The sequence below is a fragment of the Pseudogemmobacter sp. TB195 genome (assembly GCF_058313095.1).
Genome location: NZ_JBZEGG010000003.1, coordinates 196137 through 250807, shown reverse-complemented (window position 1 = coordinate 250807; position 54671 = coordinate 196137). Strand labels below are relative to the sequence as shown.

Here is a 54671-nt window from a genome sequence, read left to right as displayed (position 1 = left end):
CCTGAGCTTTCATCATCCTGACAACCTTCGCAGCGTGCTTTTCCATCGCAGCCTTGGCAGCGAATTTTGCAGGCTCTGGCAGCGCCTGCAGGCGTGATTTGAACTTGTCGAGGTTCTTCATTGCTTCCTCCAGGCCTCGTGCTGGGCACACCGATGCCCCCCTGATTGGCCAGCCGACCCGTACCCCCCCTTTCGCCCCAACGAGAGTGCAAACGAACCGGGGGCGCGGGTCTGGTGGTCAGGCCCCCCCTCTTAAAAATGAAGGGGGGGCCGGCTCGCGTCGATCAGGATTCGCTGTCGAAGCTGCCTTTGGTGAAGGCCGCAGCATGGCGCACCGCAAGCGCCACCCGTTCCTCAGCCAGCACGGTGATCATGTTGCGGACAAAGTTGTCCCGGTCCTCGCTCGATACCAGCACGCGCGGCGACCAGCGGTCATACAGCGTTGCCCCGGCACGGAAGGCACCGACAAGGAAGCTGCCGGCATCAACCGCCTTAGTTTCGACCACTGGCAGGCCAAAGAGCATGGGCGTGATGGCGGCCCCGGGTGCTCCAAGGATATAGCGCCCCTCGGCATCCTTGATCAGCCGCATGGTCATCCAGTCAGACGGGTGCAGCAGGATCGCATCTGCCGGGAACTCAGCCAGCGCATTCTGCAGAAGGGCCGCCCCGATGGTGTCGATCTGGTTGTCGAGCGCGATGGAGATCGGTGACACGAAGGCTGTGGCTTGGGGCACGATGCCATGCAGGTTCGCGCCGACGTTGTTGCCATTCACCAGCTGCTGCTCTTCCTTCTCGCGCAGCCCGGCAATCAGCTCATTGTCGATGATGTCGCGCAGCTGGGGAAGATCCTCGAGCACCTGCCGCGAGGCCTGCGTCCAATGGGCGATGACCTTGGTGTTGAGCTGGCGAAGCTCGAAGGCCAGATTGCTTTCCGGCTTCAGCGCCCCCTCGGCCACGGTATCCGCGCCGGTGGCCTGTTCGGTCTGGGCCGCATATTCGACCTGACCCGTCGAAACGGAAATGACCGGCAGGAGGTCGCGGATCGTCAGCTTGCGGCGCGGCATCATTGCCGCACTCGGGTCGTGGAAAGCCTGGCCCAGTGCGCCGCCCGAAGTCGTGCCAGTGGTGATTGCCTTCACCGACAGGTCAATCCCGACCTTGGCCGGACGGCTGGTGCTGTCTGAGATGAAGTCAGGCAGCGCCTTGGCCTCGATCACCTGTTCGCCCCAGCTCTTCTGGAGAATGGCTCCGCCGCCCCCGGTGCGGAAACGGGTCATCATGTCGGACACGGCATCCCCCAGGTCGACGATGCTCTTTTCAGTCTTGTCGATGCGATGGGTCGTGGCCTGGGCCAGATCCCCGATCTTTGACAGGATAGCCTGCATCGGATCAGCGTCCTTCCGGGCGAGGTGGCGGCCAGCGGCCAGAGCGGCGGCGATGGCGATGGTGGTCTTGGTGGTCTGCATCTCAGATGCTCCTGATCTTGAGGGACGCCGCGTCGAGCGCGCGCGCAATCTGGTTGGTCATGTCGTGATCGAGGGGTGGGGGTTGTTCCGGCCCATTGAGGGCGGAGAAGCCGCCGGCCGCGAACTTGATGGCGGCCGCCTTCGACAGCCCGGCATCGCGGAGGAAATCGACCGCGGCGGCCTTGCTGGCGATATGCTTCACAGCGAAGATCTGCGCCGCCGGATTGGCCGGTGCCGTCACGATGCTGATTTCGGCAAGGTCGAGGTCGGTGATTTCCCATGCCCCCTTGCCGAGATATGAGCGCGCACCGTCTGGCGTGATGTAGCCAATGGACAGACCACCAGCATCGCCCGCGACGATATGCTCAAATGCCTCTCGCCCGGCAGCGGTCTTGAGGTTGATCTGCCCGCGAACGTGCAGCCCCTTTTCGTCCTCAGCCATATCGAGCCAGCGACCGATTGGCTGCTCAAGCCGGTGCGACCAGAGCATGGCGGGCAAGGTGCCCTGCGTGCGGTGGTCCTTGAGCGTCCGCGAGAAGGCGCCAGAGCGAACAATGTCACCGTGCCGATCCGGTTGGCCGTCGAAGGTGCTGGCATAGCCCTCGATAATGCCCGCCGCCGTAGCTTTGACCGCCAAGGGCAGAGCGGGCGCAATCGAAAGCGCGTTATTGAACTTTTCACTGGGGGTCATGGTTCTCTCGCCAAGACATGGAAAAACGACAGGGAAGCCCTGCGTTGAACCTCGCGCCCGGTATGGTTGCCGGTGCTGTCGAAGGCGGTGCGTTGGTATGTCGGCAAGCCGAGACGCAATCGAACCGCCTGAAATATAGCACGGAATCCGGACGCGAGGGAAGACTTATTGCGCCTCGACCTCATCCGCGAGCATGCGGAAGACATTGGCCGCGCCGGACGCGCCGTGCCACAGAACAAGCTTTTCCGCGCAATGGGCGAACATCCGGCCAAGGATCATTTCAACATCAGCCCCACTGGCGAGCATCTGCCCAACAGCGTCTTGTATGATCTGATCAGAGGCCTGCGCAGTGATCGAGGTGGTCTTGGTGGTGATGGTCATGTTGACATCCTCTGCTGTGAATAATGTTGGCGACAACGCAGGCGGCACAGCCACCGTCTGGCAGTCGGTCGAAACTCGTAGGGGATGGAGATTCTTAGAGTGTCCCCCTCAGAGGGACAGGCTCAGGGTCAAAAAGGGCCTGTTCGTCCCCCTCAGAGGGACAGGGTGGCCGGTTTTCGGCGGTGCTGGATGATCAAACGTCCCCCTCAGAGGGACAGGGTGTCCCTATCTGAGGGACAGGCTTTTGATTTTTGGGCCGGGCATCTTACCCTTCTTGACCGGGTAATCACTGCCCTCAGACCAGAGCATAAACTCTTGCGTGGCGGTCCTGTTATCGGGCGTACCAATCTCGGTCAGTCGCCAGACGGTTGCCCGACCCTCACCGCTCGATCCTAGCGCCCCGATCTGCCGAGGCACCAAAAAGCCCTTGGCTTGCAGCTCGTGAAAGACCGCCTGCGCCCTGTTCTTGCCCGTGCCCAAGTATTCCGCCGCCTCTCGCACCGACATGCTGAAAAGCCCGTTCTTTTGCCCGTGTGCCCCGGCCCGCCGTTTAAGCTCGGGATAGAGCGCCTTGGCATAGACGGTCAGCGCCAGCCACGCCGGGCACTCCATCGTGCGAAATAACATCGGCACGAAGCGCGAGAGCTTTTCGTTCCGCCTGTCTCTTCCCATTCACTGAAGGCCCCTCATCGCGTCGAATAAGTTTCGAGCGTCGTCCATGCGCTTTTGGACAGCGCGCAACTGCATCTCGATGCGCACATCAGCATCAGGCCCATCTCTAAACGCTACGCTAGCGATGACCTCTGAAACCTCACACCCCAACGCGCAGAGGCACGACACAAACTCCCTCTCACGCATCATTGCCTCCCAGCAGTGTTGCCCTCGCTGCCGGCGAAGTCCGCGCCTAGTAGGTCGCGAATATTCGAGGCGCGGAGGGGATCGAATAGGCCATCCGTCATTCGAAACCGCAGGCCGCCCAGACCCTGCCAGCCGAACAAATGCCAGAGAGTGCACCAGACCGCGAAATCATCGGAGACAGGCTTGTTTGTCTCGTTCGTGCAGGGCCATTCCGGGCGCATGTCAAGAAAGGCCAAGTGATAGCCCCCCTTCACGTTCCAGATGAAGGCCATAGGCTGATCGCGATCACCCCGCCAAATCCCATCGCTCACAATCAGCACGGATCCAGCGGGGGGCAGCTTCGCGGACTTTAGCCAATCCAGCGTTGCGCCAATCCCTCCCAAATCCGCCACCGTGTCGGAATTGATGGCATAGCGGTGCATCCGCATATACCGCTGCGCCGTGCGCTCACCTATGCCGGTGCCTGCCAGCCATTCGGACCAGTTGCCATGCCCGGCCAATTCCTTTGCCTCGCAAAGCACCTTGCCCGCATCCAGAGCCTTCCGGGCCGCGTCCAGTTGATGCCCCTCAATCTCGCGGTGGAGATCCGAGACAAGCCCGGCCAGAACTGGCAGCCTGTTGCTATCAGCCATTGACCTGCCCTCCCTTGGCCTGAGCCTCAAGCCATGCGTCCAGATCGGCGCGGCGGGCACAGATGCGCCTGCCCATCTTGAAGGTCGGCAGCCCCTTGGTTTCGTGCAGGTGGTAAAGCTGCCGCGTGGTGATGCCGAGGTATTCAGCGATGCTTTCGGCACCATAGAGAAGCGGTGGAGCGTGTTGCGCCATGTTGCATTCCTTGTCGCGTCGTTGTTGCACGGAGTTGCCCGCAAGACGCGGCGGCGGGCGGTAAGTGGTTGATTTTGCTGTGACCATGCGGAGACGGACTGCCGGACAGAAAAAGGCCCCACACGGGGGCCTATCTATTTGATTTTATTTTGATTTATGCCGCCATTTTCACTTCGTGGCGTGTCGTCACGAGGTTCTTGACGAAGTTGTCGCGATCCTCGGTAGACCGGCGCACCTCGACACCCTTGCGCTGCCAGATCAGGGTGTTGCCGACGAAGCCGCCCACGATGAACTTGCCCTGTGGCAGGCCCTTGGTGCGCACGACCGGCAGGCCCCAGGCGGTGTTGCCCATGAACGCCGGGTGCAGATAGCGCCCGTCAGCATCCTTCGCGAGATCCAGAGCCGCCGCGTCGAGGTGGTTCATGATCACCGCCGATGCCAGCAGATCTGCTTCCGCCACCTGCGCGATGGCGACCCGGATATCATCCATGGCATTCGCCGGGACGACATTGGGCACGATGGTGCTGTCATAGGTGGTCGAATTGGCGATCAGGCCATCGATCCGCCCCGTGGTGCCGGGGCCGTTCAGCAGCTCGCCTTCTTCCTTCAGCTGGAGACCGTAGAGGCCACGCTGGTTGATGTAGGCCTCCATGCCGTCGACATCGTCCAGCGTTTCTTCGGTCACACGGAAGAAATGCGCCATCTTCACCATCGGCGCGGCCTTCGGCTCGAAGGTCAGCTCCGATTGCGGCTTCTGCGCCCCCTCGGCAACCACTCCGGCATTGTTGGTGAAGCCGGTTTCCTGCAGGTATTCAATCACGGCGGCCGAGGTGGCGGCAGTCGGGATGATGTCGCGCAGGAACAGTGCCTGGTTGACCGGCTGGATCAGGCCGCGCGAGCCGCGCCGCACGCCGCCGGGCAGCGTGATCGTGCCGAAGCTGCCGGTGGTGACATCCTTGACCTCAAAGCGTGCCTTACGGTCATCCTTCAGGGTCTTGAACTCGTCGTGCTCGGCGATGATGCGGCCCAGCGATTTGCCCTCAAGCTGATCGCCCTGATGCGACAGCTTCAGCGTAAGATCGGCAACCTTGTCGCCCAGTTCGGCGAGATCCTTCCGGCTGCCCTCAATGCGACCCTTGATATCGGTCACATCCTCGCCGGAAGCCTTCTTCTCGTCGAGAACGCGCAGTTGCTCCGAAAGAGCGGTCTGCGCGGTCTTGACCTCGGCCAACGTGCCGGTCGCGGCCTCAAGGGCCTGTTTGATTTCGAGATCCATGCTTGTCTCCTGTGATGGACGGTCAGATTTTGAAGGCGTCTCTGATTGCCTTCGCGGTCTCCGAAGCGGACGCGTCACGCTGTCCATCGCCCAGAGCATCAGGCGCGCGCGCAGCAATCGCCTTGCGCAGCCAGACCGGGAAGCCCGCGTCACGCAGGGCCTCTTCCACGGATTTCTTGAGGGGCGCGAAATCGCCAGCCTTCGTCGCCAGCATTGCAGCCTCGACGCCTTTCACGGCATCAACGCCAGAGCCAGCCTCCATCGGGAATGTGACCACGGAGATTTCCCAAAGGTCGATCTCCTTGAGGTGCCGCTCGCTGCCGACCCGCTCCGCGTCCTTCGTGCGGTATCCGATAGAGAGGCCCTCAATGGCGCCCATCTTCATCAGCTCATAGACTTCGCGGCCCTTCACCGTGCCGAGGGCCAGCTTGCCCGAGACGCGCAGGCCCTTTTCGTCCTCGCTGACCGAAGGCCAGACCCCGATGGGCTGGCCCGGATCGTGTTGCCAGAGCATCTTGATCGACTTACCGCCGGCAAGCGATTTCGCATAGGCGCCCGGCCGCACGAGATCACCGCCTGCATCAACAACATTGAAGCGCGAAGCGTAACCGGTGAACGTGCCTTCTTCGGTCACGGCCTCGACATCGAGCCGCGCAAGCTTCCATTCCATATCCATGGCTTTTGCCCCTATTTCGTCGTCAGGCCGGATTGCTTCGCGACCGGCAGCACATCGCCGCCCTCGATGGGGTTCTTGCCCATCCATTCGAGAATGCCATTCGGGGTTTCCCAGGCCGCATTGTTGCCCAGGGCTTTGGCCGCGTAATCGGCCCGAGCAGCCAGATCCATGCGGTAGTACTGGGTCTCGTCAAAATCGACATACTGACCCGGCTCCAAAAGCGAGAAGCGGATCGCCTGCTCCCACCGCTTGACCCAAGGGCCGAGCGTGACAGTGACGTGATAATCCATCGCGTCCGAAATCCGTGTCAAAGACTGACCTGCCGCGTCATGCGCGAGGAAGATCGGATGGATGCCATAGGCGCGGGCGACTTCCTCGATCAGGAAGCGCCGGGTTTCCATGAGCTGCATTTCCGCCTGGGTGGCGATGATGCTGCGATATTGCGTACCGCTGTCGAAGATGGGCGTTCCCGGCAACTTATCGATCAGCGCGTCTTTGACCATCTGCGCCGAGGTCGGGCTCAATTGTTGCTCGGTCGTGATGTAGCCTGGCACCGCCTTGCGCGTGCCATCATCCAGCTGCCGATCTTCCAGCGAAAGGGCCAGTTTCAGTACCTTGCCGATTTCGGTGGTGATGTTCAGGCCCTCGATGTCGTTCCAGCGCGGGCAGGTCACCTCAATGAAGTCGCGGCGAGTCAGGTTCCGCAGGTATCCGAGCCCCGGCACGGTGGCGTCATAGATCACCCGCCCGCTCGGCTCATCCTTTCGCACAAAGACAGCCCCATCCTGCATCGGGATCAGCGCGCGAATGCGGCCTTTGTAGCCGCGATGAATGTAAGCCCGACCAACACCACGAAAAACCGCCCACATGGTCAGGGTCTCGACGAACTCGACCGGCGTCATCCATTCATTCGGTCCGTCGCGCCCGCAGAGCCGCTCCCAAAGCTCGCCCTCTCGGATCGGCGTCTTGATGGCGCGCCCGAGACGGTCATGAGTCAGCATGCCGACCGTGATCGGCAGCGAAGAAACTCCTTCAGCAATCCGCAGACCGGCGGCCAGGGCCGATGTCACCTTCAGTTGCTTCTCGCGCTCACTCACGAAACGCTCGATAAGGCGCTCCTGATAGAAGCGGTTTCCCTCGCCAGCGGGATCAGCGCTTTTGCGCGAAAACGGCCACAGCTTCATGTGAACAATACCCCGCCTTCCATGTAGCTGCGCTTGCCTTTGCGCTCCGCCTTTGTCGCCCCAACCCCCATGGCGAGTGCGACCATGCCGTCGATGCGGCCCCGCTGACGCTGCTTGTCGAAAGCCTGATTGCCTTGGCCATCCGAAATGAGGACAGTGTTTGCCGCACAGACATGCGTCATTTTGTTTTCTTCGATCAGGATCTCGCGCTTGAGGATCTTGTCCGTAAGGCGCGAAATCGAATGCGGCATACAAAGCTGCCGCCCTTCGAACGCGATGCGCGTCCCTTGGGCATGCGTGACGATCTTCAGGCCGGAACCTTCCGGCAGGTCCGGTCCCATAAAGCGCCACACCGCGAGGCCGATCTGCTCGCAGGCCGCGATGAAGTCGGACACATATGCAGGGTCCACCACCAGCGCTTCGACCGTTTGCTTCGCGCAAATCAGCCTCACCTGCTCGGCGACATAGGTGTAATCGATCACCTCGCCCCGGACCGCCGTCAGATGGCCAGCCTCAATATACGCCTTGTAAGGTGTCCGATCCTCAGCCTCGCGCCGGGCCAGACCGCCTTCCGTGGTCCAATACCAGAGCTTTGCCGTCAGCCTGTCATCATCGTCGCGCCATACTGCGGAAAGCGCGGTCAAATCGTTCTTCTTGGACAGATCGAGAGCCAGAACGCAGGGAAGATCGCGCAAAAGCTCGGATATAATCACGTCTTTCGACTGCACAGCCCGCCAGGCGCTTTCATCTGCCAGCCAGAACCCAGACGACCCGACAGGCCGACCAAAATACAGTCGCTCCGTTGCGAGCCGTTCTGACGGCATATGCTTGGCAGTTTCGACACGGCGCCGCACGTTTTCGGCGGGATAGGTCACCCCAAGAGCCGGCAGCGCCTTGATCCAGCAGCTTTCGTCCGAGAACGGGTCATCATCCTCATCGACCCGAGCAATATAGCTAAACGCGCTATCATCCTCGATCATGCCGACCGCGACGCGCTGGTAAAACTCGCTGTAATCGGTCCCGACAGCCTGATCGGCAGCGGGCGTATTGGTGCCAAGGATCATGAGCGGGTCGCCGGGCATTTTATCGACAGCGGCTTTCCAAAGCTGGATGGCCTTGTCCGTCCGCATTTCATGGACCTCGTCCGCGAAAACCGCGATGGGCTTCGGGCCTGAGATACTGTCCTGCGATGCCACGGGCAGGAATTTTGCACCTACCGCCGGCACCTCAATCTTCCACGCGTTGTCACCGGTTCCGCGAATGATGACGCGCCCCAGGCTTTCGAGAGTGGCCCCATCCTTGCCGGGGATCTCAGCCCGGCACAGTGCAACCGCATCCGAGAAAAGAACCTTCGCCTGATCGCGGTCGTTGGCGATCGCATAGGCTTCCGCTCTCGGAACGCCGTTGAAGCCGATCATATACAGCCCGATTGCCCCCATCAGCGGGCTTTTGGCCTGTCCTTTCCCGGTCTCCAGCCATGCGTGCCGGAACCGGCGCGTGCCGTCTGCATTGCGCCAGCCAAACAGGCTGCCGACGACAAAGGTCATCCAGTCCAGCAGGTGGAAAGGCTGGCCGGCCTTCGCTCCTGCGGTCACGGTGAACATGGCCGGGAAGAAACGGAAGGCCCGGTCTGCCTCGCCGGGATCAAATCGCAGCCCGCGCTTCGCCCCATTGGCCAGATCATTCAGATGGCGCTGGCATGAAGCCCGAACAAACTTTCCGGCGGTTATCTCGCCAGATACGACCTTACTGGCGTATGCCGTTGTTGGATCCGAGGAACTCATCTGCTGGCGCGCTCCCCTTCGGCGGCTTCTCAGTGGCTGGCCGTGGTTGCGCCTCCCCGAACATTGCCTTCTCCAGCTTCAGCATCCGGTCATTAAGCTTTTCGACCGCCGCCCACTCAAAACTGAACACGTCCCCGCCGTTCGGGCCCTGCTTCACTGGGCCAGCCTCGGCCGCGCCCGGATAGAGCGCCTCATATTCCACCCGCGCCCTGACATAGCGATCTGCGCGGTTGACATTGGCCAGGTTGACCGCGTTCGCCTCTGCAAGGGCCGCAACCACCTCGCGCCAGAACAGTTTTGCCTGCTCGGCCCGCGCCTCATCGCCCCGGAAGATGGCATCGTATCTGGGCGCAACAGGCCTTTTCGGAGCCATAGAGCCGCCTCCTATGTTGGCTTTTGACCCCTACCCCCCTTTTCGGACCGCTCAGAATGCAAACGAAGGGGAGACGCGGGTCTCCAGCGCCAAGGGGGTGCTTTAAAAATCATGGGGGGGGGCAAAGGCTCACCTCGCCCAAGGATGCCCCGGATCAATCGGCCTGCCGTCCTCATCATGACCAGCGATGAAGCCGCGATGGCTGGCCTCCTGTGCTGCCCTGTCATGGCACGCTTTGCAGACCGCCATGAGGTTCGCGGGATCGGTGAACAGTTGCCAGTCCCCCTTATGATCCCTCTTGTGGTGAACCACTGGCGCATTGGGGGCGAGGTGCTTGCCGATCAGAAGGCAGCCACATCCCGGCCACTGACAGGTGTAGTCGTCACGCAGGAGTATCTGCTTCCGCAAGGTCGTCCATGCTTTGGTGTTGTAGAGCGCACGGTGCTCGGGTCGGTGACGTGATGCGCTGCGCGGCAGGTTGTGGCGGCCGGAGGTGGGTTGCATCACTTCTTCGGTGGAACGGGCGCGTCAGTATTGATCATGGGAGGCGAGCCAGCATCACGCCGTCCAGGGGCGTCCCGCATCCCCACCTCACACGGAACATCCATCACGCGACCGGCCAGGCCGATCAGCCAGCAGGCGATGCGGGTGCGCAAGGTGAAGCTGCGCGGCATGCGGACGGTTAGGGTCATGCCCTTCATAACTTCCCTGGTAGTGAGGGAGAGTTTGCCTGTGTCAGCCATTGATCTACCTCCTGCTGTTCCCCGCTCCCCACATTCCCGCCCATTCGCGCCGCTAGGCGGGCCCCGGCGAGTTGATGCGGTGATCCGCGCATGTGGGTGATTACGGCTGCGGGGTGTGGCCGGGTGAAGTGGGGCCGTGAAAGGCGGGGTAATGCGCGGGGTGGCGGAGTTTTGCTGGGCCGGTCGCCTCGTCACGCGCCAAGGTTGCGCGAATCGTTCCATCACTTTTCGATTACCGCACAGCAAACAGAGGAGGTCGCAATGGGCCAGAAATGGACGACGGCGCACAAGCTCGCCTGCCGTGATGAGAATGGCGCTCTAACTCGTGTTTACCATCAGGTGCTGCTCGATGAGGCAAGGGAACCTGTTCAGGAAAGGTTTGTCCTCGGCAACAGCGAGCCAGTATCAAGGGCTCGGGGACTGTATCACCGAGAGAATGGGAAAATCATTACCCCACCACCGGTTTCACTTCCCTAAAAAAGAAACGCCCTCGGCAATCCCGGGGGCGATCCTCTTGTGGACGCTACAGTGCGCCACTCTCGCTGTGATTGCGCTTGCGGGAATCGGATGGGCTGGCGCAGGCTTAAACTGGCTCGCCGCAACTCGCAGTGGTCTGGCAATGGAGGGACCGACTAACAGATTCCGTCTCAGCCAGACGCTGGGAGAAAGGGGGTGATCTTATGGCGAAGCGAATTCGTATCCGCGTTAAGGGGACCATCCGGATCAAATGATCCACGCGGCGGGCCACCATTGATAGAGGTGACATTTTGAACGAAATTTTGAACGAACGCCTCAATGCACTGGAAAGGCGCTTTGATGAACAGGAGATCTACCATCGCAAAATTGAAGCGAATATCGCTGATCGCCTCGGAAAATTAATCGCCTCTGGCTTCACCAGCGAGTTCATCCGCAACACGATACTCAATGCTGAGCCGAACTACCCTTATGCAAAAGACGATCACGATATGCTCGACTTTGACAAAGCTGTCGATGATGCGATGCGAGCATATCTTCGATCAGATGCGAAGTAAGGCGAGCCAAACGAGCGCGGAGTGCCACTTGGCCGCGCTTAATGTCTTGAGCGGATACCTTGGGTCGAGCCGACGAGCGCGGGATTGAAACCCGCAGCTCTGCCACTGAGCACATCAGCAAGGAAGAAAATCCGGCGCCCTGTGCACCGCAACAACCATTCATCGCCAGTAAGGGTAAGAGGTAACCATAAAGGATATCAAATGACCCTCGAACAAGCCCACGCCATCGCAATGCTGATCACATCGGTTATTGGCGTACTGAAGGCGCTCGGATAAGCAAAACGCCCTCGGCAATCCGGGGGCGTTTCTTGTCTGCTCATAGCTTCGCCAGGGGGCTCGCAGGGTGGACCTATCGGGTAGGCCCTGCGGCAGAGGGCTGCGCGTCCGGCTTATAGCCTCGCACAGGTCGCCGCTCTGCCGCTGAATCTAAGCCTAAGCGCTTGTCCCGTCAACATCTTGCGTCCTGCCGTCGAATATCTCCAGGACCTGCTGCACATCGGGCACTATCCTGAAGCTGCCGATCCGGAAGGATTTCGGCGGGGTGTGGATATCGCCGAAGATGATCTGCACGGTTTCAAAGCCGCTCGGCTCCTTCACCCGCACCGGCCGACAAGGCGCGTCGAGGTGGTTGCGACAGGCCTGCGCCAGTGACTGGATGCCCGCAGGCGAGAACAGGGTCTCCGCTGCCTCCAGAAATGCAAACCCCTCCTTGATGGTGTGCCGGATCTTTGCGGCCTCACGAATGGCGGCCTGCATCTCCTCCTCGGTCCATTCCTCAGTCTGGGCATCGCGCCACTGCAGCAGCTTGGATCTGGCCTGTCTCAGGTGTAGGGATCTGGGCTTCGTCAGGATGCCGATACCCTTGACGCCGGGAGTGCGCAGCACCGAGGTGTGAGCGAGGCGGATATTCAGCTCGGTCGCCAGCGCAGAGACCGCGCGCTCCAGTTCGATCAGATCCTCGGTCAGGACCAGCAGGACGCCCAGTGCCTGAGCTATATCCTGATGGACCGACCTGCGCAGGGCGACAACCCGCATGCGGACCTTGAGCTTTCCCGCCAGGTCTTTCACCAGCGGGGCATCGATCCGGTTGGCGCAGTTTATGCCGCAATAGGCGATCCGGCCATCTGCGAGGCGCGCGGTCCAGCCGTGGTAATGCGGGGTCTTTTTCGCGCAGAAGCAACACCGGACCTCAAAAGCCGCGTGGTACTCGTTAACGAAATCGACGGGCAATTCGCCCGGTGCAACTTCGGTTGCGATCCCCTCCTGTAGGTCCGGGCGGGAGATGTAGAGGCCAGACCCATCGTCCAGCGTGACACTGTTGCGGAAGCCCTTTTGCTGGACCATGGCGCTATCCTTTAGTGTTCAGGTGAAGGGGATTGAGGAGGACGCTGCGAGGGCCGCCGAGCATATCGACCTCACCGACGATCTTGCTGCCCTTGACGCCCATGAACTTGATCTGCTGACCGGCAAAAGCCCCGAACAACACCTCAAGCAAGGTTCCGATCTTGATGTTCGGCCCAAGACCTGTGTTGTCGAACTCGCCCAGCGCGACCCGCTCCATGATCGCATCCAGCTGGCGCACCATGCGGATCGGCAACGGGCCATGATCATCCGCCACCCACGCGATTACCTGCCGCGAGGTGCAGATCTCGGGCCATTGCTCAGGCTGAACCCATGCGAGGATGTATCCCGGCAGCAGCGGGCGGGCGGTTTCGACCGGCTTGCGCTTCTTCCGGGGCTTGCTGAGGGTGCGGTAAGTTGGCGCCCAGGTCTTGATGGCGAGGCCACGCAGCTCTGCATCTGCGTCGAACTCTTTGCCGGTCATGCAGCGCAGGACAAACCAGCCTTCCGGCGGGAGTTTGAAGCGGTTGCGGGCGCTGAAATTCGAATGCCAGACCGAAAAACCGAGAATGTCATCCGGGCCGCCGGTGTGGGGCCAGGTGAGGCTTTCAGCCCTCAAAGGCGCGCGGGGGCGCTTGCCCTCCGGATCGGCAGGATTGCGGTATGTGGGCCGGATCAGGGCCGCTGCCGGGCCGGTGTATTCGCCGCCGTGGTGCTCGTGTTTCGTCCACATTTACAGAACCTCCACCAGCTTGATCGTCATGAGGATGAGGCACCCGCCCATCACGAGGTCGAAAAAGTCAGGCATGGGATCTCTCCATCTTGCGGCGTTGCTTGCCCACGGTGGTCGGGCTGACCCCGGCGCGGCGGGCGATCTCGCGGTCGGTCAGTTCGGGGTGAGTGCGCAGCAGATCGAGGACGGCGGCGCGGCGCTGCGTCTCGGTCTGGGGCTTTGGCTGTCCGGTGCGGACACTGGCCGAGAAGGCGGTGAAGTCGTCCCTCAGCGCAGCCAGCGTCTGCCGGTCCCGGAGGTGATCGCGGGAGCAGTCCTTGTCGGCGAGGATCTGCATCCATTCGACGCGCGCGCTGATCCCCTCAGCCGTCTGGGTGCGCAGATTGTCGAGCAGATACTCCAGCGCACTTTCCCAGGCGCTTTCCCATTCCCATGGGTTATAGGCGGGCTCTAAGACGAAACGCGGCTCCTGCCGGGCGATGAAGGCGCGATAAGCAGCCACCGCTTCCGGCACGGTCGCCGGGACCGCGACAGCCGCACGGATCGCCCGCCACATTTCTGCGGTCGGACCTTCCGAGTAGTTGAACCCCCGGTATTCCCAGAAGCCTTCTCCGGTATTGAAGGGCAGCAGCGCGTCCCGGATCGCGGCCTCTGTCTCGCTGGGCGCGAACACCGCTTCCTTGCCGCCATACTCGGCAAGGATCTCCCGGCAGCGGGCGAGATGCTTTGCCTCCTTCTCCGCCCGCTCCGCTGCGTCCCGCGCTTTCCAGCCCGGCTCCTTGGCCTCCATCCAGTCGGCGAACCCTGCGAAAGGATTGTCCTGCACCGGTTGCGGCGTCGGCCTGTCCAGCTTGGACAGAGCGTGTTTCAGCGTGAGGCCGGCGCGCGAGGCGAGGATCGCAGCCTTGGTCTCTGCTGCGCGCCGCTCCCCCGGCGTCTTGCCGCCATCCATCAGCGCTTTGAGCTTCCGCAGCTTGTCGGTGTCCAGTGTGGATGCGTGGGCGTTCATGCGGCGCCTCCCGCGTCCGGGCGATTGCGCGGGGCGCTGGCATTCTGGCGCGCAGACCAGTCATGAACATCTTCGCTTCGATTGACCGGCTCAAAGCTCAGGCGGTCCAGCGCGCGCCATGCTGCGGCGTTCGTGTCGCATTCGGCTTTGATCCCACCGTGGGGATCGATGACCTGCCACTTGCCGCTGTCGGCGCGGACGACAGTGAAACCGGCAATCGTCATGCTCGGCCCCCGGCAGAAGTAAGACCCAAGGCGGGGGGAATAGATGTACAGTGATTATGGGCAGAAATGGGCATTTCATTTGCGAAGCGATACCTGCCCGCGCTGATACCCCTGCGTGGGGCGACAACCTCCACGAGATAGCCCTTTTCGAGCAACACATCGCGGGCGCGTTCAATTTTCCGGCGCGGCCATGCGGGGCTTCCGGCCTCGCTCATTGCGCGGGGGGCGATAGCGAAGTGCTGACGATTATGGTGCCAGCGATGCAGGTAATCGAAGAAGCCGTAAGCCTCTGGGCATTCGTGCAGCAGGTCGTCCATACGCCTGTCCTTCTCGCTTATTTGGGGTTTTCTGCGGCCCAGATAGTTCCGGTCCTCTTTCTCGTATTTCCACGCTGAGCGGGCTGTTCTCTCGATCTCTTCGCTGCCAAGCCGGTCAGGGAGCGCGCCGGCCCAGGTGTGGGCTACATCCAGCAGCGCCTCGACATCATCGCAGTGCGAGGACTGAGACATGCAGTGATAGAAGAGGCTGCGGTTCCGCTCGCCCTGTTGGACAGTTTCGGGCGTGCGAAACACGGTGCCCGACAATGCATCAGGGTGAATCCCAGGTAGATTTGCTATGTCCGAAAGCCCGCCCTTCATGAAGGTATAGGCCTCCCCCAGATCGTCGCGCCACGAGGGCGGGGCGATGGTGAAACCGCCGCCCAGCACGTCAATAGGCAGCCCATTGAAGGGCCGAATATGCCGCCCCTCTCCATTGTGGCGATACCAGAGCTTCGCCTTGCCGCTGGCGGTTCGGATGATGATCGATGTGTCGCCGAAGCGCTCCCGCGCAACCGTGATCCAGCCACCACCAACGGCGTCCACGTCAATCTCTGTGACCCCGGAGGGGCGGCCCATCAAAAGCCCCACACCCTCAGCAGCGGCGAGGTTAGGAACCCCGCGCCAGATCCTCGCACGCCGGGGGTCGGCATTCTGCCATCCGCGCACAGCCGGGCGCTTTCGGCGCGTGTCCACAGGGAACACCGGCATTCCAGCATCCGCATAAGCGTCGGCATGGGCCGCATAGACCGCCGTCATGCCGCAATCCCCCGCAAATGCAGCGCCACGGCCCGCAGGCCATCGCTCATGTGGAAGTCGTTGAAATCACCGAGGCTCGGCGGCATCAGCCACCGACAGCCGCTCTGGGCCGCGTAGAATTCGCCGGTGCCTTTGCCATGCAGGCTCTCGACCGGCTTGTCGTGATCGGCTGCGATGATCGCGCCGGGGATTGCTGCAGCAACCTTTGCGACATTGTGAGCCGAGAAGGCCGAAAGCACGGTCGCAGAGCGCCCAAGCATCCGAAGTGCAGCCCTGACGCTCAGCGCGGTGGCGATGCCCTCACAGACCCATGTCTCGCGGCCAGAGGCGATCCGGTGGCTTGCGCCGCCCATCACGCCCTTGAGGATGTTCTTCTTGCTGCCATCCGGGGCGATGAACTGCACCGTGGTCACGCGCTGGCCAATGCGGCCCGGCACGATCAGCCAAGGGCCATCACCTTGCGGTATGGCGCGGGTCAAGGCCTCACCGAGGGGGCCATGCGGGAAGTGCCGCCAAGGGGCCTCATGGACCAGCCCCAGCTCCTCGGGGAAGCCTTTGCGTTCAAGGTAGGGGTGTGCGGCCTGTTCTGCGGTGCGGACGATATCGGCGCAGACCCGGGCCACCGCCTCGCGCTCTTCACGCTCGCGGCGCTCTGCCTCAGGATCGCGGCGCGGCGCTGCCACCTTGCGAGAGCCCTCGCCGCCGACCCGGAAGGTGTGTTGCTCGCCAGTCGCCCAATTCCAGGCTATACCACCAGTCTCATCGTCAAAGATCATCACCCGGCCAGAGGTGTTTGACCGCGCTTTGCCGGTGACCGGGCATTTTACCCACTGGCCGGTGATCGTCTTGCGCGGCGGCTCGATACCGACGGCGCGGCAGCCGTCCAGCATGGCGTCAGAAAGGGACATGTGGATCATGCCGCCCTCCGCGATTTATTGCGGAAGCGCCTGGTCTCGCGCTCGACCAGCTCATAGGCCGACTTATCTGCGGCGCTCGGGATTGGCATGTCGTACCAGCCGGAGCCCAGTTTCTCGCCCGGGAAAATACCTTTGTCGCCCCGGAAGACCCCATAAGCCCAACGGCGGATATCAGCCTCCGGCTTTCGCGAGTGGTCAGCGCAGTAGCGAAGCGCAGCCTCCCAAACCTTGCGCGGATGTCTGAGGGCGGGCGAACGCAATCCAGCCCGTGCCGTCAGCCCGAGAGCAGCAGGGTCGAACTCTTGCATCACGCCATCGACCGCGACAATGCCAGATCGCGCCGGGCGCTCCCATCCGCAGCAAAGGCATGTATTGCCCCGCAGTGCGCCGGAGCATTCCGGGCAAACCGCTTTCTCGCGCGTGGTCTCGTCGCGCTTGCGAGGTGTGCTGTCGCGCTTCTCGGACTTGGAAAGCTCGCCTGGGCCGTTTTCCCAAACATCGAACATATCTACGGCAAACCGCTCGATATTGCCGGAGTGATCCAGCCAGAGGGCTTTGGTCTTGCCCTCATGCGAGCGCATGATGCGACCGATTTCCTGCATATGGCTGGAGAGGCTCTTGCGGTACGGTCGGCAGCTGATCCCGCACAAGATATCGGGAACATCAAAGCCCTTGGTCAGCGCGGCGCAGGAAACCAACCCGTGAATGATGCTGTCAGGCCGCTTGAACTCGGCGATCTTCTCGGCGCGCTCAGCGTCGGATTTATCCTCGTAACTGACCAGTTGAAAGTTGAAGCCCGCCCTTGCAAAGGCCGCGCAGATCTCGCGCCCGTGGTCCACCGTGGGGGAGAATACGATGGTTTTCACCGGGCCGCCGAAATGCTCCCCGGTCTTCTCAACCCACTCAGCGACCACATCGCCGACGATCCGAACGCCTGCAGTTTCCGCGCTCTTCTCCGAGAACTCCCCTTTGCTGATGGTCAGTTCCGCATCATCAGGGCTTTTGGCAACAAACATGGTCGGGCGGACCAGATAGCCGCTCTCGATGAGGCGGTTGGTCGAGATGACATTCACCATCCCTTGCCAGGTGTTCCCCATGCCGGAGGCGAAGGGCGTGGCGGTCAAGCCGATGCCGATGGCGTCAGGGTGCTGCGCCATGTACTCGAGCGTCTTTGCATATTGGCAATGACACTCGTCATAAATGAACAGGTTCGGGGAGCGCGGGAGAGTACGCCGCGCCAAAGTCTGCACCGAGGCAACCTGGACGTTTTCGCGCGGCGACCAGCCATCGCTGATGCCCTGGACGATCCCGTGCTTGATCCCGTATTCGCGAAGCGTGTCGCTGGTCTGCCTGACAAGGGCGACCCGATCCACGAGGAAGACGGCATATGACCCTTTGCGGTCAGCCTCGTTCAGGAGGTGAGACGCGATCACAGTTTTACCCGCCCCGGTACCGGCGCAGAGAATGATCCGTTTCAGGCCAGACCGGATGCTCTGGCGCAGAGCCTCGACCGCGTCAGCCTGATAGCCGTAAAGGTTGATATCCTTGGGTGGAATAAAGCTGAGTGTCATGTGGACCTCATCACAACATCATATGCGGCGGCGTCAGCTTCTGCCCGGGACATGCCCCCACAGAATTCCATGATCGCTGCGCGCTCTTCCCAATCGTCAAACTCGGTCCAGACCTCGCGGCACAGGTCGCGCCAATGGTCACGGACCCATGCGATAGCTGCGGGCGCCATGCGGCCAGGCCGGAGCGTGATCCGCCACTGATCGCGGATCACCTCGCCACCATGGGCGCGGATGCGGGTCAGGACGCTCATGGGTTCAGCGGGATCCCGGCTTGCTCCAGCTCGAGTACACGCTTGTTGAGGGCGTGATTTTTACGCTTCTCGGCTGCGAAGTTCTCGTTCACCCGGTACATCTCACTATTTTTGTGATCGACCGTCTTCTGGAGGCGGCGGATCACCTCGGCGCTGTCACCGTCAAAGTCGCGCAGCTTCTGTTTCAGAGAGGTGTTCTCGGCCTTAAGCTTGCGCGCCTCTGCCTTACTATCAGCCAGATCAGCGCGCAGGCCGATCACGTCATCAATCAGGGCCGCAGGCGTCAGCTTCCCCAGATCGCGCCGGGCCTTTGCAGTCGCCGGATCTTCGTCAGTTTCCGGAGCCGTTTCATCCTTCGGAGTCGGCGGCGCAGCCAGATCAGCCTGAACCTTCGCGGCCTGCTCATCAGCGGGGACCGATTTCAGCGTGTCGAGATATCGGCCGGTGTCCAACTTGGTGCCCCGCACCGCGTCGAGCGCCTCACCGGAAACCTTTTCGCCGCGCTCGGCGTCTCGCTGTATCACGCGCTCGGACTGGCCTGTCCTGGCAGCGGTGTCGGCGGTGAAGCGCTCAGCCGCCTCAGAATTGTCGCCAACTTGGCGAGATTTCCCAGCACGCCCGGGACGCGCATCATAAGCCGTCTCCGGGTGCAGCGCCTCATAGGCCTCTTTCCGGCGCGCGGTGAAGCGGGCCTTCTCCGATGGGGTCAGGGATGGCGCACAAAGGTTCTCGTCGCACTCGGCGATGATCTGGCGCTGGTGGTCGAGGTCAAGGATCGTCGCCGGGATCTCATCCCATCCGAGCGACCGACAAGCCTCCATGCGATGCATCCCGGCGATCAGGACAAAGGCGCCATCCCTCGGCGCAACCGTCACCGGGTTCAGCAGGCCGACTTCCCGGATGCTCTCGGCCAGAGCATCGACATGCTTGCGATCCGCCTGGCGAATTCGGTCGAAAGTGCTGATCGTGTCAATTCTGATCAAAGCCAATCACTCCCCGATAGTCGTGGCGGGGTGGCGCGGCGGGTTCAGTGCGAGCTGTTCCCAGCCGTGAACCTTGAGCATCGTTTCCAGATCGCGCTGATAAACGAAAATCGGTTCTTTCTGCGCCGTGCCATTAAGCCCGTGAGCCACGCTCAGGGCCTCCTCAATGGTCGGCTTGGTGTCGTGCAGGCTCAGGCCGTCACGATGGCGCACATGGATATCAAAGCCGCCGGCCGGGTTCGGATAAACCCGGATATGGCTGATTGCGGGAAACGTCCCGATTGCTGACATGATTGGTCCTCGATTTGACTTCACCGCCCGCCATGGCGAACCAATGTTCGTGGCGGGGCAGAGCGAGCCATGGCTCGCCGTAAAGACCTCCGACCTAGGCCGGGGGCATAGAGGTTCAGGAAGCCCTTACAGGCCGTGTCTCAGATTGCGGCTGACCCTATGGGCCAACTGGCGGAAGCTTGCGCCGCCATCCCTCATTTCGGCCAATTGCTGCCGCGCGGGCGCCCTGCCCCGGCTCTTGCCGCGACCTTTGCGAACCAATTCCACTTTGGAATTAGTTGCCACGCAGTCGAGTTGCGTCACGATCACTCCCGGCGGTATGATCTGGACCTGGCAGCGGACAGGAACGCCATAGCGTGCGGCGACCTCGGCCCGGACCTTGTCTGAATAGGTCATGGGTCAGGCCTCCGCCTTTTTGACGCCGTGAAGCATGTCGATCCCGGCATTGAGCCTGATCAGCGCGGCCTCACACCCCGAGGCCAGGGCCTTCCGATCGTCGTCGGGATTGTAGCGGGTGGTCATTTCCAGAAGCTGGACCAGATCGCGGGCGCGGGTCAGTTCATCGAGGGCGTCGAGGATCTGGGTCATGCGCTCACCTCCGGCAGATTTATGCTGTCCAGATTGTTGCAGATCTCGTGAATCAGCTCGCGCGCGATGACCAGAAGGCTGACCTGAGCATCGTCCTCCCCGAGGCCTTCGTTCTTGAGCAGATCTAGGGCGAGAAGAATACCGGAGAGATCGGTCGCACGGTCCTGCTGGCGCTGGATATGCTTGTGGAGGGCGCTCATGCTGCAGCATCCTTCTTCCAGAAGCCCATGCCGCGCTTGCGTTCATGTTCCTCGGTACCGTCGATCACTACAGCCTGCATTTCCTCTGCGACCTCCAGCGTCAGGGCAATGCTGCCGAGTTTCACGGCCTCGCTGGTGCCGCCGGTATCGCTGCTTTCCAGCGCAATCCGGGCGGTGCGGATCAGAGCTGCAACCGCGTATGCGAAGTCATTGGCCCGCTCATCGGGAACGAGGGCGGCGAAGATTTGTCGATCCGCGATCATGCCGCCACCTCTCTGCTTGCCATCCAGGCGATGATTTCGGCCTCCACCCAGAACCGGCGCTGGCCGATCATGCGGGCTTTCGGGAAGTCGAGTTCCGGGCGGCGGGTCCAGCGCTCCAGCGCCGAGAGCGAGATATCGCCACACATGACGCGGACGCGCGCCGAGGGGATCAGTTGAATATTATTCGGCTGCATGCGAGGGTGCCTCCGAACTGATTGCCTCTTGGTAGTCGTTCCCGGCGGCGGGGGTGTTGACGCCAATCTCGGCCCCCGCTGCCATCAGACCCTTATCCAACAGCGCTCTGATCGTCTCAGATCTGTTGGGCATCCCCATGGTCACCCCCCAATCATCAACCGCTTTGAGCGCCCCCTTGGTCATCAGCGTGACGACCCTCTCCGGTCGTTCGCGCTTCGCTCTCACTGTAGCGTAAGCTGACATTCGTGTTAACCTCCACTGTCACATGCTTGTATACACAGAATTGCCACTGTCTTGCCACTAGTCAAGCACAATTTGTCTGATATGAGTGTCACTCAGCATTACACTACGAGGTTCACCATGGATGACACTCCCTCCGGGTCTAAAAGAAGGGTCTATGACCTCCCCCAAGAACTGGTTGATCGCATCCTTGAATTTCAGAAGGATAGAGGTCTGCCGTCTGAGGTTGAGGCTGCAAGAAGGCTTCTTGATCAAGCGCTTAAAGCGCGCGACACCCAAGAGACCCTGATAGGGCGCTACTATGCGGCGCTAGCGGTCACCAACGACCCTACAGAGGCCGCCAAGTCGGTTTTGGTCGGCCATCCACTAGTAAAATCTCTGCGATTTTACGATGAATCGATAGCGTTTGAATTTGAGAAGGACGGGAAAGAAAACGCTTGGCTCCACCCTCAGGTGAACAACGCAGTCACGATCACATATGCCGGGACAGGGTACGGAGATAGTAGGACTGATAGAATGCTTTATGATCCATCAAGAAAGCCGGGTGACAGGCTCTATGATCCAGAATCCGAAATACCATTCTAGTGCGACTGCCCTCCGAAGGCAGAGAGCTATCGGAGAACGGTCATCAATAGAGCTCGATTTCTTTCTTTTCAAACTGTTAAGATCTTCAGAAGGATGAAAAAATGAGCATTTCTGACGAGCCAAGCATGGTATGGCCCTACCGCATAGCCGCAGGGTTCGGAGTGGTGGGGGCAGCGGCAGGCATTTATGTGTCAATGGATCAGGGCGCCGGACTTTGGACGCTTCTTGGTCAGACGGCTATGTGCGCGTTTGGCGCTTGGTTTGTGGCCGTCTGTATCGGCGGGCTGGTATCCCTAACACTGAAGAGCGCTGCTGACGCTGCTAAAGAACAAACGCGGCCCGCAATGCAAGGCGCGGTGTACGCTGGAATGATCTTGTTTGGGATAGTAATGGGCGATGTCATAATTTTTCACGGGGAACGAATTTTAATCCCTGTTACATATTACATCGTCAACACCCTTGTGCAAATCACCCCCTGAGCCGCACCACATTGCCGGATTTCCCGGCATTGCCCTCGACCAGCTCGGCCACAAACCGCGCCCATGCCTCCAGCGCCTGGCGCTTTTCGTCGGCATAGTCGTGCCGCTGGTAAACGGCGACGATACCGCCGCCCGTGCCTGAGACGTGGTTCAGCACCGCCTCTGTGACGCGCACGGGGATGCCGAGGCGGGCCATGCCGGTCGCGCAGGTGCGGCGCAGATCGTGGAACGTCCAGTGCGGGATTTCGACCGGCTCGCCACGCTCTTTCTCGGCCGCCGCTGCCATGGCATCGCGCAGATGCTGGGTGCCCTTGCCGAAACCTGAGATCGGCGTGGTGCCGGTGGTGGTGAAGATGTACCGCACCCTGCCCTTTTCATCGGTCACGCGCTCAATGCCATCGAGGACGCCGCGCACGGCTTCTGACAATGGCACGTCATGCGCCCTCCCGTTCTTTGTGCGGGCTGATGCCATGTGCCAGCCCTGCCCCGAGATTTCGGCATCGGTCATCTGCGCCGCCTCATTGAGCCGCTGGCCGGTCAGGAGCAGCACCTTGCCAAGAGGCCCCCATGGGAAGGCCGTGGCCTCACATGCCTGCCAGAGCCACCGGATTTCGTCATCCGTCAGGACGCGCTCCCGGCTTTTCTCTTTGGCCGGCGCTTTGACATTCAGGGTCGGGGGGACCTCAATCACATCCCGGCCCGCGCACCAGCCGAAGAACTTGCTGAGATAGGCCCGGATCCGGTTGGCCGTGGTCGCCTTCCCCGCGTCAATCAGATCGTCGAGCAGATCCACTACATCGCGCTTGGTGATGGTCTTGATATCCCGGTCGCCCCATCGGGGCAGGATATGCAGATCGAACTGCTGCTGGACGGTCCTGCCGCTCTTGAGGGTCGAGAGGTGGCGCTTTGCGAACTGGCCGAACAGCACCCGAAAATTGTCGCGGCTGACCTCCACTTTCGCGGCCTTGGCTGCCTTGCGCTCATCGGAGGGATTTGCGCCACGCTCGATCTTGTCGATGGCCGATGTCGCCGCTGTGCGGGCGTCTGCAAGGCCCATGAGAGGAAAGCGGCCGAGCGTGTATTTCACCGGCTTCCCGCCGAACCTGTATCGCAGCGCCCATGATTTCGCCCCGGTCGGCTGCACCACCAGATAGAGACCCGAGAACGCCGGATCGGCCATCTCATAGCGCCTCGCGGGGTCTGGCTTCGCGGCTTCAACCGCCTTGGTCGTGAGGGGCTTGGTCATATCAAATTGTCCTTGGGGTAACACTTGGGGTAACAGATTTTGGTGACTGCATCTGATATCCTCCGATATAGATCGGCACGAATAAATGTCAATAAAACAGGGACTTTTCTGCAGAACATTGTCCGTTCCGATATGATGCGATATCTTCCGAAATGCGCCTCAATTCGACTGTTAATCAATTGGTCGTAGGTTCGATCCCTACCGCCGGAGCCAAACTTAACTAAGTCGTTGGTTTGGAAACACAAATTACCTCCGATGAGGTAATGCTGATGTGAGTGTCATACATATGACACCACAAGAGATCCCCATCACAGCTTTTCGAGCCTCATTTATGAGGTTCATTATGGGTCTTCAGACCAATATCTTCCGCCGTGGCGCGACCTATCAATGGCGGCGCCGAATGCCCGCTCTCATCCAACTCAGCCTGCGCACGAACGACCCCTTGATCGCTCGCCGTATCGGGATCATCGTCAACGCCCGAAGCGAAGAGGTGTTTGATCGAATGACGGCAACAGGGCTTTCCCGGGAAGATGTCCAAAAAATTCTTCGCCGAGTCATCACTTCTGAACTTGAGCGCATCGAGTTGCGCCGTGCCGTCGCATCGGATGGGTCTGCCGGGAACTGGCAAGATGAGGAACGGCACGACTGGGCCGCTGGCTATGCCTTCAAACTGATCTCCCAACGTGGCGCCACCGGATCCGCACTGACCGAAGAGGATACGCAAGCCCTGATCGCTGGCGGTCATGGCCCGGATGAGATTCGCCTCATCAACCTGCATCTGGCGACGGAATCGCAGGCCTTCCGCCAGAATCCCGGAATATATGCCAATTCGCGCTCGCTGAAAGTGATGCGGGCGGCACTGGAACGCGAAAGCTTTTCAGTTCCCGAACTCATGCAAGGGCGTATGGCCTGGTATTGCGGCAAGTCTGCAGCCCTGCTGACAGGCTACAAAGGCCAGCAACCCTTCGACAATGCAATGGATCTGGCAGCAGAGATCGCCGGGCAGAAGACCAGGCACATTGACGCCCCGGCAATCCCCATGGTCCCGACCGCAACGCCTGAACCTGCCCCGCTTTACGATCCCGATATCACAGCACTGATCGAACGTCTGATGGCGCAAAAGCGCAAGATCGGTATCTCTGAGCAGATGATCGATCAGATGACAAAGGTGTTTCGTCTGTTCGCAGAAGCCACTGAGATCACTGACATTCGCCAGATCCGCCAGGCTCATGTCGCCAAATTCATCGCATCCTGGATCTGCTGCCAACAAGCTGCCGCAAATCCCCTAAGGATCGTTTCAAACCATTAGGCCAGATCCTCGCTGAGGCCGAGGGAAAGCCGCGCGGCCTCTCTGCCACCACCATTGGGCGCAACCTCGACTATCTTGGTCAGCTGTTGACCAAAGCGCGAAGCGAGGGGTTTGCCGAGATCAACAGCATCGACCTCGGCTCATTGCGACCCCGCAAATCGCAGCGTGACCGCGATGACCGCCCCTCCTTCACCGCAGCCGACATTCAGGCCATTTTTACACATCCAGTCTGGCATGGGCGGCTCCCCAAGCAAAAATGGCAGCTTCCGGGGCCAGAGATCATTCGGGACGGTCTTTACTGGGTCCCGGCTATTGCGGCTCTGACTGGGGCCCGCCGCGAGGAAATCGCGGGCATGAAAGCCTCGGACGTTGTCTTAGCTGACGGCATCATGGCCTTTAGAATTCAGGGGAATGTCAACCGGGGCCTCAAGACCCTTGCGTCTGACCGACTTATTCCCCTTCACCCGCAACTGATCGAAATGGGCTTGCCCGAATACGCTGAAGACATGCGAAAAGCGGAGGCTGACGCGGATCTGTTTCCCGACCTTAAGCCCCAGTCAGGCCTGAAGTTCGGCGAGCAGATCGACTATCGCTTACGCCTCCTTGTGAAAAAGCAGCTTGAGGGCAATCCGCAGGGAAAAGTCTTCCACTCCTTCCGTCACTATGTTGCGACCGAGCTGGGCAAAATGGCCGGAATCGCTGAGAAGGTGCGCAAGGACATTCTCGGCTATACGGGCAGCGATATCACGAGCGAACGCTACACAGAACACTCCTCGCTGCCAGAGCTGCTTCACGCCATCAGCGGCCTGCCCCGCTTACCGCTCCCCAGTCCGCGATAGATTTCTTCACTTCGTGAAGGGGCGAGGTCACGGTGGCGACCATCGATTTTCACTTGTCACCGCGCCCGCCCTGCGCCTAACATAAAGCCATGATGACCAGACCTTCCATTCGATTTGAACGCATAACCGGCTGACCTCACCCCGAGGGATCTCCGTTTCGCGTCCAAATTTGAATGTAGCGCGCCCCACATTTTGCGGCGCAGCAGAAGGAAAGTTCATGGCCCTGCCGACCATTCCCGCCCGTTTCATCCCGCTCGATCTGCCGCGTGCGCCCGAAGACGGGCCGCGCGCCGTGCAAGAGCGCCTGCTCGCCAGTGCCCGCAAGCGCAGCCTTGATGCCCACAAGACCCAGATGCCGGGCCCTGTCCGGTCCGACGCTGAGGAAGTGCTGGAGGGCTTTATCGACAAGGCGCTGAGCGAAGAGGGTGCGCTTTCGGATGGTCACGCCACTGCTTGATCTGGTTCGGATACAAGTCAAAAGCCTGCGCAAGCTCGATTAAAATCCTCTCACCCTTATTCGCAGCTGCCGCCACTTTCGCCTTGAAGGCCGGGCTGTGGTTCCGGCGCGGTCGTTTTCCATCGTCTTCTTCTCGCATGCAGCATCATGCCGCTGTTGCTCGGAAAATCCACTTCCCCTGGTTGTTCAGATTTCCGCAACGAGCTCTGGTCAGGACGAGCTCGCCTGTCTGGATTGATTTGCGCGAAACTTTAGATCATTGTTTTCAGTAATGAATCCCTTTGTCAGGGTTGACGGCGGTACTCTGGGGCATAAGAATCCGCTTATGTGCGGGGCCAGATTCTATTTCACTCTCGCAGCCGCCGCGAGGATGTCATGACGAAACCATCTGATCCCGCTCCTCCAGGCCGCACGGACCGGCGCGGCTCTGGCATGGGCAGCTCAAAGCCCTACCGCGGACCAGAACGCCGTAAGGGCGAGCGGCGCGGTGCGGACCGGCGCGGCACGTCGCTGACGGTGTTTCTGGTCGACAATGATGAGGCGTTCCGTGTCTCGCTGGCGAGTGCGCTGCAAATGCTGGATTACAAAGTTGAATCCTATGCTTCAGCGATGGATTTTCTGTTTGCCTATGATGGCCTGGAGCCGGGTTGCCTGATCCTCGATTACAGGCTTCCCGGAATGAACGGGCTGGAATTGCAGGCCCATCTTAACTCGGCGGGGAACACGCTGCCGATCATTTTCGTCACCGGCCATGGGGGCGTGCCGGAATCTGTGCAGGCCATCAAGGCCGGGGCTCTCGATTTTCTGGAAAAGCCCTTCAGCCAGTCGGTTCTGATCGAACGGGTCGAAACTGCTCTGGCGATGGCTTCCGAACGGATTGCCTCAAAGGCAGGCACCGCGCGCCTCGACGCAAAATTCAAGCGCCTGACCATGCGCGAGATGGAAGTCGTCAGCCACATGGCCGCGAACCCGTCACAAACCTCCAGCAAAGAGGTCGGGGCGCGACTGGGGATCAGTCCCCGCACCGCCGATCACCACCGTGCCCGCATTCTGGAGAAGTTGCAGGTGCGCACGGTCGCCGAACTGGTGACGCTGGCACAACGTTATCTGTCGAAAACCTCAAGATCCAAATGAGACGGGCAATTGGATTGAACGCCGCTCTGGGCGATGATGCCCTGGCACCGGAGATCCTCACCACGGCCCGCATGGCCTGCGGCGGGCAATCGGACGATCCCGAAGCGCTGCGCGCTACACTTTGGGCAGCGGGGCAGTGAGTGGTGGTCGCCGCCTTGTCCTGTGTATGATGTGGTCGCCGCAAACCCGACACTGACCTGAGCTCAGTCTTTGCTCTCTGCTGATATGCCTCACGAGGGAGATCGACGATGTCGAAACGAAAGCAGCACTCCCCCTGATTTCAGGGCGAAGGAGACCCTGGATCTGCATGCCAGGATCGGAGAGCTGGCGATGGCCAACTCTTTTTTGGGAAGACAGCCGAGGCCTTGGGGCGTCAGGTGAGGCGCGGCATGGTCGGACGCGACCATCCGCGCCTGTTGATTGGCCGGCACTGCGCTCTGCTGTCGAACCCTCCGTCGTCGTTTTGCCGCACACTGCCGGGTGATACGGACCAGAATCTCGCGCTGATGCCGCTGATCGTCGAGGAGGCCCCCGACACGCCTTTCTTTGGCCTCCGTCAGATGACCTCGCACCTGCGTAACGAGGGCCACAAGGTGAACGAAAAGCACATGCGCCGGCGTAAGCGCCTGATCGGCCTGATGCCGATCTGTCAAAAGCCCGACACCAGTCGTCCAGCAAAAGGGCAAAAGATCTGTCCCCGCCTTCTGCGCGGGTCGCGGGAGGAAGGGCAAGCCAGGACTGCGGCATGGACATCCCCTGCCTGTCCCATAAGGCCCGGGTGGCGGCCTGCCATCAGCACGCGCCGCCCCAGGAAGCACGCGGCAGCAGCCTTTGCGCTGGCCTCGATGGCCAGCGCAAAGGCGGGCCCCTCTGAACGGCCCCTCGCCCGAGCGCCTCACGCCGCCCCGCCCTTTGCCATTGCGTGCCCCGCCGCACGGGATTATCTCAGACCGGAGCCGAACAAAGAGGTCCGACATGCTTTACCCATCCGGCGCGGCTTATCTCAAAGCCCCGAACAAGCAGGTTCTCCTGTTCGGCATGTCGGGTCTGGGCAAGACGCATCTGTCGAACATGCTGCGCGCGGCCCCGGCGGATCAGGGCGGCTGGTTCCATTACTCGGTCGATTACCGCATCGGCACCCGCTATATGGGCGAATATATTGCCGATAATTTCAAACGCGAAGCAATGAAGGTGCCGCTCCTGCGGGAACTTCTGATGTCGGATTCCGTCTTCATCGCCTCGAACATCACCTTCAACAACCTGGCGCCACTTTCGACCTATCTCGGCAAGCCCGGGGATGCGGCAAAAGGCGGCCTGCCCTTTGCCGAATATATGCTGCGCCAGGATCAGCATCGCGGCGCCGAAATCGCCGCAACGCTGGACACCAGACCCTTCATAGCCCGCGCCAATGACCTTTATGGCTACCGGAATTTCATCTGCGACACCTCAGGCTCGATCTGCGAAGTGGTGAACCCCTGGGATGAAAAAGACCCGGTGATGACGCAGCTCAGCCAGACGCTCCTGATGGTCTGGATCAGAGGCTCTGATGCCCATACCGAGGAACTCGTCCGCCGCTTTGACCGCGCCCCAAAGCCGATGTATTATCAGCCCGATTTCCTCACCCGCATGTGGGAAGACTACCGCGCTGAGTACAAAGTCAGCGAAGACAGCTGCGATCCTGACCATTTCGTGCGCTGGACCTATGCGAAGGCCCTCGCCCATCGCCAGCCGCGCTATGCCGCCATGGCCGAATGGGGTGTCACCGTCACCGCTGAAGAGGTCGCTGAAGTCTCCGACCCGGATGGATTTGACGCGATGATCGCCCGCGCGATCGATCGCAAGGCAAGCGAAGCCTGACCAATCCCTCTCCCGACTGGCATCACAACAAGGACAGACCATGCCGATCACCCTGCCCGAGACCCTGCCCGCTTATGCCGTCTTGCAAGACGAAGGCGTCATGGTCATGTCGCCCGAACGGGCGGCGCGGCAGGATATCCGGCCGCTGAAAATCGGCCTCCTTAATCTGATGCCGAAAAAGATCCAGACCGAGAACCAGTTCGCCCGGCTGATCGGCGCCACGCCCCTGCAGATCGACCTTTCGCTGATCCGGATGACCGAGCATCAGACGAAAAACACCGCCGCCGAACATATGGAAACCTTCTACCGCCCCTTCGAGGCGGTCAGAGAGGAGAAATTCGACGGGCTGATCATCACCGGCGCCCCGATCGAACATCTCGATTTCGATCAGGTCACCTATTGGGACGAGCTGCGCGAGGTCTTCGACTGGTCACGGACCCATGTCCATTCCACCTTCGGCGTCTGCTGGGGCGGCATGGCGATGATCAACCATTTCCACGGCGTGCCGAAACATATGCTGGAAAGAAAGGCCTTCGGCTGTTTCCTGCATGAAAACGTCGCCCCCGCCTCGCCCTATCTGCGCGGGTTTTCGGATGATTGTTTCGTGCCGGTCTCGCGCTGGACGGAAATGAAGCGCGATGAGATCGAGGGCGTCGACGGGATGAAGATCCTGCTCGACAGCGATCAGACCGGCCCCTGCCTCGTGGAAGATTCCGGGCTTAACGCTCTCTATATCTTCAACCATTTCGAATATGAGAATGACACGCTGAAGCAGGAATATGATCGCGACATCGCCAATGGCACCGCAATCAATATCCCGTCGCATTACTATCCCGGCAATGATCCGACAAAGCAGCCACGCAACCGCTGGCGCAGCCATGCGCATCTGCTCTACGGTAACTGGATCAACGAGATCTATCAGCACACGCCCTTCGACATGCGCGATATCGGCAGCTGAGCGAGGAGATGCGCCATGGCAAAAGAAAACCACGATCTGCCCTTTGACGGCGCGATCAGCCGCTACTTCCGCAAAGAGGCCCCGAAGGCGATCCGCGAGGCCATAGAGAAAGCCGGCAAGGATGATATCCTGACCCCCGGCTTTCCCTATTCCGAAGAGATGGGTCGCAAAGACTATGACACAGCGATGGAGGGGCTGCAGCGCCAGCTCGTCCGGCTCCAGGCCGATGTGAAAGCCACCGGCAAGCGCATTGTGGTGATCTTCGAGGGCCGCGATGCCGCGGGCAAGGGTGGCACCATCGCGCGGTTTCGCGAGAACCTGAACCCGCGCGTCGCCAATGTCGTGGCGCTGCCGGCGCCGTCTGACCGCGAAAAGGGCCAGTGGTATTTCCAGCGCTATATTGACTGGCTTCCGGCCAAAGGCGAAATGGTTCTGTTCGACCGCAGCTGGTATAATCGCGGCGTGGTCGAGAAGGTCTTCGGCTTTTGCTCGGATGCGGAACGCGCCACCTTCTTCCGCCAGGTCCCTGAATTTGAACATATGCTGGTCGATGAGGGCGTCATTCTGATCAAGCTCTGGCTTGAGGTCGGCCGCGCCGAACAGCTTCGCCGCTTCATCGAGCGCGAACAGGATCCGCTGAAACAGTGGAAGCTCTCCCCGGTCGATATCGAGGGCCTCGCGAAATGGGAGGACTATTCCGCCGCCATCGCCGAGACGCTGACGCTGAGCCATTCGGCGCATGCCCCTTGGACCGTGATCCTGTCGGATGACAAGCGGCGCGCCAGGCTCGCGGCGATCCGTCAGGTGCTGAGCCGTGTCGATTACAAGGGCAAGGACGAAGCGGTGATCGGTTCCATTGATCCGCAGATCAGCGGTGGCCCCGAGCGGATGCCCCGGGCCTGATGCGGCCGGAACGGATCGGACCATGAGCACGAAACGCGGCTATCACCATGGCAATCTGCGCCAGGCGCTGATCGATGCCGCTCTGGACCTGATCGCGGCCAATGGCCCGCAGGGCTTTTCCCTCTCCGAGGCCGCCAAAGCCGCCGATGTGACCCCGGCAGCCGTCTATCGCCATTTCGCCGGCCGTGACGACCTGATCGCCGAAGTGGCGCATCAGGGCTTCGCGATCTTCGCGGCATTGCTGGAATATGCCTGGAATGAGGGCCGCCCCTCAGCGCTGGCGGGGTTTGAGGCGATCGGGCGCGCCTATCTGGCCTTCGCGCGCAAATATCCCGGCCATTACCAGGCGATGTTTGAAAGCGGGTTGCAACCGGCCAGCCATCCGGACCTTGCGCTGATCGCCACCCGCGCGCGCGGGATCATGGAAAACGCCGCCGAAGCGCTGCTCGCCGCGCTCCCCGCTGCCCGGCGCCCGCCCGCCACCATGGTCGCCGCCCATATCCGTGCGACCAGTCATGGCATCGTGGAGCTTTTCCTGCGCGGCAATGGCGGCAGCCTGCCCTATTCGCCGGAGGACCTGCTCGAGGCCTCAGTCGGGATCTATCTGCGTGGCCTCGGTATCCTGCCGCCGGACAGCTAGGGCCAGCTGGGAAGAGGGGCCCTGCCCCTCGAGGCTTCGCCTCTCACCCCGGGATATTTAGAGACAGAAAATAATTGCTCCCATTTTCTGTCTCTTAAATATCCCCGCCGGAGGCCTTCCCCCGCGCAAGCGGGGGAACCGATCAGCGGAAGAGCACAAGCGCCGAGGGCGACCAGGCGAGCTCGACTTCGGTGCCCACATCCAGAACCGGACGGCCAGGCGTGTTGCGCATCGACAGACGCACCTCGACATCGGTCTCACCAATGAACACATCGTAATAGGTCATATCGCCGAAATAGATCACCTCGTCGATCTTGCCTTTGACCGAGCGATCATCCGCGGTCTGGCCCGGGTAGAGCATGGTCAGCGTCTCGGGGCGCAGCCCCACAACCGGGCTGCCCTCGCCGGTCGGCGCAGGTGCCTGATCGGCTTCGAGGGTCACGCGGCCGAGGCCTTTGGCCTCGACCTCGAACCGGCCGCCCTGTTCCGAGATAATCTCGCAGGGGATGAAATTCATCGTACCGATGAAATCCGCGACCTTGCGGCTGTTCGGGCGGCGGTAAAGCGTTTCCGGATCGGCGAGCTGCGCGATCTGGCCCTCGAACATCACCGCGATGCGGTCGGACATCACCAGCGCCTCTTCCTGGTCATGTGTCACCAGGATGAACGTGATCCCGACCTGGCGCTGCAGCTTGATCAGTTCGACCTGCATATGCTCGCGCATCTTCTTATCAAGCGCGGAAAGCGGCTCGTCCAGCAGCAGAACCTTCGGCTTCAGGATCAGCGCCCGCGCCAGCGCAACCCGCTGCCGCTGGCCGCCTGACAGCGCATGGGCCGCGCGCCCGCCATAGCCCTTGAGGCCGACCATTTCGAGCGTCTCTTCCACGGCAGCCGCCTTTTCGGCCTTGCTGCGCGGATCGCGGCGCAACCCGAAAGCCACGTTTTCCGCCACCGACATATGCGGGAAGATCGCGTAGCTCTGGAACACCATATTGGTCGGCCGCAAGTTCGCGGGAACCGAGCTCATATCCTTGCCATCGATCAGCACGGCGCCGGAATCGACGCCTTCGAAGCCGGCAATCGTGCGCAACAGCGTGGTCTTGCCGCAGCCCGAGGGCCCGAGCAGCGAGAAGAACTCGCCCGCCCGGATCGTCCCGTTGATGCCCCGCAATGCGTGGTAATCGCCGTAGTATTTCTGGATATCCCGAAACTCGATCATGGTCGGGCGTTTATCAGCGCTCATTACAGGAAGCCTCCGGAATCCTTGCCACCGGTCCTGGCGATGCCGCGGCGACGGAAATATTCAGCGATTGCGAGAAGACAGATAGAAAGACCGACAAGGATCGTCCCCAGAGCCAGCATTGAAGGCACTTTCGCGGGGAAACGGAACTGGCCGAAAATATAGACCGACAGGATAGGCTGGCCCGAGCCGAGGAAGTTCGCGACAATGAATTCGTCGATCGAGATGGTGAAGGTGATCAGGAACGAGGACAGGATCCCCGGCATGACCAAAGGCAGGATGATCAGGCGGAAGGTCGAGGCCGGGGTCTCGCCCAGATCCAGCGCCGCCTCTTCCAATGAGCGATCCAGTGACTGGAAGGCCGAGGTCAGCAGCGCCACGGAAAACGGCGTGCAGATCAGCAGATGGCCGAGGATCACGGTGAAGATCGACAGGGGGATGCCAATTGCCATCAACACAATCAGCAAGGACATCGCGACGATCATCTCGGGCAAGACCAGCGGCAGCATGATAAAGCCCATCACCGGCGCCTTGAGCGGCCATTGATAGCGCACCGAAGACCGCGCTGCGAAGAGGCCCAGAATGGTCGACAGCGTGGCGACGGAAAGCGCAATGATCAGGCTGTTCTTCAGCGCCTTCCACAGGTTCGGATCGGCCCACATCTCGGAAAACCATTTGGTGGTGAAGCCCGAAAGCGGGAAAGATACTACTGCGGCATTGTTGAAGGCAAAGAGCGGCAGCACGAGGATCGGGCCGTAAAGGAACGCCAGATAGAGGATCGCATAGATCTTAAGGCCGGGGGCTTTGGTCATTTCCGGCCTCCGATAAAGCGCTTGTTCAACAGCAGGAAGCCCACACTGATAATCGCCACCGCAATCATCGCACTCGCCGCCAGCGCCGACCCCATCGCAAAGTTGCGCGATTTAAGCAGCTGTGTTTCCACGAAATTCGAAACCATCGGCACTTTGCCCGCGCCGATCAGCTCGGGCGTCACATAGTCGCCGGCGGTCGGGATAAAGACGATCAGCACCGCCGCGATCACGCCCGGCATCGACAAAGGCAGGGTGACGCGCAGGAAGGTGCGCCATTTGCTTTCGCCCAGATCCTGGCCGGCCTCCAGCAGCGAGCGGTCGACCTTTTCAAGGCTGACGAAAATCGGCAGCACCGCGAAAGGCGCATAGGCATGGGCCAGCGTGATGATGATCGAGGTCACGCCATATTGCAGCACATTGAGCTGCGTATCCATGATCCCCAGCCCCATCAGCGAGCTGTCGACGATGCCGTCATAGCCCAGAATGGTGCGCCAGAGTGCGACCCGGATGATATAGCTGGTCCAGAACGGAATGGTGATCAGAAACAGCCAGAGCGACTTTTTCGATGGCTGCACATGGAAGCTGACGAAATAGGCGATCGGATAGGCCAGCAGCACGGTGGCCAGTGTCACCAGGACCGAGACATTCAGCGAGCGCAGCATCACGATGTGATATTGTGGCCGTGTCAGCACCTGCAGATAATTTTCGCCTGTGATCGGCAGGCTGACCGCCCCGCGAGACCCGGTAAGCACCGAATAGACCAGAACCGTTGCCAGCGGTGCCGCAAGCAAGAGAAAGGTCACCACTGCCGGGGGCGCAATCAGCAGCCAGCCCGTGCGTGCTTCAGAGGATTTTGATTGCACCTTTACCCCCGGATCTGCCGGTTTCCTGCCGACGTCTGTTTGATCAAAATACTGACGCCGCTCTGGCTTTCATGCAAGCCTGCAGATGCGAAGGCAAGGGAAGCTGCCAAAAAAAGTTGCGCCGCCCGGCCGGGCGGCGGCGCTCTGGTCAGCCTCTGATCATTTCTACGGCTATGGCGCGTTTATTCAGCTCGGCATAGAGGGCGAGCACGATACGCGGCTGTTCCACCGCGACCTGAAGCGCATCGGAAAGCTGCTCTTCAAAGCCTTCGCCCGCCTCGACGCGCCAGATCATGTGACGGGCTGCCCCGTCATCGTAAACCACCTCAACCGCATCGCCGCGACGGCGCCAGCCAAGGAAATCGGAACACCCGCGCGGGGCGTGGAAAATGGCCTGCTGTCCCATTCGAGATCTCGTTTTTGCTGCTCTTTACAGCATGGGACAATGCCGCGCCCGCGCCGTCAACCTGAAGAGCCGCCCGTAACCCCCCGAAATTACGACCCGAGTCCGCAGTGCAACACTTACCCGCACCGGGTGATCCGTCTCAGACCGCCAGCGCCGCGGGCGGATTGGCCAGCAAAGCCGCCAGCCGGTCGAGGCCCAGCTCGAAATCGCAAAGCGGCAAGGCGCCCGGAATAGCAAGGCGGATCGCATGCGGCGCGCGCCCGCCCACCAGCGCATATTCATCGGCCGAGCGCACCATGACCCCCTCGGATTCAGCCATCCGCGAAAAGGACGAAGCGCGCCAGCCCTGCGGCAGATTCAGCCAGACAAAGGGCACGCCGGGCTGCCAGGAAAGATCATAGCCGCCCAGCCGGTTGACGGCGACCTGGATGCGATGGGCAAACTCGGCCTGGACCTTCGCCCGGATCTCTTCGGCAGCGCCCGAGCGAAACAGATGCAGCATCAGATCCGAAACCGGCCGCGCCAGGGCGAAAAAGCCGTATTGCGCCGACAGCCGCCCCGCCTCGCCCATGCCTGCCGGGCAGATCACAAAGCCAAAGCGCATCGCCGCAGAAACGGTTTTCGAGATGCTGCCGACCAGCCAGACCCGTTCAGGTGCCAGGGCCCGCAGGGTTGGCAGATCGCTTTCCGCAACCGAATAGCAATCATCTTCAAGCACTTGCAAATCATAGTCGCGGGCGATCCGCGCAATCTGCATCCGGCGCTCCACCGGCATCCGGCGCGTCGTCGGATTCTGCGCCTCGGAGGTCAGGCACAGCACCTGCGGCCCATGCCGGCGGCAGACCGCCTCCAGCGCCTCGGGGATGACGCCATATTCGTCGATCTCGACCGCCACAACATCGGCACGGGCCGAGCGCGCTGCATAACGGAAACCCGGATAGGCGAGTTCTTCCAGCACCACCACCGGCCGGTCGCCCCGCAGGCAACAATCGAAGATCAGCCCGACCGCATTCTGCCCGCCATGGGTCAGCATGATGTCATCCGCCGTCGCCGGGCCAAGGATCCGGTCCCCCATCCAGCGCAGGACCTCGGTCCGAAGGGCATATTCCCCCGACTGGCTGGTGTAATCGGTCCAGCCGCGCGCGGTGCCGGCGGCCATGGCGGTCAGCGCCTCCTGAAAGGCCTCGGTCTGGCCGACCTCGGGCACCTGCGGCGGCCGCATATCGATGGCACCGACCCGCATCGGCAGCCGTTCGGTGTAAAGCGGCTGCGTCGGCCCGAGGCGCGGCTGGCTGGAGGCGACAAAGGTACCGCGACCAACCGTGGCCTCCAGAAGCCCCTCTTGCGTCGAGATCTGATAGGCCCGCGCCACGGTACCCGGCGTCAGAGACAGGCGCCAGGCCAGATCGCGAACCGTGGGCAATTGTGTGCCCGGCGGCAGATCGCCCGCGCGGATTGCATCGCGAAGCGCGCGGCTGAGACCGAGATATTTCGGGCCAGCCCAGGCGCTGAGATCAGGAGACCATCTTGTATCCGGCACAATGTAGCTCTGGTGATTGATATTTGGCTATTGTATTTCTTTTTGTAGCATATCAGCCAGATTGTACCAATACAAGGCATAACAGAAATGACCTGGCAATCCGCCCCCTCCCGCCCTGCGCCTTTGTCGCGGCTTGACCGGTTGCCGCCGGTATCGCGCCTGCTGGTCACAATTGGCCTCGGTCTGGCGCGGTGGCAGAGCCGAAAGCGCACGCGCCTGTCGCTGGCCCGGCTGGATGATCACCTGTTGCGCGATATCGGCATGGCGCCAGTGACGCGCGACAGCGAAGTGGCAAAGCCGTTCTGGCGCGCGTGATCGCGGGCGCAAGCGCGCCGCGAAATCGCCTCCCTCCCCTAATTGAACCCCTGAGACTGGGGCCGGATTTCCGGCCCCTCTTTTTCATTGCGGCGTCCGGATCGGCTGCCCCTGTCTGCCCCCCCGCCCCCGAAAACCTGCTGCGCAAAAGAAAAAGGGCCCCGCAAGCGGAGCCCTTTTCCTCTCATCCAGCGGATTGCTCCGCCGGAGTCGCTGCATAAACCGTGGTGCCGGGCCCTCAGGGCTCAGCGGGCGAGCAGTTTCGCCTCATGCTTTTTCAAGGTGCGGCGGGCAGCATGGTAATTGCCGAGGCCTTCTTCGGTCTTCAGATCCGGGAAGAGTTCGAAGATCTCGTTGCGTTGCGCATTGCCCATGCCTTTCAGCGTGTAATCGCCGGGCTGGAAGCTCTCGGTCCAGGCACCGTTCGACAGCACGACCTCGTGGCGGTCACACATGAAGTGAATATAGCTGACACCGATCGACTCGATCTGGTGGATGCCGTTCGAGCCGACAAGATGCTTGGCCGAGACCAGCACTTCATGCTCGTCGAAGTAAAGTTGGGTGCGGTCATTGGCGACGAGCAGACGGTGGTTCGGCGAGACCAGCATGTCACGCTCGGGCAGACCATTGCCAAGACTGTGCGCCTTGACCAGAATCGGCTGCAGGTGGCTGTCAACGCGCAGCTGCTGCCCGGTCAGGGCCTTTTCACCAATCCAGCGGATCTCCTGGATGCCGTTGTCGCGGGTAATCACCCGGTCACCGGCGCGCAACTCCTCGACCGGCACCTCACCACGCGGCGTCGCGATCAGCGTGCCGGGGGTAAAGCAGGGGATGACATTCTCGATATTGCGGAAGTCGAGATGACCAACCTCATTGCCGTCACGGTCGAGGAAATGGACGCGGCCGTTTTCCGGGTTTTCCTCGTCATAGACGATGCGCAGCGGACCGGCGCCTGAAAGGTCGAGCGTGTCGTAATCGTCGCCCTCTTCGCCGCCGTCAATAAAGCTGCCGATCCCGGCGCCCTGGTTCTCGACAATGATCGTGTCGCGATCTGCGCCACCGAAAACCGTGTCGCCGCCGCCGCTCAGGACAATTGTATCATTTCCGGCGCCGCCGAAGATGACATTATTCCCCTCGCCGCCGAACAGCTGATCCGCGCCGGACCCGCCGAACAGCGTGTCGTCACCGGCCCCGCCATAAAGCGTGTCGTCGCCGCTGCCGCCGAAAAGGATGTCGTCGCCCGCGCCGCCATAGAGCAGGTCATTGCCGGAGCCGCCATAGAGGATGTCGTCGCCGTCATCGCCATGCAGCACGTCATCGCCTGATCCGCCGTAAATCTGATCATCGCCGGTGCCACCGAAGACGGTGTCATTGCCTGCCCCCGCGAGCACGGTGTCATTGCCGGCGCCGGCATAGATACGGTCATCATCCGGGCCATCGCCCGGGATGATCGCGTCACCGGCATCGACCTCATCCCCATCGGCATCGATATAGCCAGGCCCGATCAGATCGTCGCCATCGGTGCCGGTGATGATGCCATCGCGGCCGGTGGCGGGATTGACGGTGACGAAGATCGTCGCGGTATCGGTGCCGCCATTGCCATCCGAGATTTCATAGCCGATCTCGGCGGTGCCGGTGAAACCCGGGTTCGGCGTAAAGCGGATACCGCCATCGGGCAGCAGCTCGACCGTGCCATTGGGCGAGGTCGGCGTCCCAACCAGCGACAGGGTGTCGCCATCGACATCTGTGTCATTGGTCAGCGGATAGATCACGAACGGGGTGCTGCCGGTGGTCGAGGCAAAATCGTCATTCGCCACCGGATCGTCATTCACCGGATGCACCGTCACCGTCACCGTGGTCGAGGCCGTCATCCCGTCCGGATCGGTGATGGTGTAAGTGATGGTGTCTTCGCCGTTGAAATCGGGGTTCGGACGATAGATCAGCACGCCATTGTCGCCGATCTCGACGGTGCCATTGCCGGCACTCGCGCTGGTCACGGTCAGAGCACCGCCCTCGGGATCGCTGTCATTGGCGAGGACGTCGATCTCCACCACGCCATCCTCATCCACCTCGGCGATGTCGGGATTTGCAATCGGCGGCTCGCCGACCGGGTGGTTGTCAACGCTGTCCGAGACCCAGAAATGGCCGACCGTGCCTTCGAAATGGCTGGTGACTTCGGGGTTCAGCGGGTCGGAGGTGGTTTCCTGGCCGCCGCCGAGGATCCAGGGCTGGCCGTAATCGGCCATCACCAGGGTCACATCAGGCGAAGTCGGCTGCGAGCTGACGCCACCGGTGGTGGTATTGGTGACATTGAGCTGGCCGCCGGCACCGCCCTGATCCCAGGAGAAGGTCAGGTCAATCGTGTCGCCGGGCGTAAAGAACCCAGGGCCGGTGGTGTAAACAGTGTCGCCCGAACCGCTTTCGCTGGTGACGATCACTGCGCCATCCGGGGTAACCTCGATACGGAAGCTGCCCTCGTGATCGCCGGCAGTGTCACGCGACACAACGGTCTGATTGTCGCTCAGCGGGCTGGCGGTCGGGGTAAAGCTGATGCCGACGGTGCCGCTCGACAGCTGGAAATCCATGTGAGGATCGAATTTCACGTAGCCGGTCTGGCCATCCAGATTGAGGTTACCGTCGCTGACGGTCGCCCCACCGGTCAGGCCACCATTCTGCTCGCCATGCGAAGGGGCTTCGTCACGGATGAGGTGCGTCGTCGGTTCTTCGAAGTTGTAAAGTGCGATAACAGGCATCTCAGGTCCTCGTACATCCCGACAACGAAATCCGTCGCCGCAAATCCCATCCAGAAACGACCCGAAATGGTCGTCGTAAACTCCTGCAACGGGCACAATCGCACGGTAATACCGAGCGAACCCGTCGAATGGAGGTGGATGGGATGAGGGGATGCCGGCCTGTAAAAGACCTTACCCGCAAAAGCGGGCTTCCGGAATACCGGTATCGGCAGCACTCTCGTCACCACTCTGGTGCCTTGCGGCACACCACCAACATACGACCGCCCCCACGGCCCATACGTCTTGCAGCTGACGATCAATATCTAGCTTTGCTTTGCCCCGGAAGGAAGCGGAAAAGGCGCGAATTGCGGCAGGAAGGTGTTCTTCCGCAGGACAGAACCAGTCCTCCAAGGCGAGTATGAGGGCATTTCCGGCAGGGCAATTGTTTCCGCGTCAGAGACAGATCCAGTCAGAATTTCAGAAAATTTCAGTAGAATTCTCCAAGAACTTTCGAAATCTCTTCTCAGAAGCCTGCGGAACCGGCCAGATGGCCGGGATTTGTTGCCTGAATCAGAACAGCCCGCAACAACCCGGCCGCGAATTAATCATGCCCCGAAAAGCCAAAGTGATTGTGTTCCCCTCGTGATGTCGCGTTGCCAAAGCCTGATCAGTAAGCTGGTTTAGATGTATTAACGCTCACCTGAGCAACATTGACCCGAGGGAAACCTGCGAATCATCTGTCCCGATGCAGCGCTCCCACGGGGGATCCGCCTCAGATTCGCCACATTGCGCCCCCTGCCCGGCGCAAAGCCCCAAAGCCGCGCCGGGCCAGGCGAGACGCATGGAGCGACACACCGCTCCTGATACATCTCCATACGCATCCATATTCGCGCCAGACGCGCGCGAGCGCGCTGTCAGATGACGCTGCGGATGGCGAAGCTGGAATTGATCCGGGTGACGCCCGGCAGGCGCGACAGGATCTCTTTATGGATCCGCTCATAATCACCGGGGTTCTCGGCCTCGAGATGGAGAAGGTAGTCTTCTTCGCCGGTCATCAGCCAGCATTGCCGGATCTCTGGGTGTTTGCGGACCTCGGCCTCAAAGGCGTTCAGGATCTCTTCGGTCTGGCGCGAGAGGCTGATCCGCACGATCACCACATGGCGGCTTTCCGAGGCAGGGCCCGCCACCAGCGCCGTGTAGCCGCGAATGGTGCCGTTTTCTTCAAGCATCCGCACCCGGCGCAGGCAGGCCGAGGGCGAGAGCCCGACCTCTGCCGCCAGCGCGACATTCGACATGCGGGCATCGCGGCGCAGCGCCCGAATCAAGGCGCGGTCGATACGATCGATCTCTGACATGAAATTGCACACATCGCCGGATTGTTTCACTAATGACCGAATAATCGCATAATATTGCGTCAATCAACAGGACATTCGATCAATGATCAACGAGCATCGGGGGAAATCGGCGTATTGGTCAGGCCCCGGCTGAAGATCGGGTCCGGCAGCAGGGGAAGATCAGAATGAAAGTCATCGTTCTTGGCGGTGGGGTCGTGGGCATCACCTCGGCCTGGTATCTGGCCAAGGCCGGCCATGAGGTCACGGTGATCGACCGCGAGGACGGCCCGGCGCTGGAGACTTCTTTCGCCAATGCGGGTGAGGTGTCGTTTGGCTATTGCAGCCCCTGGGCCGCGCCGGGGATCCCCCTGAAAGCGATCAAATGGGTGATGATGGAACATGCCCCTCTGATCCTGAAGCTGAAGATCGACACGGCGATGATCGGCTGGCTGTTCAAACTGCTCGGGAACTGCACCGCCTCGCGCTATGCGATCAACAAGAGCCGGATGCTCAGGATTGCGGATTATTCGCGCGAGAGCTTTGCCCAGATCCGCCAGGAGACCGGAATTCAATATGATCACGGCATGAAGGGCACGCTGCAGCTGTTCCGCACCGAGGCGCAGCTGGAGGCCTCGGCCAAGGATGTGAAGGCGCTGAAGGCGGATGGCATCCCCTGCGAATTGCTCGACCCCGATGGCTGTATTGCGGTGGAGCCCGGCCTCGCCCATGTGAAAGACCGGATCGTGGGCGGGCTGCGCACCCCGCTTGACGAGACCGGGGATTGCTTCAAATTCACCACTGCGCTGGCGGCTTTGTTGGTGGAAAAGGGCGTGACCTTCCGCTGGGGCGAGACGATCGAGCATATCGTCACCGAAGGCGGGCGGGCGACGGGCGTGAAGACTGACAAGGGTCTGGTCACAGCGGATGCGGTGGTGGTTTGCCTCGGCTCTTACTCGCCGCAGATCCTGAAGCCGATGGGGATCAGGCTGCCGGTCTATCCGGTGAAGGGCTATTCGCTGACCATCCCGATTGCGGACCCGGCGCGGGCCCCGGAATCGACCATCATGGACGAGACCTATAAAATCGCGATCACGCGGCTGGGCGACCGGATCCGGGTCGGCGGTATGGCCGAAATCTCCGGCTATAATGACCGGCTGGATGCGAAACGGCGCCGGACGCTCGAGCATTCCGTGATGGATCTCTTCCCGGGTGGCGATCCGAAACAGGCCTCGTTTTGGACGGGCCTGCGCCCGATGACACCGGATGGCACACCGGTGATCGGGGGAACAAAGGTACAGGGGCTGTTCCTCAATACCGGCCATGGGACGCTGGGCTGGACGATGAGCTGCGGCTCGGGTCGGGTGCTGGCGGATCTGGTTTCGGGGCGCGCGCCGGAGATCGACGCGAAGGATCTCGCAATCAGCCGCTACGCCTGAGGCTGGTGCCGAAGACAGCATGACCTTCAGGGCATTTTTGCCTGCGGCCTGGGAAACAAACCGGGCGCCCCTGCGGGGCGCTTTGCCTCCGGCGGGAGGGCAGATTACTCTCTGTAGTCCCGACATCTGGTTCAGGAAGCATCTGTCAGGCTCTGAAACCCAGATCCTGCAGATGTATTCGCAGGGCGTGAGACACGCCGGGCGGCCTGACTCTGCGCGCAAAGCTGTAGCCGCCGCGAAGCCCGTCAGATGAACTCGCAGCAGGTCGCGTCTGTCGTAATAGAAGCGTTTGACTGTGGCCTACTTATTCCTGCGGTTCATGCGTTAGACCGGGCCATTGGTCCAAGGGTGACCGGGCTCTGTCAGCCAATGGTCGATCCCGCCTCGCCACGGTCGCCCCAAGCGGTGGCGAGGCCCTGGCTCGACCTCACAGATCATGTCAAAGCGCATCGGCCGGGAGCAGATGGTTTTCCGGTTCGAAGGCTGCTCTGCGAACTCGATGCCTTTAGCGGAGAGAATGGAGTGAACCGAGGTCAAAGGCACGGCCTCAGGCATGTGCTGAAGGAAATCCCAGGCCGTAGTTCTGTCGGCTTTGTCGATGAGTTGGGCCACGGCAAACTTGCTCGTGCACTCGATCCCGCGAAACATCGTCTGTGCTGCTCCTGTGGCTGTCCTGGCCCGGCCGAAAGGCTCCCCGATCTCTTCCGCCCCCCCTCTTTGACCTGGCGTATTCTGGGTGCCGGACAGATCTGCGGGCGATGGCAGAAGGCCGGGATTTCCGGGCAGACGTGCGGCGTGACCAGCATCTGACGCGGCCGCGACGATGTATTCCGCGCTGTCAGAGCCGCGGTCTGCCGCGAGTGTCAGGCGCCGGGCCGATACTGGCGAGTGGCGATTAAGCATTGCGCGCGCCGGAGGAGCGTCCCTCGCCGCTGAAACCGACTTCGGCATTGCGGTTGCGGTATGTGGGTGCCGTGCCGGGACGTGCTCCTCGGGGTCGACGTCGCTGAACAGCGATCCCGTCGCCGCGTTCGGTCCACGCATCGCCACCTCCGTCCGGCCAGGGGGCATGAATCATGTTCTTCGAGGGGCGATGTGGGTGTCCAGGCAGGATTTACATAGCGGCCTGCCAAAGCCGGGGAGCGATCCTGGGCCAGACATCCCCAACCGAAAAGACCGTCCTGCGAGTGGTGGAGATGAAGAAAGCCATCAGGCTCCTGAAAGGAGCAGGCAAATCCATGGCCATTGTTGAACTCATACCCGGCGGAGGTTTTCGTGTCCTGGCATCACACCCGGCTTCGACCACGCCGAAAATGCCGCCCAACCCTTTCGACAAGCTTTTAGAATAATTCGTACCAAGAGTCTCAGATACGTGCGGCGATACATCGACAGTGAAGGCCGGGAGCGCATTAACTCCCGCCGCGCTGAGCAACCTCATATTGCCCTTCGGGATCAGCGCCATCACAGGCGCCAGAACCAGCCCCTAAGCCGCCACCGTCCACCCCGTCATCTTTGCCAGCCAAAGCGGACCGCCAGCGCATAGCCGGCCTCGGCCAGCGCGCCGAGTGTTGTTCCGATCATCAGCGCCAGATCCGGGTCAAGCGCCATCTCACGCCCAAGGCCCGGATCGATCACACCGTAAGCCACCAGCGCCCCCGAGACATAGCGCGCGAGTATGCGGGCCATAACAGCCGTCATGCGAAACTCCTGTTTTGACGTAGGAAAACCTGTGCGATCAGCGCGATAATGCTGGCGAGAAGGCCGTCGCGCGCGCGGGTCTTTTGCGCAACCACCGGGGCGGCGATCAGCGCGCGCAGCCGGTCACCGGTCTCGATTGCGGGCCCGGGGGCAACCATGCCAGGCAGCCAGGTCACATCCCATTTGCCGCGCTGCGCGATGCCGAGTGTCGGTTGTACCTCGGCATGGGTCAGTACCGTACAGGGGCCAAGTGAAATGGCGTAACGCGCGCAGAGCACGCGGCAAAGCCCGGCCAGGGCGCGCAATTGTGCCTCGGTGACCGGGGCGTGGCCGGGGCGGAACGGTTGCTCCACTGCGCCCGCCATTGCCGCCAGTGCGACGCCGATGCTGCCGGTGTTACAGTTGAGCGTATGGGCGGCGTATGCGCCCCTGACCAGCCGCCCTTCATTGGCGGCAACCGGGAACTGTCCCGGATGGACCTTGCCGGCGCCGTCGATCACATAGTGATAATGGTGCAGGTCAAGCCCGGTCGGCTGATGCGGGCCGCCGGTCCAGTGGATGATGATGCGCTGCAAGTGACCCCTCCGCGAAAGCTGCGGGGCCAGAGTGAGCGGTTAATCTCTTAATAAGGGTTCCGCCGGGGATCGCCCCCGGCGGCAGGCGCGCAACGCATCAGCGTCCGAATTTGCCCTTGAGCGCATCGGCAAAGGCATTGCCGCCGCCCGAGTTTTGCGGTGCCGAGGACATTGGCCGGTTGCTCTTTTGCGGGCTGCGGTCGCGGGCCTGATCCCGGCCCGGGCCACGTTCCTCACGCGCCGATTTCGCCGAGGCGCCGCCGTCTTTCTTCATCGTCAGAGCGATCCGCTTGCGCGCGACATCGACCTCGACCACGGTGACCCTGACCACATCTCCGGCCTTCACCACCTCATGCGGGTCCGAGACGAATTTGTCGGCCAGCTGGCTGACATGGACCAGCCCGTCCTGATGCACGCCGATATCGACGAAGGCGCCAAAAGCCGCGACATTGGTGACGGTGCCTTCCAGCACCATGCCGGGTTTAAGATCTTTGATCTCTTCAATCCCATCCGCGAAGGTCGCGGTTTTGAATTCGGGTCGCGGGTCGCGGCCCGGTTTTTCAAGTTCCGACAGGATGTCGCGCACCGTGGGCAGGCCGAATTTTTCATCGACAAACTGACCGGGATTGAGCTGTTTCAGCGCCACACCATCGCCCATCAGGCTGCGGATGTCACGCCCGCAGGCGGCGACGATTTTACGGGCAACATCATAGGCTTCCGGGTGGACGGAGGAGGCATCCAGCGGCTCTTTCCCATCCGGGATGCGCAGGAATCCCGCCGCCTGTTCAAAGGCCTTTGGCCCGAGCCGTGCGACTTTCAACAGCTCGCGCCGGCTTGCGAACGGCCCATTGGCATCGCGATGCGCCACGATGCTTTCGGCCAGCCCCTGCCCCACGCCCGACACCCGCGCGAGCAGCGGCGCTGAAGCCGTGTTGAGATCAACCCCCACCGCATTCACCGCATCCTCGACCACCGCGTCGAGGCTTTTCGCCAGCCGGTGCTGGTCGACATCATGCTGATACTGGCCAACGCCGATCGATTTCGGCTCGATCTTCACCAGCTCCGCCAGAGGATCCTGCAGGCGCCGCGCGATGGAAACCGCGCCGCGCAAGGACACATCCAGCCCCGGGAATTCCCGCGCCGCCAGTTCCGAAGCCGAATAGACCGAGGCGCCGGCCTCGGAGACCACCACCTTCACCGGTTTATGTGCGCCCGCAGGCAGCAAAGCCAGCAGATCGGCGACCATCTTTTCCGTCTCGCGGCTCGCCGTGCCATTGCCGATGGCGATCAGCTTGACGCCGAGATTGCCGATCAGCTTCGCAATCGCCACCTGGGCGCCGCGCAGATCGTTCTTCGGCTGGAAAGGATAGACCGTTTCGGTTGCCAGAAGCTTACCCGTGGCATCGACCACGGCAACCTTGACCCCGGTGCGGATGCCGGGATCCAGCCCCATCGTGGCCTTGCCGCCCGCCGGTGCCGCCAGCAGCAGATCTTTGAGATTGCGGGCAAAAACCCGGATCGCCTCAGCCTCGGCAGCCTCGCGCAATTCCGCCATCAGATCCAGCGTCAGCGAGGTTTTCAGCTTGATCCGCCAGGCCCAGGCGCCCGCCTCGCGCAGATATTTGTCGCCCGCGCCCGGGCCAGAGGCCAGCAGCACCGCCGCACAGGCGCGCTCGGAGGGAGATTCGCCGCGGGCTGCCTCGGGGTCGATTTCCAGATCAATCGTCAGCACATCTTCATTGCGGCCGCGCAGCATGGCGAGAACCCGGTGCGAGGGCGCGTCGCGGAAGGATTCGGTGTGATCGAAATAATCCGAGAATTTCGCGCCAGCCGTCTCTTTCCCGGCCTGGACCTTAGACCTCAGCCGGCCTTCCTTGCGCATATGCTCGCGCAGTCTGCCCAGAAGCCCCGCATCCTCCGACAGCCCCTCGGCGATGATGTCGCGCGCGCCTTCCAGCGCGGATTTCGCATCTGCAAAGCCCTCGGTCAGGAACCCGGCCGCCAGCACCGCCGGATCGGCCCGGCGATCCGCGAGAATCGCATCAACAAGACCCTGCAGCCCTGCCTCGCGCGCGATCATCGCCTTGGTGCGGCGCTTCGGCTTATAGGGAAGGTAAATATCTTCGAGCTCGGCCTTGGTCACCGCCCCGGCAATCGCACAGGCAAGATCGTCGGTCAGCTTGCCCTGATTCGTGATTTCACCGAGGATTGAGGCGCGCCGCGCCTCAAGTTCCCGCAGATAGGTCAGCCGTTCTTCAAGCTTCCTCAGTTGCGTATCGTCCAGCCCGCCGGTCACTTCCTTGCGGTAGCGCGCGACGAACGGCACCGTGGCCCCACCATCCAGCAGCTCGACCGCCGCCACAACCTGCCGGGTCTGGGCCCCGATCTCGGCGGCGATGATTTCCGGAATACGGGCGACAGACATGCGAATCCTCCGAGACGAAACCGATAAGACAGGAGGGGCGAAAATAGCGGAGGTCCGGCGCAGGGCAAGCCCGGAAGAGGTCTGCCCTGCCCCGCAGGAGCTGATTTGGCCCGGGTGAAAATTCCTGCCGCTCTGCCCTTGCAATATCCTCAGCCGGGCGCTAATCAACCGCCAAGTGCCGACATAGCTCAGTTGGTTAGAGCACCAGATTGTGGATCTGGGGGTCCCCCGTTCGAGCCGGGGTGTCGGTACCATTCCTCCCTTTTTGCGCCCAGGGGCGATACTGCTTGCAGGTGCCACCCTGCGGGGTGGAAACTCACGGGCAGAAAAGTCTCATCCGGGAGCCTGAGCCGCCATGGGCATCAACAAACAAAGCGACATCGCCGCCAATATCCAGATCGGGCCAACCGATGCCGGTATGGTGCGGATCTATATCGAAGCCGAAGGCGGGATCGAACTGCCGCTGGATTTCGACCCCGAAGAGGCGGAAGAGATCGCCGAAGAGCTGCGCGCTGCGGCCGAGGCCGCTCGGCTGATGACGGAAGAAGGCAGCAAGGGCGGCAAACCCAGGCGCCGCTGACCCTGCCGTAAGCCCGGCGCCAGACGCGCCGCAAATTCCTTTCAAAAAGGAATTTGGCCGTTTTCTGGAAAGAAAACGGCCGCCAGTTACCTGGCGGCGCGTCGGTATCCTGATCCGGCGTCAGAGGCGGAGATGTTACGGGCTGCTGTCAGCCGCGACGGCCGCGACGTTCCCGTTTGGCCGGGCCTTCGCCGTCAGTGCCATCGGACACGGAGGAGAAAGCGCCCAGCTTTGACGCCACATCTTCAAGGCTCGGCGCGGGGCCGCGAGGTGTTTCTTCCAGCGCGCGCCGCATCGCTTTCAGATGCTCTGGCATGGTGCCGCAGCAACCGCCGATGATCTTCACCCCGGCATCGCGGGCCATTACCGCATAGACGCCCATCAGCTCTGGCGTGCCATCATAATGGATATGGCCGTCGTGATATTTCGGGATCCCGGCATTGCCCTTTGCCACAACCGGCCGCGTCGTCCCGGTGGCAATGAAGCCCATCACCGTGCGCATCAGATCCGACGCCCCGACCCCGCAATTCGCGCCAAACGCCAGCGGCGCCTCGGGAAGTTTCTCGACCAGCTCTGCCATCGCCGCAGAGGTCACCCCCATCATGGTGCGGCCTGCCGTGTCAAAGCTCATAGTCCCGACCCAGGGCATGCCCGCAAGTTTCGCCGCCTCGGCCGCCGCGCGATATTCTTCGGGCGCCGAGATGGTCTCGACCCAGAGCACATCGGCGCCGCCCGCCTTCAGACCCTCGGCCTGTTCGTGGAACATCTCGACCGCGAGCGCATGGGTCAGGGTGCCCATCGGCTCGAAAATATCTCCGGTCGGCCCGACCGAGCCTGCCACCACCACCTTGCGCCCCGAGGCATCGGCAATCTCGCGCCCCAAAGCCGCACCGACCCGGTTCAGTTCATGGACCCGGCCCTGGGCATTATGCAGTTTCAGCCGCGAGGCATTGCCGCCAAAGGTGTTCGTCAGGAAGATATCCGACCCCGCCTCGACCGCATTGCGGTAAAGCGTGCGGATGTTATCGGGGCGATCGACATTCCACAATTCCGGCGGTTCGCCCGATTCCAACCCCATATTGAAGAGATTGGTGCCGGTCGCCCCATCGGCCATCAGCCAGTCCCGCTCGGCCAGCAGCTGGCTCAGCAGATCATTCTTCTTCGGGGCATCATTGGTCATCGGGCACCCTTTCTTAACAGATTGCGTCGCCTCACGGGCGGCAGTGCTGATCCTGTTCCTGACATGGTGCCGCAGGTCGTACAATCGCTTTCCCGACACCAGATCACCGCAAAACGCCGCGTCGGGGCACTGATCTCCCGCGCGGCGCTCTTTTTTCCGGCTCTGCGATGCCGCAGGGCCTCCTGAGAAAATCAGTCCTCAGACTTCGTTCAGGAGCTGCGCCTTGGCCACCGGCAGAAGCTCGGTCAGTTTGGCGCGGATCTGATCGGCGCTCACCCGGTCCCCCAGATCGGCGGCGAGCTTGCGCACCACATCCTCAATGCCCGGCTCGTCGAAATCAGCCGCCACGACGTCCAACGCATAGGCATTGGCGTCGTCACCGGTTTTGCCGAGAAGCTCTGCCGCCCAGAGGCCGGCCAGCTTGTTGCGCCGCGCCTCGGCCCGGAACTGCATCTCGCTGTCATGCGCGAATTTGGCCTCGAATGCGTTTTCGCGGTCGTCAAAAGTGCTCATGTAATCTCTCAGCTCCCTGTCCGGGTCATGGTTTTCATGGTCTCATCTTCCATATGATCATCCACCCAGGCACCTGCAAGAAGAAAGCCTGCGGCAAATTTTGCCCGGCGCAGCACCGCCTGCCCCCTCCCGACGCCCCTGCCCGCTTGCCCCCGCCTGGGGGGTCAGCTATAGGCCGGGAAACCTCCGGGGTGGCTGAGCCGCCCCTTTCGTCATTGTCTGTACAAAGGTCACCATGGCACGTCGCAAGAAGGTCTATGAGGGCAAGGCCAAGATCCTGTTCGAAGGACCGGAACCGGGTACGCTGATCCAGTATTTCAAGGATGACGAGAACGGCCCCGAAGCCGGCAGCGGCGCCAATGTCGCGCCGATTTCTGCGGCCTCGGAAGGCAAGGGTGTGCTGAACAACCGGCTGTCGGAATTCTTCATGGCCGGGCTGAACAATATCGGGGTGCCGACCCATTTCATCCGCCGCCTGAACATGCGCGAGCAGCTGGTCAGGATGGCCGAGATCATTCCGCTGGAGATTCTCGTGCGGAATTTCGCCACCGGCGGCATTTCAGACCGGCTGGGGATCCCCGAAGGCATGGGCCTGCCGCGCCCGATCATGGAATATTACTTTAAGGATGAGAAGCTCGGGACGCCGCTGGTGACCGAAGAGCATATCATCGCCTTTGGCTGGGGCAATCAGCAGGATCTCGACGATATGGTCGAGCTGGCGCTCAGAGTGAATGACTTCCTTTCGGGCGTCATGCTGGGCGTTGGTGTACGGCTGATGGATTTCCGGATCGAGATCGGCCGGGTCTGGGACGGCGATTATATGCGGCTGATCCTGGCCGATGAGATCAGCCCGGACTCGATGACGCTGTGGGATCTGCGCCAGCCCGAACGCGCCGACGGGTCGGTGCCCGAGCCGGGGCCGCTGTCCGATGTCTATGCGGAACTGGCGCGGCGGATCGGGGTCCTGCCCTCGAATGTCACCCATGTCTCGAAACCCTCGCTGATCAACTGATCCGATTGCCCCTGTCGCGCCACGCGGATATGAGGGGCGCGACAAATACCAGAGCCCGGAGGCCCCGATGAAAGCCCGTGTCACCGTCATGCTGAAAAACGGCGTTCTCGATCCGCAGGGCGAGGCGATCCGCCACGCGCTTGGCGCGCTTGGCTTTGCCGGTGTGGACGGCGTGCGTCAGGGCAAGGTGATCGAGCTGGATCTGACGGCGACGGACAGGACCGCAGCCGAGGCCGATGTGAAGGCGATGTGCGAGAAGCTGCTCACGAATACGGTGATTGAGGGTTACAAGGTCGAGATCCTCTGAGATCTGGCTGGCCGGGCGTGGGGGCTCTGCCCCCGTCTGCCTCTGGCAGACTCCCCCGGGATATTTAGAGACAGATGAAATTGCTGTCGGAGACATTGGGAGGCGCTCTTTCGGGGCGCCTTTTTCTGTGCGCCCGGTTCTTCTAGCCGCGGGGCGTGACGAGAAGGCGGATGCCGTTTTCGGCGCGCACGGTGAGATGGGCGACCGGGACCGGGTCGGCGCCCTCGATCCGGTCAAAGCGGAAGCGCTGAACCAGCATCGCGAGGAGGAGGACGCCTTCGACCATAGCGAAGCCGGCGCCGGTGCAGACGCGGGGGCCTGCGGAAAAGGGCATATAGGCTTCGCGCGCCGACTGGCGGCCGGCCTCGGTTTGCCAGCGGGCGGGGCAGAAGGCGTCGGGGTCTTCCCACAGCCGCTCATGGCGCTGGATATGCCAGGGCGACAGCACGATCTGGGCGCCCGGTTTGACCTTACGGTCGCGGAACGTCTCGGGTTGCGTGTTCTGCCGCACCATCATCGGCACCGGCGGGTAGAGGCGCAGCGCCTCGCGAAAGACATCGCGGGTATAGCGCAGCCGGGTCACGGCGCTGAAATCGGGGGCAGCGCCGAGCGTGGCGACTTCGGCCGCGACGCGCTCCTGCACATCGGGGCTGAGCGCGAGCAGGTAGAGCGACCAGCCAAGTGCCGAGGCGCTGGTCTCATGCCCGGCAAGGAAGAAGATCGCGACCTGGTCGACCATTTCGGCGGGCGTGAAGCGCTGGCCGGTCACGGGATCGGCGGTGGTCATGATCTTGGTTGCGAGATCATCGGGCGCGGTGCCTGCGGCGATTTCAGCCGCCCGTGCATCTGTCAGCCGGGTGATCAGGTCGCGGATCATCTTTGCCGAAGCCCTGGTGCGCCCCCGATGCAGGCGCGGGAACCAGCGGGGCAGCGGCAGGAAGGCCGCCAGGTTCAGGATCGGCTGCGTGCGCTGATAGGCGCGGAACTCAAAGAAGACCCTGGCCGCGATCTCATGCTCGATCGGGATCGAAAACAGCGTGCGGAAGATCACATCCGCCGCCGCATGGGACATCTCCTCTTCGACCTCAACCTCGGTTCCTGTGCTGCCCTGGGTCAGGCTCTGCATCCGGGCAACCGCCGCCTGCCCCGCCGCCACCATAGCGGGGAAGGTGTCGCGCAGGCGTCCGCCCTCGAAGGCCGGGTCGATGATGCGGCGCTGGTATTTCCAGGTCTCGCCATTGGTGACAAAGACGGAATTGCCCAGAAGGGGTTCCAGCCCCGCCCGGATCCGGTTCGATTTCGGGAAATCTTCGGGGCGGTCCTTCAGCACCAGATCGACAAGCTTCGGGTCATTGCAGAGATAGGAGCGGAAGAAGGGCGTGCGGAACTCGGCCATCCAGGCCCGGTACAGCCGCGCGGGCTGGGCCGAGAGGATGTCGCGCCGAAAGAGCCGCAGATAGGTGAGCAGCGAAACCCGGTCGGCGCGCGCCGCGGGTTTCGGGGGGACGGGCGCCCTGGACGCCCCCGTAAAGGGGCAGGATTTGGGATCATTGCTCACGCCACGTTCCTATAGCGGTTGACGGTGGCTTCAATGCGGCTTTTCGACGGGTGACGGGTTTTGAAGCGCGCGTCCAGCGTCTGCGGCCCGGCGGTCACGCGGAAATAATCATAGTCGCCGGGGCTGCCCGCCAGATTGTCGAAGGCGCACAGATACTGGAAATGCAGCCGGAACCAGCGCCGCCTCAATGCGCGCCAGCGCGCCGGGCTCAGCGTCTGCGTGAAGGCGGCGGAAATCACCAGCGGCCAGCGTTTGCCCTTTGGCGGCGCGACCGAGACTGAAACCGGGTCGCAGAGCGCAAAAGCACAGCCGTCGCCGGGCGCGGTCACGTCGATCCAGGCGATCTCGTCGCGGGTGGAGAGCCAGGCCAGATCGGCGCGCAGGCGGGTGGCGTCGGGCAGGAAGGAAACCATCGGCACCACATGGCCCAGCGACAGGAAAGACAGAACCGGGCGCGGTGCGGGAAGGCCCGCGCGCAAAAGATCGGCAAGGATCGAGATGCCGAGATGCGCGCCCGAAGAATGGCCGATCACCAGCACCTCGTCGTATTCTCCGGACAGCGCGGCCCGGATCTGCCTGCCGAAATCCCCCATCCGCGCCTCTAATTCCGGCGGGTTGGCGCCCTTATACTGCGCCGAATAGGCATAATCATGCATCAGATACCAGGCAAAGACCTTATTGTCCTTCTTTCGGAACCAATAAAGCACACCCCAGAGCATGGCGCCCGCGACCGGAAGGCCCGGCGCCCAATGCAGCACATGCGCCACCAGCGCAAAACCGGCCCAGGCCAACCCCAAAGCAATGCCCAGCTGCACAAGCAGGAAGACAATCGGGTAGAGCGCCGCGATCATCGGGCCTTTCCTGAGCCGCATCAGCCGGAACAGCGCCCCCGATCCGATATAGGCCCAGGCGGTGCGGAAAAGCTGCAGATAGGTCGCCGGGATCGTCTCGGACATCGAGCCTTTGACGATATCGGACCAGACCAGCACCTCCATATCAGTCTCGACCGCGCGCCCTTCGATCCTGGCCTCGACACGCCAGCCATAGGGGCCGCCCGCTTTTTTCGGCCTGAGGCTCAGATCATAGCCCGATAGCCGCGCCTGTTCCGTGCCTTCCTTGCGGTAAAGCTCGCGGTAGCGGCGCGGATGAAACGGGTCATAGCCCGGAAGGTAGAATACCTTCCGGCGGAAAATATCGCCCTGTCGCTGATCAGCCATGCCCACCTCCGGCACCCCATTTCAGGCACCGGCTCCAGTCTGCCAAAGAAATCGGGCAGGAATAAGGGGTCAGCCGGGCACCGGCAGGCCGAGCGTCTCGAAAATGTTCAGGAGCCACCAGCTGAAATCGGTAAAGGCCCCGGTCACCATCATCGTGCCGACGATCAGCAGCAGGGCGCCCATCGCGCGCTCGATCCATTTCATATGGCGCTTGAGGCGGTTCATCACCCCCATCGCACGTTCGATGAACAGGGCCGAGATCAGGAACGGCAGCCCCAGCCCCACCGCGTAAACGCCCAGAAGGAAGGTCCCGCGCGAGACCGAGCCCTCCTGCGCCGCAAGCGACAGGATGGTGCCAAGCTGCGGCCCGATGCAAGGCGTCCAGCCCGCCGCGAAAGCCAGCCCGAGAAGAAAGGCGCCAAAGGCAGATCCGCCCTGATCACCCGCATCCAGCCGCGCCTCTCGATCAAGGATCGGGATGCGGATGATGCCGGTGAAATGCAGGCCAAAAATGAAGATCACGATCCCTGCAACCCGGGCGAACATCACCTGGTTTTGCAGGAAGAAGGCCCCAAAGGCCGACATGGTGAATCCCAAAAGCAGGAAGATCACCGAAAGTCCCAGCACGAAAAACAAAGCCGGGACGAGGATGCGGCGCCTGGCCCTTCCCTCTTTCATCTCGCCAACGGAAATCCCGCCCATATAGGCCAGATAGGGCGGCACGACAGGAAGCACGCAGGGCGAGAGGAATGACAAAACCCCCGCGATCAGCGCGATGAAACTGGCCGGGCCAAGCCCTGCATCGAAGAGATCAATTCCAAACATGGTCGAACTCATAGCCATAGCCGGCGGGCGCGTCATCCGCTCTGCGCTCACATTGACGGCATTCCTCTGTCACATTCTGTCGCAGCCCGCTATCACCGCCCTATGACCGCAGAATACGACCAGGACCTCGATTGCGAGGGGCTGTTATGCCCCCTCCCCGTGCTGAAAGCGCGCAAACGTCTGCTGGCGATGGAACCTGGCGAGGTTTTACTTGTGCGCACCACGGATCGCATGGCGGTGATCGATCTGCCGCATTTCTGCGCCGGTGCCGGGCATGACTATCTTGAAGCGCAGACTGACGCCGCTGTGACCTGCCATCTGATCCGGCGCGGCGCGAACAGTCATGCGGCACAGGCACCGCAGAACTGAGCTGGTCAGTCGGTGATTCCGGAACCGAATGGCGGGGCCCGTTGCGCATAAGATAAAGCTCTCCGCGGAAATGATTCCTGGGGCGTGGCCGTGCCTGAACTTTGCCGCGAGCATGGGATCAGCACGGTGAGCTTTTACAAATGGCGCTCGAAGTATG

63 protein-coding genes, 1 tRNA gene and 2 pseudogenes (2 of these 66 cut by a window edge) are annotated in these 54671 nt (G+C 61.7%); 20 read left to right on the top strand and 46 right to left on the bottom strand.

What is annotated here, in order from left to right:
* The 14 genes from AC4FS3_RS05630 to AC4FS3_RS05565 form a co-directional block, all read right to left on the bottom strand.
* Positions 1–121: the start of an HK97 gp10 family phage protein gene (locus AC4FS3_RS05630; RefSeq protein WP_491019698.1), read on the bottom strand. 353 nt of this gene lie to the left of the window's left edge; 121 of the gene's 474 nt are visible here — the first part of the coding sequence; its start codon is at positions 119–121; the stop codon falls past the left edge of the window.
* 163 nt (positions 122–284) lie between these two features.
* A complete protein-coding gene (locus AC4FS3_RS05625) occupies positions 285–1466 on the bottom strand; it encodes a phage major capsid protein (protein WP_491019697.1) in 1182 nt (393 codons plus the stop codon).
* A 1-nt stretch (position 1467) separates the two neighbouring features.
* On the bottom strand, positions 1468–2157 hold the full coding sequence (locus AC4FS3_RS05620; RefSeq protein ID WP_491019696.1) for an HK97 family phage prohead protease: 690 nt from the start codon (positions 2155–2157) through the stop codon (positions 1468–1470).
* A 165-nt stretch (positions 2158–2322) separates the two neighbouring features.
* Positions 2323–2538, bottom strand: a complete 216-nt coding sequence (locus tag AC4FS3_RS05615; RefSeq protein ID WP_491019695.1) for a hypothetical protein — start codon at positions 2536–2538, stop codon at positions 2323–2325.
* Between the two features lie 225 nt (positions 2539–2763).
* Positions 2764–3210: a hypothetical protein gene (locus AC4FS3_RS05610; RefSeq protein WP_491019694.1), complete on the bottom strand. Its 447-nt coding sequence runs from the start codon at positions 3208–3210 to the stop codon at positions 2764–2766.
* A 185-nt stretch (positions 3211–3395) separates the two neighbouring features.
* Positions 3396–4028 carry a DUF3102 domain-containing protein gene (locus AC4FS3_RS05605; RefSeq protein WP_491019693.1) on the bottom strand — a complete coding sequence of 211 codons (633 nt, stop codon included), beginning with the start codon at positions 4026–4028 and terminating at the stop codon, positions 3396–3398.
* On the bottom strand, positions 4021–4221 hold the full coding sequence (locus AC4FS3_RS05600; RefSeq protein ID WP_491019692.1) for an excisionase family DNA-binding protein: 201 nt from the start codon (positions 4219–4221) through the stop codon (positions 4021–4023). Before AC4FS3_RS05600 ends, AC4FS3_RS05605 begins: the two co-directional genes overlap by 8 nt.
* A 154-nt stretch (positions 4222–4375) precedes the next feature.
* Positions 4376–5497: a phage major capsid protein gene (locus AC4FS3_RS05595; protein WP_491019691.1), complete on the bottom strand. Its 1122-nt coding sequence runs from the start codon at positions 5495–5497 to the stop codon at positions 4376–4378.
* A 22-nt stretch (positions 5498–5519) separates the two neighbouring features.
* Positions 5520–6173 carry an HK97 family phage prohead protease gene (locus tag AC4FS3_RS05590; RefSeq protein ID WP_491019690.1) on the bottom strand — a complete coding sequence of 218 codons (654 nt, stop codon included), beginning with the start codon at positions 6171–6173 and terminating at the stop codon, positions 5520–5522.
* An 11-nt stretch (positions 6174–6184) separates the two neighbouring features.
* On the bottom strand, positions 6185–7357 hold the full coding sequence (locus AC4FS3_RS05585; protein WP_491019689.1) for a phage portal protein: 1173 nt from the start codon (positions 7355–7357) through the stop codon (positions 6185–6187).
* A complete protein-coding gene (locus AC4FS3_RS05580; protein WP_491019688.1) occupies positions 7354–9141 on the bottom strand; it encodes a terminase large subunit in 1788 nt (595 codons plus the stop codon). The genes AC4FS3_RS05585 and AC4FS3_RS05580 overlap by 4 nt, the downstream gene beginning before the upstream one ends.
* Positions 9104–9514: a hypothetical protein gene (locus tag AC4FS3_RS05575; RefSeq protein ID WP_491019687.1), complete on the bottom strand. Its 411-nt coding sequence runs from the start codon at positions 9512–9514 to the stop codon at positions 9104–9106. The genes AC4FS3_RS05580 and AC4FS3_RS05575 overlap by 38 nt, the downstream gene beginning before the upstream one ends.
* 129 nt (positions 9515–9643) lie before the next feature.
* Positions 9644–10018 carry an HNH endonuclease gene (locus AC4FS3_RS05570; RefSeq protein ID WP_491019686.1) on the bottom strand — a complete coding sequence of 125 codons (375 nt, stop codon included), beginning with the start codon at positions 10016–10018 and terminating at the stop codon, positions 9644–9646.
* Positions 10018–10257: a hypothetical protein gene (locus AC4FS3_RS05565; protein WP_491019685.1), complete on the bottom strand. Its 240-nt coding sequence runs from the start codon at positions 10255–10257 to the stop codon at positions 10018–10020. The genes AC4FS3_RS05570 and AC4FS3_RS05565 overlap by 1 nt, the downstream gene beginning before the upstream one ends.
* Before the next feature lie 767 nt (positions 10258–11024).
* On the opposite strand from AC4FS3_RS05565, the gene AC4FS3_RS05560 reads away from it, so the two are divergent.
* Positions 11025–11288 (top strand): hypothetical protein, encoded by a 264-nt coding sequence (locus AC4FS3_RS05560; RefSeq protein ID WP_491019684.1) that lies wholly within the window; start codon positions 11025–11027, stop codon positions 11286–11288.
* A gap of 432 nt (positions 11289–11720) precedes the next feature.
* Here AC4FS3_RS05560 and AC4FS3_RS05555 read toward each other — a convergent pair whose 3' ends face one another.
* From AC4FS3_RS05555 to AC4FS3_RS05485, 15 genes are all read right to left on the bottom strand, one after another.
* Positions 11721–12632: a hypothetical protein gene (locus AC4FS3_RS05555; RefSeq protein ID WP_491019683.1), complete on the bottom strand. Its 912-nt coding sequence runs from the start codon at positions 12630–12632 to the stop codon at positions 11721–11723.
* A 4-nt stretch (positions 12633–12636) separates the two neighbouring features.
* A complete protein-coding gene (gene nusG / locus AC4FS3_RS05550) occupies positions 12637–13362 on the bottom strand; it encodes a transcription termination/antitermination protein NusG (RefSeq protein ID WP_491019682.1) in 726 nt (241 codons plus the stop codon).
* A 67-nt stretch (positions 13363–13429) separates the two neighbouring features.
* Complete coding sequence (locus tag AC4FS3_RS05545) at positions 13430–14371, bottom strand: winged helix-turn-helix domain-containing protein (RefSeq protein ID WP_491019681.1); 942 nt, start codon at positions 14369–14371, stop codon at positions 13430–13432.
* Positions 14368–14595, bottom strand: a complete 228-nt coding sequence (locus tag AC4FS3_RS05540; protein ID WP_491019680.1) for a hypothetical protein — start codon at positions 14593–14595, stop codon at positions 14368–14370. Before AC4FS3_RS05540 ends, AC4FS3_RS05545 begins: the two co-directional genes overlap by 4 nt.
* A complete protein-coding gene (locus AC4FS3_RS05535) occupies positions 14592–15671 on the bottom strand; it encodes a bifunctional DNA primase/polymerase (protein WP_491019679.1) in 1080 nt (359 codons plus the stop codon). Before AC4FS3_RS05535 ends, AC4FS3_RS05540 begins: the two co-directional genes overlap by 4 nt.
* Complete coding sequence (locus AC4FS3_RS05530) at positions 15668–16588, bottom strand: toprim domain-containing protein (RefSeq protein ID WP_491019678.1); 921 nt, start codon at positions 16586–16588, stop codon at positions 15668–15670. Before AC4FS3_RS05530 ends, AC4FS3_RS05535 begins: the two co-directional genes overlap by 4 nt.
* Entirely contained in the window at positions 16585–18159 is a 1575-nt protein-coding gene (locus AC4FS3_RS05525) for a DEAD/DEAH box helicase (RefSeq protein ID WP_491019677.1), read from the bottom strand. The genes AC4FS3_RS05530 and AC4FS3_RS05525 overlap by 4 nt, the downstream gene beginning before the upstream one ends.
* Complete coding sequence (locus AC4FS3_RS05520) at positions 18156–18410, bottom strand: hypothetical protein (protein WP_491019676.1); 255 nt, start codon at positions 18408–18410, stop codon at positions 18156–18158. Before AC4FS3_RS05520 ends, AC4FS3_RS05525 begins: the two co-directional genes overlap by 4 nt.
* Positions 18407–19393: a ParB N-terminal domain-containing protein gene (locus AC4FS3_RS05515; protein WP_491019675.1), complete on the bottom strand. Its 987-nt coding sequence runs from the start codon at positions 19391–19393 to the stop codon at positions 18407–18409. Before AC4FS3_RS05515 ends, AC4FS3_RS05520 begins: the two co-directional genes overlap by 4 nt.
* A gap of 6 nt (positions 19394–19399) precedes the next feature.
* Positions 19400–19684: a hypothetical protein gene (locus tag AC4FS3_RS05510; RefSeq protein WP_491019674.1), complete on the bottom strand. Its 285-nt coding sequence runs from the start codon at positions 19682–19684 to the stop codon at positions 19400–19402.
* Positions 19685–19810: 126 nt separating this feature from the next.
* Positions 19811–20080: a hypothetical protein gene (locus AC4FS3_RS05505; RefSeq protein ID WP_491019673.1), complete on the bottom strand. Its 270-nt coding sequence runs from the start codon at positions 20078–20080 to the stop codon at positions 19811–19813.
* Between the two features lie 3 nt (positions 20081–20083).
* Positions 20084–20272 (bottom strand): hypothetical protein, encoded by a 189-nt coding sequence (locus AC4FS3_RS05500; RefSeq protein WP_491019672.1) that lies wholly within the window; start codon positions 20270–20272, stop codon positions 20084–20086.
* Positions 20269–20472: a hypothetical protein gene (locus AC4FS3_RS05495; protein ID WP_491019671.1), complete on the bottom strand. Its 204-nt coding sequence runs from the start codon at positions 20470–20472 to the stop codon at positions 20269–20271. Before AC4FS3_RS05495 ends, AC4FS3_RS05500 begins: the two co-directional genes overlap by 4 nt.
* A complete protein-coding gene (locus AC4FS3_RS05490; protein WP_491019670.1) occupies positions 20469–20735 on the bottom strand; it encodes a hypothetical protein in 267 nt (88 codons plus the stop codon). The genes AC4FS3_RS05495 and AC4FS3_RS05490 overlap by 4 nt, the downstream gene beginning before the upstream one ends.
* Positions 20732–20929 carry a helix-turn-helix transcriptional regulator gene (locus AC4FS3_RS05485; RefSeq protein ID WP_491019669.1) on the bottom strand — a complete coding sequence of 66 codons (198 nt, stop codon included), beginning with the start codon at positions 20927–20929 and terminating at the stop codon, positions 20732–20734. The genes AC4FS3_RS05490 and AC4FS3_RS05485 overlap by 4 nt, the downstream gene beginning before the upstream one ends.
* 361 nt (positions 20930–21290) lie before the next feature.
* On the opposite strand from AC4FS3_RS05485, the gene AC4FS3_RS05480 reads away from it, so the two are divergent.
* Complete coding sequence (locus AC4FS3_RS05480) at positions 21291–21755, top strand: hypothetical protein (RefSeq protein WP_491019668.1); 465 nt, start codon at positions 21291–21293, stop codon at positions 21753–21755.
* Positions 21756–21856: 101 nt separating this feature from the next.
* Entirely contained in the window at positions 21857–22234 is a 378-nt protein-coding gene (locus tag AC4FS3_RS05475; RefSeq protein WP_491019667.1) for a hypothetical protein, read from the top strand.
* Here the strand turns inward: AC4FS3_RS05475 and AC4FS3_RS05470 are convergent.
* Complete coding sequence (locus AC4FS3_RS05470) at positions 22224–23480, bottom strand: tyrosine-type recombinase/integrase (RefSeq protein ID WP_491019666.1); 1257 nt, start codon at positions 23478–23480, stop codon at positions 22224–22226. The two genes, AC4FS3_RS05475 and AC4FS3_RS05470, sit on opposite strands and share 11 nt — an antisense overlap.
* A 343-nt stretch (positions 23481–23823) precedes the next feature.
* Between AC4FS3_RS05470 and AC4FS3_RS05465 the strand changes: the two genes are divergently transcribed.
* The 9 genes from AC4FS3_RS05465 (at position 23824) to AC4FS3_RS05425 (ending at position 31577) form a co-directional block, all read left to right on the top strand.
* Entirely contained in the window at positions 23824–24789 is a 966-nt protein-coding gene (locus AC4FS3_RS05465) for a DUF6538 domain-containing protein (RefSeq protein ID WP_491019665.1), read from the top strand.
* An 86-nt stretch (positions 24790–24875) separates the two neighbouring features.
* Complete coding sequence (locus tag AC4FS3_RS05460; RefSeq protein ID WP_491019664.1) at positions 24876–25628, top strand: site-specific integrase; 753 nt, start codon at positions 24876–24878, stop codon at positions 25626–25628.
* A gap of 217 nt (positions 25629–25845) precedes the next feature.
* Positions 25846–26085, top strand: coding sequence for a hypothetical protein (locus AC4FS3_RS05455; protein WP_491019663.1), 240 nt, complete (start codon positions 25846–25848; stop codon positions 26083–26085).
* A 375-nt stretch (positions 26086–26460) separates the two neighbouring features.
* A complete protein-coding gene (locus AC4FS3_RS05450) occupies positions 26461–27219 on the top strand; it encodes a response regulator transcription factor (RefSeq protein ID WP_283178115.1) in 759 nt (252 codons plus the stop codon).
* Between the two features lie 14 nt (positions 27220–27233).
* Positions 27234–27359 (top strand): hypothetical protein, encoded by a 126-nt coding sequence (locus tag AC4FS3_RS05445; protein ID WP_491019662.1) that lies wholly within the window; start codon positions 27234–27236, stop codon positions 27357–27359.
* Between the two features lie 835 nt (positions 27360–28194).
* Positions 28195–29076 carry an ATPase gene (locus tag AC4FS3_RS05440; protein ID WP_491019661.1) on the top strand — a complete coding sequence of 294 codons (882 nt, stop codon included), beginning with the start codon at positions 28195–28197 and terminating at the stop codon, positions 29074–29076.
* Between the two features lie 40 nt (positions 29077–29116).
* On the top strand, positions 29117–30034 hold the full coding sequence (metA, locus tag AC4FS3_RS05435; protein WP_491019660.1) for a homoserine O-acetyltransferase MetA: 918 nt from the start codon (positions 29117–29119) through the stop codon (positions 30032–30034).
* Between the two features lie 15 nt (positions 30035–30049).
* A complete protein-coding gene (gene ppk2, locus AC4FS3_RS05430) occupies positions 30050–30937 on the top strand; it encodes a polyphosphate kinase 2 (RefSeq protein WP_491019659.1) in 888 nt (295 codons plus the stop codon).
* A 22-nt stretch (positions 30938–30959) separates the two neighbouring features.
* Positions 30960–31577, top strand: a complete 618-nt coding sequence (locus tag AC4FS3_RS05425; RefSeq protein WP_491019658.1) for a TetR/AcrR family transcriptional regulator — start codon at positions 30960–30962, stop codon at positions 31575–31577.
* A 142-nt stretch (positions 31578–31719) separates the two neighbouring features.
* Here the strand turns inward: AC4FS3_RS05425 and AC4FS3_RS05420 are convergent, their stop codons facing one another.
* The 5 genes from AC4FS3_RS05420 to AC4FS3_RS05400 all read right to left on the bottom strand — a co-directional run bounded on the left by AC4FS3_RS05420 (position 31720) and on the right by AC4FS3_RS05400 (position 36438).
* Positions 31720–32820: an ABC transporter ATP-binding protein gene (locus tag AC4FS3_RS05420; RefSeq protein WP_491019657.1), complete on the bottom strand. Its 1101-nt coding sequence runs from the start codon at positions 32818–32820 to the stop codon at positions 31720–31722.
* Positions 32820–33629, bottom strand: a complete 810-nt coding sequence (locus AC4FS3_RS05415; RefSeq protein WP_198837448.1) for an ABC transporter permease — start codon at positions 33627–33629, stop codon at positions 32820–32822. Before AC4FS3_RS05415 ends, AC4FS3_RS05420 begins: the two co-directional genes overlap by 1 nt.
* Positions 33626–34492 (bottom strand): ABC transporter permease, encoded by an 867-nt coding sequence (locus AC4FS3_RS05410; protein ID WP_092897108.1) that lies wholly within the window; start codon positions 34490–34492, stop codon positions 33626–33628. The genes AC4FS3_RS05415 and AC4FS3_RS05410 overlap by 4 nt, the downstream gene beginning before the upstream one ends.
* Before the next feature lie 148 nt (positions 34493–34640).
* Entirely contained in the window at positions 34641–34898 is a 258-nt protein-coding gene (locus tag AC4FS3_RS05405; RefSeq protein ID WP_198837446.1) for a hypothetical protein, read from the bottom strand.
* Positions 34899–35037: 139 nt separating this feature from the next.
* On the bottom strand, positions 35038–36438 hold the full coding sequence (locus tag AC4FS3_RS05400) for an aminotransferase-like domain-containing protein (protein WP_491019656.1): 1401 nt from the start codon (positions 36436–36438) through the stop codon (positions 35038–35040).
* 87 nt (positions 36439–36525) lie between these two features.
* Between AC4FS3_RS05400 and AC4FS3_RS05395 the strand changes: the two genes are divergently transcribed.
* The gene (locus AC4FS3_RS05395) at positions 36526–36753 is read left to right on the top strand and encodes a DUF1127 domain-containing protein (RefSeq protein WP_491019655.1); all 228 of its coding nucleotides are present in this window, start codon (positions 36526–36528) and stop codon (positions 36751–36753) included.
* Between the two features lie 245 nt (positions 36754–36998).
* On the opposite strand, the gene AC4FS3_RS05390 is transcribed toward AC4FS3_RS05395, so the two are convergent.
* Together AC4FS3_RS05390 and AC4FS3_RS05385 are read right to left on the bottom strand one after the other, a co-directional pair.
* Complete coding sequence (locus AC4FS3_RS05390; RefSeq protein WP_491019654.1) at positions 36999–39506, bottom strand: Hint domain-containing protein; 2508 nt, start codon at positions 39504–39506, stop codon at positions 36999–37001.
* Between the two features lie 893 nt (positions 39507–40399).
* Positions 40400–40840 carry an Lrp/AsnC family transcriptional regulator gene (locus tag AC4FS3_RS05385; protein WP_283178127.1) on the bottom strand — a complete coding sequence of 147 codons (441 nt, stop codon included), beginning with the start codon at positions 40838–40840 and terminating at the stop codon, positions 40400–40402.
* Positions 40841–40998: 158 nt separating this feature from the next.
* On the opposite strand from AC4FS3_RS05385, the gene AC4FS3_RS05380 reads away from it, so the two are divergent.
* Positions 40999–42255: a D-amino acid dehydrogenase gene (locus AC4FS3_RS05380; RefSeq protein WP_491019724.1), complete on the top strand. Its 1257-nt coding sequence runs from the start codon at positions 40999–41001 to the stop codon at positions 42253–42255.
* 630 nt (positions 42256–42885) lie between these two features.
* On the opposite strand, the pseudogene AC4FS3_RS05375 reads toward AC4FS3_RS05380, so the two are convergent.
* The 4 genes and pseudogenes from AC4FS3_RS05375 to AC4FS3_RS05360 all read right to left on the bottom strand — a co-directional run.
* Positions 42886–43158, bottom strand: a pseudogene (locus AC4FS3_RS05375) (IS5/IS1182 family transposase); the annotation flags it as partial.
* 603 nt (positions 43159–43761) lie between these two features.
* Positions 43762–43953 (bottom strand): hypothetical protein, encoded by a 192-nt coding sequence (locus tag AC4FS3_RS05370; RefSeq protein ID WP_283178129.1) that lies wholly within the window; start codon positions 43951–43953, stop codon positions 43762–43764.
* Positions 43950–44528, bottom strand: a complete 579-nt coding sequence (locus AC4FS3_RS05365) for an N-acetylmuramoyl-L-alanine amidase (protein ID WP_491019653.1) — start codon at positions 44526–44528, stop codon at positions 43950–43952. Before AC4FS3_RS05365 ends, AC4FS3_RS05370 begins: the two co-directional genes overlap by 4 nt.
* 97 nt (positions 44529–44625) lie before the next feature.
* Positions 44626–46953: a Tex family protein gene (locus AC4FS3_RS05360; RefSeq protein ID WP_491019652.1), complete on the bottom strand. Its 2328-nt coding sequence runs from the start codon at positions 46951–46953 to the stop codon at positions 44626–44628.
* Between the two features lie 177 nt (positions 46954–47130).
* Between AC4FS3_RS05360 and AC4FS3_RS05355 the strand changes: the two genes are divergently transcribed.
* Together AC4FS3_RS05355 and AC4FS3_RS05350 are read left to right on the top strand one after the other, a co-directional pair.
* A tRNA-His gene (locus AC4FS3_RS05355) sits at positions 47131–47207 on the top strand.
* Positions 47208–47308: 101 nt separating this feature from the next.
* A complete protein-coding gene (locus AC4FS3_RS05350) occupies positions 47309–47533 on the top strand; it encodes a DUF6324 family protein (protein ID WP_283178132.1) in 225 nt (74 codons plus the stop codon).
* A 148-nt stretch (positions 47534–47681) separates the two neighbouring features.
* Here AC4FS3_RS05350 and bmt read toward each other — a convergent pair whose 3' ends face one another.
* Both bmt and AC4FS3_RS05340 read right to left on the bottom strand, forming a co-directional pair.
* Positions 47682–48713, bottom strand: a complete 1032-nt coding sequence (gene bmt, locus AC4FS3_RS05345) for a betaine--homocysteine S-methyltransferase (protein WP_283178133.1) — start codon at positions 48711–48713, stop codon at positions 47682–47684.
* A gap of 198 nt (positions 48714–48911) precedes the next feature.
* Positions 48912–49226 (bottom strand): DUF1476 domain-containing protein, encoded by a 315-nt coding sequence (locus AC4FS3_RS05340; RefSeq protein ID WP_283178134.1) that lies wholly within the window; start codon positions 49224–49226, stop codon positions 48912–48914.
* Between the two features lie 235 nt (positions 49227–49461).
* On the opposite strand from AC4FS3_RS05340, the gene AC4FS3_RS05335 reads away from it, so the two are divergent.
* Both AC4FS3_RS05335 and purS read left to right on the top strand, forming a co-directional pair.
* A complete protein-coding gene (locus AC4FS3_RS05335; protein ID WP_283178135.1) occupies positions 49462–50238 on the top strand; it encodes a phosphoribosylaminoimidazolesuccinocarboxamide synthase in 777 nt (258 codons plus the stop codon).
* Positions 50239–50305: 67 nt separating this feature from the next.
* Entirely contained in the window at positions 50306–50545 is a 240-nt protein-coding gene (gene purS / locus AC4FS3_RS05330; protein ID WP_491019651.1) for a phosphoribosylformylglycinamidine synthase subunit PurS, read from the top strand.
* Between the two features lie 142 nt (positions 50546–50687).
* On the opposite strand, the gene AC4FS3_RS05325 is transcribed toward purS, so the two are convergent.
* The 3 genes from AC4FS3_RS05325 to AC4FS3_RS05315 form a co-directional block, all read right to left on the bottom strand.
* Positions 50688–52103 (bottom strand): cytochrome P450, encoded by a 1416-nt coding sequence (locus AC4FS3_RS05325; RefSeq protein WP_491019650.1) that lies wholly within the window; start codon positions 52101–52103, stop codon positions 50688–50690.
* The gene (locus tag AC4FS3_RS05320; protein ID WP_491019649.1) at positions 52100–53320 is read right to left on the bottom strand and encodes a hypothetical protein; all 1221 of its coding nucleotides are present in this window, start codon (positions 53318–53320) and stop codon (positions 52100–52102) included. Before AC4FS3_RS05320 ends, AC4FS3_RS05325 begins: the two co-directional genes overlap by 4 nt.
* Before the next feature lie 69 nt (positions 53321–53389).
* Positions 53390–54145: a cytochrome c biogenesis CcdA family protein gene (locus tag AC4FS3_RS05315; RefSeq protein ID WP_491019648.1), complete on the bottom strand. Its 756-nt coding sequence runs from the start codon at positions 54143–54145 to the stop codon at positions 53390–53392.
* Positions 54146–54247: 102 nt separating this feature from the next.
* On the opposite strand from AC4FS3_RS05315, the gene AC4FS3_RS05310 reads away from it, so the two are divergent.
* Together AC4FS3_RS05310 and AC4FS3_RS05305 are read left to right on the top strand one after the other, a co-directional pair.
* A complete protein-coding gene (locus AC4FS3_RS05310) occupies positions 54248–54514 on the top strand; it encodes a sulfurtransferase TusA family protein (RefSeq protein WP_491019647.1) in 267 nt (88 codons plus the stop codon).
* Between the two features lie 81 nt (positions 54515–54595).
* A pseudogene (locus AC4FS3_RS05305) lies at positions 54596–54671 on the top strand (transposase) (its annotated part continues 393 nt past the right edge of the window); the annotation flags it as partial.

Coding starts and splice junctions, on each gene's coding strand:
- AC4FS3_RS05625 (WP_491019697.1), bottom strand. CDS start 1,466: ATGCAGACCACCAAGACCACCATCGCCATCGCCGCCGCTCTGGCCGCT.
- AC4FS3_RS05620 (WP_491019696.1), bottom strand. CDS start 2,157: ATGACCCCCAGTGAAAAGTTCAATAACGCGCTTTCGATTGCGCCCGCT.
- AC4FS3_RS05615 (WP_491019695.1), bottom strand. CDS start 2,538: ATGACCATCACCACCAAGACCACCTCGATCACTGCGCAGGCCTCTGAT.
- AC4FS3_RS05610 (WP_491019694.1), bottom strand. CDS start 3,210: ATGGGAAGAGACAGGCGGAACGAAAAGCTCTCGCGCTTCGTGCCGATG.
- AC4FS3_RS05605 (WP_491019693.1), bottom strand. CDS start 4,028: ATGGCTGATAGCAACAGGCTGCCAGTTCTGGCCGGGCTTGTCTCGGAT.
- AC4FS3_RS05600 (WP_491019692.1), bottom strand. CDS start 4,221: ATGGCGCAACACGCTCCACCGCTTCTCTATGGTGCCGAAAGCATCGCT.
- AC4FS3_RS05595 (WP_491019691.1), bottom strand. CDS start 5,497: ATGGATCTCGAAATCAAACAGGCCCTTGAGGCCGCGACCGGCACGTTG.
- AC4FS3_RS05590 (WP_491019690.1), bottom strand. CDS start 6,173: ATGGATATGGAATGGAAGCTTGCGCGGCTCGATGTCGAGGCCGTGACC.
- AC4FS3_RS05585 (WP_491019689.1), bottom strand. CDS start 7,357: ATGAAGCTGTGGCCGTTTTCGCGCAAAAGCGCTGATCCCGCTGGCGAG.
- AC4FS3_RS05580 (WP_491019688.1), bottom strand. CDS start 9,141: ATGAGTTCCTCGGATCCAACAACGGCATACGCCAGTAAGGTCGTATCT.
- AC4FS3_RS05575 (WP_491019687.1), bottom strand. CDS start 9,514: ATGGCTCCGAAAAGGCCTGTTGCGCCCAGATACGATGCCATCTTCCGG.
- AC4FS3_RS05570 (WP_491019686.1), bottom strand. CDS start 10,018: ATGCAACCCACCTCCGGCCGCCACAACCTGCCGCGCAGCGCATCACGT.
- AC4FS3_RS05565 (WP_491019685.1), bottom strand. CDS start 10,257: ATGGCTGACACAGGCAAACTCTCCCTCACTACCAGGGAAGTTATGAAG.
- AC4FS3_RS05555 (WP_491019683.1), bottom strand. CDS start 12,632: ATGGTCCAGCAAAAGGGCTTCCGCAACAGTGTCACGCTGGACGATGGG.
- nusG (WP_491019682.1), bottom strand. CDS start 13,362: ATGTGGACGAAACACGAGCACCACGGCGGCGAATACACCGGCCCGGCA.
- AC4FS3_RS05545 (WP_491019681.1), bottom strand. CDS start 14,371: ATGAACGCCCACGCATCCACACTGGACACCGACAAGCTGCGGAAGCTC.
- AC4FS3_RS05540 (WP_491019680.1), bottom strand. CDS start 14,595: ATGACGATTGCCGGTTTCACTGTCGTCCGCGCCGACAGCGGCAAGTGG.
- AC4FS3_RS05535 (WP_491019679.1), bottom strand. CDS start 15,671: ATGACGGCGGTCTATGCGGCCCATGCCGACGCTTATGCGGATGCTGGA.
- AC4FS3_RS05530 (WP_491019678.1), bottom strand. CDS start 16,588: ATGATCCACATGTCCCTTTCTGACGCCATGCTGGACGGCTGCCGCGCC.
- AC4FS3_RS05525 (WP_491019677.1), bottom strand. CDS start 18,159: ATGACACTCAGCTTTATTCCACCCAAGGATATCAACCTTTACGGCTAT.
- AC4FS3_RS05520 (WP_491019676.1), bottom strand. CDS start 18,410: ATGAGCGTCCTGACCCGCATCCGCGCCCATGGTGGCGAGGTGATCCGC.
- AC4FS3_RS05510 (WP_491019674.1), bottom strand. CDS start 19,684: ATGTCAGCAATCGGGACGTTTCCCGCAATCAGCCATATCCGGGTTTAT.
- AC4FS3_RS05505 (WP_491019673.1), bottom strand. CDS start 20,080: ATGACCTATTCAGACAAGGTCCGGGCCGAGGTCGCCGCACGCTATGGC.
- AC4FS3_RS05500 (WP_491019672.1), bottom strand. CDS start 20,272: ATGACCCAGATCCTCGACGCCCTCGATGAACTGACCCGCGCCCGCGAT.
- AC4FS3_RS05495 (WP_491019671.1), bottom strand. CDS start 20,472: ATGAGCGCCCTCCACAAGCATATCCAGCGCCAGCAGGACCGTGCGACC.
- AC4FS3_RS05490 (WP_491019670.1), bottom strand. CDS start 20,735: ATGATCGCGGATCGACAAATCTTCGCCGCCCTCGTTCCCGATGAGCGG.
- AC4FS3_RS05485 (WP_491019669.1), bottom strand. CDS start 20,929: ATGCAGCCGAATAATATTCAACTGATCCCCTCGGCGCGCGTCCGCGTC.
- AC4FS3_RS05480 (WP_491019668.1), top strand. CDS start 21,291: ATGGATGACACTCCCTCCGGGTCTAAAAGAAGGGTCTATGACCTCCCC.
- AC4FS3_RS05475 (WP_491019667.1), top strand. CDS start 21,857: ATGAGCATTTCTGACGAGCCAAGCATGGTATGGCCCTACCGCATAGCC.
- AC4FS3_RS05470 (WP_491019666.1), bottom strand. CDS start 23,480: ATGACCAAGCCCCTCACGACCAAGGCGGTTGAAGCCGCGAAGCCAGAC.
- AC4FS3_RS05465 (WP_491019665.1), top strand. CDS start 23,824: ATGGGTCTTCAGACCAATATCTTCCGCCGTGGCGCGACCTATCAATGG.
- AC4FS3_RS05455 (WP_491019663.1), top strand. CDS start 25,846: ATGGCCCTGCCGACCATTCCCGCCCGTTTCATCCCGCTCGATCTGCCG.
- AC4FS3_RS05450 (WP_283178115.1), top strand. CDS start 26,461: ATGACGAAACCATCTGATCCCGCTCCTCCAGGCCGCACGGACCGGCGC.
- AC4FS3_RS05440 (WP_491019661.1), top strand. CDS start 28,195: ATGCTTTACCCATCCGGCGCGGCTTATCTCAAAGCCCCGAACAAGCAG.
- metA (WP_491019660.1), top strand. CDS start 29,117: ATGCCGATCACCCTGCCCGAGACCCTGCCCGCTTATGCCGTCTTGCAA.
- ppk2 (WP_491019659.1), top strand. CDS start 30,050: ATGGCAAAAGAAAACCACGATCTGCCCTTTGACGGCGCGATCAGCCGC.
- AC4FS3_RS05425 (WP_491019658.1), top strand. CDS start 30,960: ATGAGCACGAAACGCGGCTATCACCATGGCAATCTGCGCCAGGCGCTG.
- AC4FS3_RS05420 (WP_491019657.1), bottom strand. CDS start 32,820: ATGAGCGCTGATAAACGCCCGACCATGATCGAGTTTCGGGATATCCAG.
- AC4FS3_RS05415 (WP_198837448.1), bottom strand. CDS start 33,629: ATGACCAAAGCCCCCGGCCTTAAGATCTATGCGATCCTCTATCTGGCG.
- AC4FS3_RS05405 (WP_198837446.1), bottom strand. CDS start 34,898: ATGGGACAGCAGGCCATTTTCCACGCCCCGCGCGGGTGTTCCGATTTC.
- AC4FS3_RS05395 (WP_491019655.1), top strand. CDS start 36,526: ATGACCTGGCAATCCGCCCCCTCCCGCCCTGCGCCTTTGTCGCGGCTT.
- AC4FS3_RS05390 (WP_491019654.1), bottom strand. CDS start 39,506: ATGCCTGTTATCGCACTTTACAACTTCGAAGAACCGACGACGCACCTC.
- AC4FS3_RS05385 (WP_283178127.1), bottom strand. CDS start 40,840: ATGTCAGAGATCGATCGTATCGACCGCGCCTTGATTCGGGCGCTGCGC.
- AC4FS3_RS05370 (WP_283178129.1), bottom strand. CDS start 43,953: ATGACGGCTGTTATGGCCCGCATACTCGCGCGCTATGTCTCGGGGGCG.
- AC4FS3_RS05360 (WP_491019652.1), bottom strand. CDS start 46,953: ATGTCTGTCGCCCGTATTCCGGAAATCATCGCCGCCGAGATCGGGGCC.
- AC4FS3_RS05350 (WP_283178132.1), top strand. CDS start 47,309: ATGGGCATCAACAAACAAAGCGACATCGCCGCCAATATCCAGATCGGG.
- bmt (WP_283178133.1), bottom strand. CDS start 48,713: ATGACCAATGATGCCCCGAAGAAGAATGATCTGCTGAGCCAGCTGCTG.
- AC4FS3_RS05340 (WP_283178134.1), bottom strand. CDS start 49,226: ATGAGCACTTTTGACGACCGCGAAAACGCATTCGAGGCCAAATTCGCG.
- AC4FS3_RS05335 (WP_283178135.1), top strand. CDS start 49,462: ATGGCACGTCGCAAGAAGGTCTATGAGGGCAAGGCCAAGATCCTGTTC.
- purS (WP_491019651.1), top strand. CDS start 50,306: ATGAAAGCCCGTGTCACCGTCATGCTGAAAAACGGCGTTCTCGATCCG.
- AC4FS3_RS05320 (WP_491019649.1), bottom strand. CDS start 53,320: ATGGCTGATCAGCGACAGGGCGATATTTTCCGCCGGAAGGTATTCTAC.
- AC4FS3_RS05315 (WP_491019648.1), bottom strand. CDS start 54,145: ATGTTTGGAATTGATCTCTTCGATGCAGGGCTTGGCCCGGCCAGTTTC.
- AC4FS3_RS05310 (WP_491019647.1), top strand. CDS start 54,248: ATGACCGCAGAATACGACCAGGACCTCGATTGCGAGGGGCTGTTATGC.